The sequence below is a fragment of the Ruegeria arenilitoris genome (assembly GCF_013035425.1).
Taxonomy (GTDB): domain Bacteria; phylum Pseudomonadota; class Alphaproteobacteria; order Rhodobacterales; family Rhodobacteraceae; genus Ruegeria; species Ruegeria arenilitoris_A.
In genome coordinates this window covers 1-57450 of the sequence record NZ_WQHX01000012.1, presented here as the reverse complement: position 1 = coordinate 57450, position 57450 = coordinate 1, and the positions used below count along the sequence as shown (strand labels likewise).

Sequence of the window (57450 nt, the reverse complement as noted above, 5' to 3'; positions counted from 1 at the left end):
GTGCATGATTCCATAGTGAGTTGATATGCCCGGCAATTGCCAGATTGTCGCCAGATTGCGCCTGCACAACACCCGTGCCGGACGCCAGTACAAACGCAGTTACAACCAAAAATTTAAGGGAAAACCGCTGCATAATGTTTTTTTACCTATTACGAACCTGTCTCTGAAGTTGACAATTACGTCCATTAAGTCAATGCAACGCACCGCCCGTGGTGACCGAAAAGCAGAACAGCAGCGATTTAGATGCTGTTTTCGGGTTTCAGACAGCGCATCAGTGAAATCCTGGCGCGACAGACGGCACAGGAGATGTGGAACACAACTTTCTTAACACAAAAGGGGAAATTTCGGAGAAACGTATTTTCTGGGTCCCTAAATACCGTTTTAGTTTTTTGGCTTCATTCTGCCGTAACAACTTTTCTCAGACCAAAATTTGAAAAGAATGGTCCCGTTACCCACCTTTGGACAATGTTCGCTCATTCCACCTATTGTCCCTAAGATTTCGCCTATAGCTACTCATAATCGCGAATTTTTGGAATTTTCCGATTCTGCGTTTTTAATCAGTCTGGGTTCAGGTAACTTCCGACCCGATTGGTGAGTGTAAGAGTTGTCGAATCATGTTCAGATCTGAGAATGCGAAATCAAAACCCGGCGGGCTGGACCTGGACGGTAAGACCGAAGTCCAAATGGGATCCGAACGTTCTTTCGCCTGGGTGTTTGCTACCGTTTTCTTAATCATAGCCTTGTTCCCGGTGTTTTTTGGCGGTGACGTAAGAATTTGGTCTTTGTTAGTCGCAGCGGGCTTTCTCGTAGCTGGTATTGTTCGTCCTGAAATACTGCGACCGCTGAATCGCCTGTGGTTTAAGTTCGGGATGCTATTGAACAGTATCATTTCGCCGATTGTCATGGGCCTAATCTTTTTTACGACTGTCACACCAATTGGATTAATCAGACGATTGTTTAATTCGGATCCAATCGGTCAAAAAATCGACCACGACGCTGATACCTACTGGATCGATTTAGATCCGGAAAAAAGCAACCAGTCGACGATGCGGCAACAATTCTAAACGACACTTGAATAGTTCTGTACAGGAAAATCTACATGTCTTTTTTTAGTGAACTTTGGACCTTTATGAGAGTCAGAAAGAAATTCTGGCTTCTGCCCATTCTTGTAGTCATGGTTATCTTTGGGGGCCTGATCGTTCTGACCCAAGGCTCGGCCGTCGCGCCTTTCATATACACATTGTTTTAGTATGACCGCGATCCTTGGTATTTCTTCGTACTATCATGACAGCGCGGCCGCGTTGCTGATTGATGGTGAGCTTGTCGCCGCAGCGCAAGAAGAGCGTTTTACTCGAAAAAAACATGATGCGCGATTTCCAGAGAACGCAATTTCTTATGTCTTGCAAGAGGCTGGGCTGCAGCTATCGGATGTGGACCATGTCGCGTTCTACGATAAACCATTTTTGAAATTTGAACGCCTTCTTGAGACGTACGTAGCAAACGCGCCCAAAGGTTTTGGTTCTTTCCGAATTGCCATGCCTGTTTGGCTTCGGGAAAAGCTTTTTCAAAAAAGCTTGCTACTTAAAGAGCTCAAAAAGCTTGGCCAAGGGACGATCAAACCAGAAAATCTTCTGTTTGCTGAACATCACTATAGCCACGCAGCCAGTGCATATTATCCATCACCATTTGATGAGGCGGTCGTTCTAACCCTGGATGGGGTTGGAGAGTGGGCGACGACAACTGTTGCGATCGGCAAGGGCGAAAACCTGGAAATCCTGAAAGAAATCCACTTTCCACATTCACTCGGCCTGTTGTATTCTGCATTCACTTATTACACCGGGTTCAAAGTCAACAGCGGCGAATACAAAGTCATGGGGCTGGCACCGTACGGTGAACCTCGCTTTAAAAACCTAATTCTTGATAAATTAGTCGACCTGAAAGAAGACGGCTCGTATCGCCTTGACCAGTCTTATTTCAACTATTCCACTGGACTTACGATGACCAATGACAAGTTCAGTGATCTTTTTGGAGCGCCGGTCCGCAAACCTGAAACCGACCGGCTCGAGCAGTTTCACATGGACATTGCAGCGTCTGTGCAAGCTGTCACGGAAGAGATCGTGCTAAGGCTGACGCGCAGCTTGGCAAAGGAATACGATATACCAAATCTCTGCATGGCCGGCGGGGTCGCGTTGAATTGTGTGGCGAATGGTAAAGTTCTGCGTGACCAGTCATTCCAAAACATCTGGATTCAACCTGCGGCTGGTGACGCCGGAGGTTCGGTGGGTGCGGCTTACGCAGCGTGGCATGGTGAATTGGGTAACCCCCGAAAGGCCGCGCAACCCGGAAAAGACCGAATGAAGGGATCTTACCTTGGCCCGGTGTTCGAACAGGCAGATATCGAAAAACGCCTGAGCGAGGCAGGAGCCGTATTCAGCACCTTATCGGAAGATGAAGTAATTTCAAAAACGGTTGATGCCTTGGAAGACGGCAAAGCAGTCGGCTGGTTCAATGGTAGGATGGAATTTGGTCCACGCGCCTTGGGCGGGCGTTCCATTTTGGGTGACCCTCGTTCAGAAACGATGCAGCGTACCCTAAACCTTAAGGTAAAGTATCGCGAAAGCTTCAGGCCATTTGCGCCATCTGTCCTAAGAGAAGATGTATCCGAGTGGTTCGACTTTGACGAAGACAGTCCTTACATGCTTATGGTTGACACAGTGAAACCGGAACATCGCCGGGAAATGACTGCAGAAGAAAATGAGTTGTTTGGAATAGAAAAACTAAATGTAAAACGGTCAGATATTCCGGCCATTACCCATGTTGACTATTCGGCTCGCATTCAAACGGTTCATGAGGACACGAACCCTAGATACCACCAACTCATTTCTGCTTTCAAACAACGTACGGGTTGCCCAATAGTCGTGAATACGTCTTTCAATGTGCGAGGAGAACCGATTGTTTGTACGCCAGAGGATGCATTTCGTTGCTTCATGGGAACCGATATCGAGTATCTGGTAGTGGGGAACTCTGTTCTAATGAAAGAGGAGCAGGATCCAAAGTTGGCAGAAGATTACAAACAAAAATACGAACTGGACTAAATGACAACGAGCCTCGCGATAAGGTCCAGCCTTTTGGCACGTCTAAAGGCCGAGGTTAATAATGGCAAAAAATAAACCCACCAAGCACGGTAATTTGATCGTACGATCCGCCTGCCTGATCAGTGGTTTAGGGCTGTGTATATGGGCTTTGTCGGATCACCCCAGCATAGGTGGAGGAGCTGGGTTTGGTCTTTTCCAAAGCGTAGTATTGATTGCAGGTCTGATCACGATGGCCGCAGCGTTTTTACCTACTCGCGCAGCCTCGACTTATTTTTCTGTCTTTGTGGCAACCATTCTATCGCTTGTTGCCGTGGAAATTTTACTTCAGGTGATGTTCCGACCAAACTATTTTACTAGTTACCAATATGACGACAGGTTGCTTTTTCAACTAAAGCCAGGCTCATCTGGTGTGTTGACCCATCCGCAAGAATTTGGAGGCGCGACCGTTCTCTATCAGGTAAACACTGACGGTTTCGTAGGCCCAGAGCTGCGCGATCCACCAGCTGAGTTCCGTGTTTTGGTTTACGGTGACTCGTTTATTCATGCGAATTACACTCCGTTCGACGAGCGGTTTACATCTGTATTGCAGAAAGATCTGACCGAAAAGCTGGCAGTTGACTCAGAAGTTATAAACGCGGGTATCTCGGGCTATGGCCCAGATCAGATTTTGCGGCGAATGCAAACAGAACTGGATCAGTACAGTCCGGATTTTGTGGTTGTTTCAATTTTCTCGGGGAACGATTTTGGGGATTTACTGCGCAACCGTATGTACGATCTGGACGGTGACGGCAGTCTTGTTGAGCGCGAGTTTTTTCTGAGCGCCGAACAAGCAAGGGAGGGGCAGTTAAACGAAAGCGAACTGGCGATTGTCAGGGTGCTTCGACGTACCTTGAAAGCGCTACGAAACAGCGGAACGACACCCGAACAATTCGACCCCGAGGCGTGGATTGACTGGGCTATGGCCAGGCATCAGGAAGAATACAAAAGCTTTGTTGCCGGTGAGAAAATCGTTGGAGAATTCGCTGTCGACCCCTATTCAACGGATATTGCCGTTTCCCCGAACTCAGCATCGGCTGACTTGAAGATCAGACTGATGGACGCGATCATAGGCGAGATATCTACTGTAGCTGCGAATGCGAACGTACCTTTACTATTCGTTGTTATTCCACATCCGATGGATCTGCTGGATGGTGCCCATTCATCTGGGCAGATCAACAAGGAAAAGTATCCAACTTACAATCCGAAAAACCTGACGAACCTGCTGCAAGCTTCGGTAGTCGACCATGATCAAGAGGTCTTGAATCTATATCCCGTCTTGAAAGGTGGCGATGTGAACGACTTGTTTCTTAAAGGAGGAGACGATCACTGGAACGCGAAGGGACAGGCTAAGTCCGCAGAAGCAGTAGCAAATGAAATCATACGCATGATGAATTGAACCCCTTAACCACAACCTTCTTGCGTCCAAAGAATACACCTATTCGAGGCGCATAATGAAACCCAGAAATCCAGTAAACGAGTATTGGCCTAGAAAAAAAAGATGAGCATTGAAGAAATCCTTTCCAAGACATGGGATGCCATCGTAATAGGCACAGGAATCGGTGGCGGTACGATTGGTCGAAGACTTGCCGAAGCCGGCGCAAAAGTTTTGTTTGTTGAATATGGCCCGTACGGACCGAGTACCGAAGAGCAAGACGGTTACCCGGTTGGTGACGAGTATTCGCGTATGCTGCACGGGATATGGCCCAGCGACGCGTCAATTACATCAAACGGTGAGACAACCTCTGTGGACTTTGGGATTGGCGCCGGTGTAGGCGGTACATCGTCTTTTTATGCTTCCACGTTGGAAAGGCCGGCTCCGGAAGACATTGACGAAACCGATTCTCGGCCTCACCCGACTGGGGGATGGCCCGTGAAATACGCGGAATTTGATCGGTACTTTGCGGAAGCAGAACATCTGTATCATGTCGTGGGGGAAAGAAACCCTGTAGAACCGTCAGGCAAAAATGCAATTGCTCCGCCAAAGCAGGACACCGAATATCAAAAGAAACTAAGACAGTTTTTCCAAACTTATGGCCTGAACCCTTATCGAAGCCCAACGGGGGCAAAGTTCCTGGATAACTGCAAGATGTGTTTTGGGCGAAAGTGTCCGCGCGGTTGCAAGATGGATGGGCGCACTGCGGGGGTTGATCCAGCTCTTGCGACCGGAAACGCCGAACTTTTAGATTGGTGCGAGGCTGTTAGGTTCCACGGAACGACGGACGCAATCGATCAGCTTGAAGTCCGTTGCAAAGGCAAGACATTTCTTTTGAATGCCAAGGTTTTCATTCTTTCCGCCGGAGCATTGAACTCGCCGCGCATCCTCCAAAGATCAATTAGCGAATATTGGCCAAATGGATGCGCGAACGGGTCTGGTCTGCTCGGCCAAAATTTGATGTTTCATTTGAATGAATTTTTTGCGGTTTGGTCCGGGTTGCACCATGATGGATCAGAATACAGTAAAACATTCTCTATGAAGGACTTTTACACTTCGGGCCAATTCCGACTAGGCGTTTTTCAAGCCTTGGGCGTATCTGCAGACTATCGCACAATTTCGCATTTTCTTTCTCAATCGGTTGAAAAAGGAAGTTCTCTTAAGCAGACCTTCAAACACCACTCCACGCACTTCGTATCGACGATTGCCGCAAAGGTTTTGGGAAACGCGGAATTATATGTCGGCATACTCGAAGATTTTCCAAATACGGAAAATCACGTCGCAAATGGCGGGGAAAGAACCGATCAGATAAAAGTCGTTTATAACGTCTCAGATGAGCTTCTGTCTCGGCGCGCAGTTTTCACCAAAATGATCAATGAGGCGCTTCCGCGGCGGCGGCGCTTGCACCTGAACAGACTTCCTCAAATCAATCATGCGCATGCCTGCGGTACTGCCCGGTTTGGAGACGACGCAGGCGCAAGCGTGTTGGATAGAAATTGCAGGGCGCATGATCTGCATAACCTGTTTTGCGTGGACTCGTCCTTTATGCCAACCTCGAATGGTGTGAACCCAAGTCTAACTATTGCGGCAAATGCGTTACGGGTCGGAGATCATATAATTGAAAACGCTTTGTTTTCCACCTGATTGCTGATGACAGATCAAGGAGACCCAATGGCCGCAAAATTTGATGATACGCTTGCGATTGTGACAGGAGCCGGCTCGGGCCTTGGGCGCGCGCTGTGTCACCAGTTTGCCGAGCGTGGCATTCGTGCTGTCGGTGTAGCAAGACTCAATGACTCGATTCTTGGCACTAAAGAAACATGTAAGCACCCAGAAAATATTATCTCCATTGCTGCAGACGTGTCGGACCAAGTTGCGGCAGAACGCGTGTTTCATCAACTAGATCAACTTGAATTCAGCCATCTAATCCTAATCAACAACGCAAGTGTCTATGATCGCTATGATTTTGCGACTGCGTCGCTGGACTTTTTTGAGAGGGAAATAAAGACGAATTTTGGCGGTGCCGTTTCATATACTCATCTTGCCTTGCAGCGCATGATCAGGAATGGAAAGGGCAGAATTATAAACGTCGGCAGCTTTGCTGATCAGGCCCCTTTGCCGGGAAGTACCGGTTACAGCGTTTCGAAAGGTGCACTCAGATTGTTTTCTGCCGCATTGGTCGCAGACGTCGGTAAGCGATTTCCAAACATAATAATAAATGACTGGGTCCCGGGAATGCTAGATACAAAAATGGGCAGACCCGAGGGCCTTGACCCCAAGCAGGCTGCAGTCTGGGGAGTTGAACTCGCCTTGCTGCGAAACCCCGAATTGAACGGTCTCGTGTTCGATATGAACCAAGATATCGCGCCGCAGCGCAGCCTGAAACGGCGCGTGGCCGAGGCGCTTGGTTTGAGACCAAAACACGTGCCCGTATTTCTGGACTGATGTCGACCCCGGCGCTCAGGTGACCCCGGTCAAGGAAGTTGCCTCCCGGCAAATCTACTGTAGCGAAAGCCCGTAACTACCGTAAGTTCGCGGCTTTTGAGTTGGTCAATCTTGCCTTTAAATGTGCCTGAAAACCAACGGGTTTGGGCTTGTTGACAAATTTTGCATGCATGTGTATGCAATTGGATGCATTAAGGATTATTATCGGTGACCAATCAAGATGACTCGCTCTCTTCAGGCCCGCAGGGCAGTTCCGCCTATCAGCGGTTACTGGATGAGATTCGAAACGGCGCTCTTCTGCCGGGTGACCGATTGCGAGAAGTTGAACTATCCAATCGGATAGGCGTGAGCAGGACCCCCGTTCGCGAAGCGATCCGAAATCTTGAGGCAGATGGGCTCGTTTCCCACATTCCAAGGCTGGGCGCGACGGTCCGCAAGCTCGAATATGCCGAAGTAATGGAATTGTATGAAATGCGCGCAGTGCTTGAAGGTACCGCTGCGCGGCTCGCTGCCCGGGCAGCGTCAGAAGTTGAGATGAGCGAGCTTGCGCATTTGAACGAACAATTGGCCCAGGCAGGAACAGGTCCGGAAGCCACTCGTATCAACCGAGTTTTCCACGACACGCTTCTGGATGCAGCCAAAAACCGGTTCTTGTCCAAGTCAATGCTGTCCTTACAAAAAGCGCTGTTGATCCTTGGGCCCTCGCAACTGCTGGACAGCGAACGCGCCGAAGAAGCTGTAACCGAACATCGGCGGGTAATGTCAGCACTGTTGGAACGGGACGGCGCGGCAGCCGAGGCGGAAATGCGCGCCCACATCCAGACAGCACAACGTATCAGGATTCGCGCTTTGCAAAAACGCAATCGCAACGCGGAACAAGATTGATGAAAACAACGGATACGGCCAATCAAACGGCGACACACGACATCGCGGTCATAGGGGGCGGCAACGCAGCGCTTTGCGCTGCCATTACAGCGGCTGAAGCAGGCGCTAAGGTTCTGATACTCGAAACCGCGCCCAAACCCTATCGCGGAGGAAACTCCCGGCACACCAGAAACTTTCGTTGCAAGCATACCGGACCTTTGGGACCACTGATCGAAGAATACAGCGAAGAAGAATACTTGTCCGATCTTATGAAGGTTACTGGCGGTAAAACCGACGAAAATCTGGCACGAATGGCAATCCGCTCCTCTGAGGAATGCCTGCCTTGGATGGAACAACATGGGGTGCGTTTCCAGCCGTCGCTGTCCGGCACTCTGTCATTGGCACGAACCAATGCCTTTTTCATGGGCGGTGGGAAATCACTGGTTAACGCATATTACCGAACGGCTGAGAGATTGGGCGTCGAGGTGCTGTATGAAGCCGCCGTCACGCATTTGGAACTGAACGATGATCGAGTTGAATGGGTGGGCTACACTTACAAAGGACAATCCCACCGGATCGCACCAAAGGCAGTAATCGTTGCCTCAGGCGGGTTTCAGGCCGACACTGACTGGTTAACCCGGGCGTGGGGTGAGCCTGCAAAGAATTTTTTGATCCGGGGGACGCCTTATAACCGAGGTGTAGTGTTGGCCGACCTGCTGGATCAAGGCGTCGAAACCGTAGGAGATCCCACACAATGCCATGCCGTTGCAATCGACGGCCGCGCGCCAAAGTTCGACGGTGGCATCGTCACGCGTTTGGACTGTGTGCCGTTTTCAATCGTCGTGAACAAGAATGCCGAAAGATTCTACGACGAAGGCGAGGATGTCTGGCCCAAACGTTATGCCATATGGGGTCGGCTGGTGGCGGCCCAACCAGACCAGGTGGGATACGTGATCATCGACGCAAAATCGCTGAACTTGTTCATGCCGTCAGTCTTTCCACCATTGAAGGCGGATTCGCTTGAAGACCTAGCAAACTTGATGGGTCTGCCGGCCGACAAGCTGATCGCAACAGTCACCGAATTCAATGCCTCCTGCGGCGATACAAGCGGGTTTCATCCAACCGAATTGGACGGTGTCAGTACCTCAGGCCTGACGCCGCCCAAAACCAACTGGGCGAGACCGATCTCCAAGCCGCCTTACTACGGTTATACCTTACGTACAGGCGTAACTTTCACCTATTTGGGGTTGAAAGTGAACGACAACGCACAGTGTTCGACATCCTCGGGAAAAATCCAAAACCTATGGGCGGCCGGAGAAACCATGGCGGGATCGATCTTAGGCCAAGGGTATCTTGCAGGGTTCGGGATGACAATTGGAACCGTTTTTGGACGGATTGCAGGACGTGAGGCCGCTGCTTATGCAAACTGAATTAATTCAAGAAGCCCGCCGTCAGGCTGAAATCTGCAATGCGTGCCGCTATTGCGAGGGTTATTGCTCGGTATTTCCGTCCCTTCATTCGGAACGGGCATTTTCGAATGGCGACATAACTCAGCTTGCAAATCTTTGTCACAACTGCCGGGGCTGTTATTATGCGTGTCAGTATACCGCCCCGCATGAATTCGATCTGAACTTGCCAAAAGCACTTGCTGAGGTGCGACGCGACAGTTGGGAAAGTTTTGCTTGGCCGCAACCACTGGCGCGTCGTTTTCACACTGATGGAGGGGCCATCGCAATTGCGCTGGTAGTCGGATTTGCCCTTTTGTTCTGGGCAGCTCGTGCAATTGGATCTAGCGGTGGGGACGGCTTTTATGCCGTTCTTTCCCATAACGCGATGGTGGCGATTTTTGCTCCTGCATTCCTTCTTCCATTGATCAGCGTTGGCCTAAGCCTTAAGCGGTATTGGACCGAGGTCAGTGGAAAACCCATCCAATTTTCTGACGTGACGGCTGCTTTGAAACGCGTTGGTCAGATGCAAGATCTCGCCGCTGGTCATGGTGACGGCTGCAATTTCGAGGACGAAGACCGATTTAGCCAGGCGCGTCGTCACATTCACCAATCCATCATGTACGGTTTCCTGTTGTGTTTTGCGTCGACTTCGGTGGCGACAATTATGCATTACGGTTTGGGAATGCACGCACCCTATGGGTTCTGGTCATTGCCTAAATTATTCGGGATTTCCGGTGGGTTATTGCTGACCGTGGGTTGTGGGGCGATGGCGTTTCTGAAGCAAAAGTCCGACCGCGAACTGGGCGACCCTTCGGCGTGGGGAGGCGAATTCGGTTTTATCCTGCTACTTGGGTTTGTAGGTTTGAGCGGACTTGTCCTTTATGCTCTTGGCTCGACCTCTTTTATGCCGGCATTGCTGGCCATCCATCTGGGATCTGTCCTGACCTTCTTTCTGTTGACGCCCTATACCAAGATGGCGCACGGTTTCTATCGTCTCGCAGCCTTGATCAGAGACGCGCAGAGAAAGAGGCTGTCATGAATTAGGCTTCATCAGGTCGCTTAGCCCTACGATCTGTCATGAACCTTAGTAGCTTCCGATGCCAGATGCAGTGCCGCTGCGCGGGCAATGACTAGCTCCTCGTTGGTTGGGATAACCATGACCGAAACCCGCGACAAATCGGTCGAGATGATGCGGTTGTTGTCGGCATTCGCATCGTGATCCAGCTCGATGCCCAGCCACCCCATGTCACCGCATACCCGGTCTCGGATAAGACGAGAGTTTTCGCCAATTCCACCCGTAAATACCACAGTATCCAATCCGCCAAGAACCGCCGCCAATGCGCCTAACTCGCGGCGAATACGAAAGGTGAAATAACTAATTGCTTGTCGGGTTTCAGGGGTGTCGGCCTTTTCAAGTGTGCGCATATCGTGGGACAGGCCGGACAAACCCAACAGACCCGAATGTTTATAAAGTAGGTCCGCTATTTCGCTGGCGCTCATACCCTCTTGTTCCATCAGGTAAAGTAAGACTCCTGGATCTAGCTGTCCGCAACGTGTACCCATTGGCAGCCCATCAAGGGCCGAAAATCCCATCGTCGACCCAACGGATCTGCCACTGACCATTGCACACATTGACGCGCCGTTTCCCAGATGCGCTACGATGACCCGGCCAGCATGAAATAATGGTGCAGTTCTTCGTAGATGGTCAGAGATGTATTCATAACTCAGCCCGTGAAAACCGTACCGGCGCACGCCTTTGTCGTAGTATTCTCTTGGTAAGGCAAAGACATCATTTACCCAAGGGTGATGACGATGAAATGCGGTGTCAAAACATGCTATTTGCAGCGCCTTCGGAAACCGCGCCATCGCAATCCGTGCAACCAACAAGTTTTGCGGTTGGTGCAAAGGTGCAAGCGGTGATAACCGTTCAAGCTTCTTTAATACCTCCTCGCTCAACGGCTGTGGTGAAACTATATCTTGGCCGCCGTGTACAATTCGGTGACCTACTGCCGAGATTCGCACATCTGGGTAATGATGACCTAGTAGCGCAAGCACCCGATCAAGGGCCACTGCGTCATCCTGAATCGGCTCTGGCCGATTGTCCGTGATTACTTCACCGTCGCCAGAACTCGCATGAATGCGCGCGCAATCGCTTCCAATCTCTTCTACCAACCCGGTGCTGACTGCTGAAGGATCACTTGCCCCTAAAGCAAACAAGCCGAATTTCAGCGACGAGGACCCCGCATTCAAGGTCAAAACATGGGTCATGAATTGACTCCGGTAATATGTGTGCGACGCAGGATTGCGCCGGAGCAAGTCTTAATGTGGTTCGAAAACTTGTTTGCTCGATCATTGCACTCTACCAAACCGCTTGGCTGGCACCTGAAAAAAGTGGCAAATTTAGGTTTCTTATCAGACATGGTACGCGAACTCTCCATATGCCTGCATATCAAACATATTTATAACCAGAGCAGCAGTTTAAGATGTCATACATGCGACATACCGCGCGATGGAAAGCACGGTTGCCGGATTTTTCAATATCGTTCAACGCTAAAGCGATCTGTAGCCATTTGCGTTTAGACACGACAAGGTCGCTGCCAAACTCGGTTTTATCCAGCCAGCAGGGTCGCTCCTGATTTTTGCTCGCTGGGAGACAATCCAAATTTGCGAGAAAACTCTCTGCTGAATTGAGTGGGGCTTTCGTATCCAACGTCGTATGCAGCGGATGCGACCGATACATGTCCAGACAAAAGCAGACGGCGTGCTTCAAGCAATCTAAGTTCTTTTTGGTATTGAAGCGGGGATGTCGACGTGACGCTTTTGAAGTGTTCATGAAACGCGGACAGGCTCATACCTGACTCGGCTGCCAAGTCACCCACCGGGATGGTGGCTTTGTAATTGTCACGAATGAACGCGATGGTTTTCGAAATCCTGCTCGCCGGGCTTTCATGCCGCAAAAGTTTTCGCAGCATCGCTCCATGACGTGCGCGCAACAGACGGAAGTGAATCTCTTTCAGAACCAATGGTGCCAACGCCCGTGCCTCGACTGGATCCTGAGCCAAGCGGAACAGTCGTGCAACGGCATCCACTACCGCTTCTTCCGAAACGTCTGCATCCAGCGTACGAGCGTCGCTTTCGTTCTCAATGACTTCTCCAATCTCGTCGTAAAGACTGCGCGCCAGCGCCAAATCCAATTTCAGTGCAAGCGCTGTGTAAGGCTCGTCAGGGCTGGCTTGAATTATTGCTGCGTCGACAGGCACCGCGTGGCTGACAATCAAAGTATCGCCTGCGGCATATCGCACGACGCGTCCACCGATGTAGGCCTCTTTAGCGCCTTGCAGGACCAAGCACATAATCGGTTCATAAAAACCGGCAGCACATTCCGTAGTCTCAAGGCTGCCAAAGGCGTAAAAGCCGTCCACGCCAGTTTCACAGCCTACGCCCAGCGCGCCCTTGGCTTTCACAAGGTCAAAAACATCGTAGACCAGATTTTTCGATACCATGGCAGGCCTCCTGTTCCTTAGAAATATAGGCGCAATAGGCATTTCGTGAACAGCAAACACCAAATGGTCGGAGAATTAGGCAGATCATTTGGAGGATAAGGCAGCGACCTTGTGGGCAATGACACTAGTTTTGTTTCATAGCTCAATCAGGATTTATCTCATGTCGCAGACAATAATGATCACAGGCGCTTCTTCAGGCATCGGAAAAGAGACAGCAAGGTTGTTCGCCTCAAAAGGGTGGAACGTGATTGCCACAATGCGCAGCCCTGAAAAAGAGCAAGACCTGGTTGGCATGAATAACGTTATGGTAACCCGCTTGGATGTAACAGATCCAGTTTCGATTCAATCCGCTGTATCTGCGGGCCTTGAAGCTTTCGAAAAAATTGACGTTTTACTCAATAATGCAGGTTACGGCGCATATGGTCCGTTGGAAGCGTTTCCCATGGACCGCATTCGCCGACAATTCGACACAAATGTGATCGGCCTTTTAGAAACGACCAAGGCAGTTTTGCCGCATATGCGTCGACAGGGCACTGGGACGATCGTTAATATTTCCTCGATTGGCGGACAGATGACTTTTCCGCTGGGAACGCTTTACCATGGAACAAAATTCGCCGTCGAAGGAATTTCAGAGGCGCTGCATTTCGAACTTGAAGCTGCGGGAATAAAGGTCAAGATCGTCGAACCCGGAATGATCAAAACTGATTTCGGCGGCCGTTCGTTCGATATGGTGAACGACGAGACCATGACGGAATATCAACCTGTTGTACAAGCGCTGTTCGGTGCTTGGTCTCAAGCACAATCCGCATCTGAACCCATTGTCGTGGCAGAGGTTATCTGGGACGCCGTGACTGACGGCAGTTCTCAACTGCGATACCGCGCTGGACAGGACGCAGAGGAATTGCTGGACACTCGAAAAACTCAGGACGACGCGACTTTCATCGGAACCTTGAAGCAGAACCTGGGGCTCTAGATTCAGATCGGGAGGCACGGAAATGTATTTTGAATCGATAGAACAAGGCGGCATTGCAGTTGTAACAGGTGGAGCAAGCGGAGTCGGGCTTGCCGCTGCTGAACGCTTTGCCCAAGCAGGGCTCAGTGTCATGCTAGCCGACTTGCCAGGTGAAACGTTGGATGAGGCAAAAGAGCAAATTCGTCGCCATTTGCAGAACAACGCTCAGGTTTTTACTGTTCCTACCGATGTAAGCGATGCCGAGGCGGTGCAGGCCTTGGCCGATGCAACATTCACGGCCGGTGAAGTGGCCGTGCTTATGAACAATGCTGGGATAGCACGTCCTAGCGGCAGTTGGGAAAAACCTGACGCCTGGCGCGACATCATTGAAGTGAACCTTTTTGGGGTGATCAACGGTGTTCAAGCCTTTTTACCGCGCATGATCGCCGCAGATCGCCCCGCCGTTGTCATCAACACCGGCTCAAAACAGGGGATCACCACCCCACCAGGCAACCCCGCCTACAATGTTTCAAAAGCAGGTGTCAAAGTTCTGACCGAGATGCTTGCGCACGATCTACGTCAGGAAAAAGCACCAATCTCGGCCCATCTCTTCGTTCCGGGCTTTACATATACCGGAATGATTGCGCGCCATATCCCCGACAAACCCGCTGCCGCGTGGACATCGGAACAAACTGTCGACCACCTGATTACGAGCATGTCGAAAGGGGATTTTTATATCCTCTGCCCTGACAATGACGTGCCGCCTGAACGCGACAAGCGCCGGGTAACCTGGGCATTGGGTGACATTATCGAAAACCGCCCTGCCCTGTCCCGATGGCATCCGGATTATGCAGATGCCTTCGCTAAATTCGAGAAGTTTGAATAAGCAACAGCCAATAGGGAGGCCCCAAAAGCCATGGCATTAACGCTTAAATTAAATGGTCAATCACATTCCGTCGAGGCGGAGCCCGGCACACCACTGCTGTGGGTAATCCGGGACGAGTTAAAACTGACGGGAACCAAATTCGGATGTGGCGTCGCATCATGTGGCGCTTGCACTGTTCACCTGAATGGTGAGCCCGTGCGATCGTGCCAGACCTACATTGAAGACGTTGAAGACGCGGAAATCACGACGATCGAGGTAATGGATCAGGACAAAATCGGGGCCGCAGTTCAGCAGGCATGGATAGAACTGGATGTTGTTCAATGTGGATATTGCCAGTCAGGTCAGATCATGAACGCAGTTGGACTTTTGCGCGAAAACGCCAAGCCCACGGCAGAAGAAGTCGATGAGTACATGTATGGCAATGCCTGCCGGTGCGCGACTTACCAACGAATCCGCGCCGGGGTTTTGCGCGCATCCGAAATTCTGGAGGCCTGATAGCCATGAACACCAAACTTTCACGCCGAGGGTTCCTCAAGACAGCCGCTGCCGCAGGTGCCGTTCTTTATGTCGGCACAAATGCCAATGGCGCAATGGCCGCATCCAGCTCGTCTGATGCGATGTTGAATCCTTTCGTAAAGATCGACAGCAACGGCAACGTCGTTGCGATTGTCAAACACTTCGAAAAAGGTCAGGGACCAGCTACAGGTCTTACCTCATTGATCGCCGAAGAGCTGGGGGTCAGAATGGATCAGATCGATTACGAGTTCGCACCTTCAGATCCCAACGTCTACAACAATACACTTTTTGGACCATTTCAGGGAACTGGCGGCTCTACGGCCGTTTCAAACTCTTGGGTACAATACCGAACAGCTGGTGCCGGTGCACGCGAAGTATTGATCAGAGCCGCCGCGGAAGCTTGGGGCGTCGAAACCACGGCACTGGATATTCAGGGCGGAGTGATCAGCGGGTCGTCCAACTCAGCGCCGTTAGGAGAATTTGTGGCCGCCGCAAGCGCTCTGGCACCATCGGAAAGCCCACGTCTGCGCGATCCGTCCGAATGGAAAATTATTGGCAACGAGGCGACACGCCGAAAAGACAGCCCGATCAAGGTAAACGGCACAGCGAAATTCGCCATGGACGTGCAATTGGAAAATCAGATGGTTGTCATGGTCAAACGTACGCCACAGCAAGGTGGAAAAGTCATTGGCTTCGATGACACCGGCTCAAAGGACGTTAAGGGTTTCACAATGGCCCAAACCCTGCCTACGAAGCACGGTGTTGCCGTGTACGCAGAAAATACATGGGCCGCGATGCAAGCCCGCGAAGCGCTGAATGTTGACTGGGACATGTCTGCGGCGGAGACGCGGTCCTCGCAAGAAATCCGGGATGAGATCTTGGCTGCGTTGGACAATGCACCTGTTTACAACGTGAACAAAGCCGATCAATCCGCTGTTACAGCAGCGGTTGAAGGGGCTGCGACCATCGTTGAAAAGACATTCTATTTTCCGTTGTTGGCCCACGCCCCGATGGAACCATTAAATTGCACGATCGAACAAACTGCTGATGGCGACATCGTTTTGCATGACGGCGCACAGATGCCAACCGGTCCACACATGGCCTACCAGCAGATTTTCGGCCTTCCAGGTGAAAAGATTCATATCAAGACTATGCTGGCTGGCGGCTCTTTCGGGCGTCGTGCAACTCCGGACGCCGATTACCAAGTCGAGGCGGCTTTGGCCTTTTCAATGACGGACCGGTCGCGCCCAGTTAAACTGGTCTGGGACCGCGAAGACGACATCCGAGGCGGGTATTACCGACCCGCCGTCGGTCACAAAGTCCGCGTCGGAATGGACGCTGACGGAAAAATTGTCGGCTGGGAGCACCAAGTTGCAGGTCAATCCATCATGAAAGGTACCGCGTTCGAGGCGTTCGCCGTTCGGGACGGAGTCGACCATTCGACTGTCGAGGGAGTAACGGAAAATCCTTATATCATTCCCAGTATGGCAATCGGCCTGACGGATACGGAAAAAGCCACCTCGGTTCTTTGGTGGCGCTCGGTCGGGCATACACACACCGGATATGTAATGGAGGTTATGATGGATATGGCAGCCAAAGCCGCTGGCATTGATCCTGTGGTATTCCGATTGGCCTATCTTGCAAGCGGAAAGGATCAGCAACGCAAAGCCGCGGTGCTAAGACTTGCGGCCGAGAAAGGAAATTGGGGTAAGCCCGCCGATGGCAATGTCCAAGGCATAGCTGTTCATAAGTCATTCGGTTCCTACGTGGCCGAAGTCGTCGAAATATCCGGCAATCTGGACGATGGAATTCAGATTGAAAAAGTAACTGCCGCGGTTGATTGCGGTATTGCAGTCAACCCGGACGTGATCAAAGCCCAGGTCGAGGGTGGCATTGGCTATGGCATCGGACATGCAATGCGCGATCAGATAACCTTGGACCAAGGCTCGGTTGAGCAGTCTAATTTTCCTGACTACGAACCGCTTCGCATTTCAGACATCAAGTCGATCGAAACGCATATCATCTCGTCAACAGAGGCCCCGACGGGTATCGGTGAACCGGGTACACCGCCTTCTGCCCCGGCGCTGGCCAATGCCATCGCTCAGCTGGATTTGCGCGTGTCCGAACTGCCAATGAATGAAAATGGAGTCGCATTCGCCTAATCTTTTCCCGCTCGTGGCGCGAAGTCGCCGCGGGCGGGCTTCAGCTCGCCGAGGGTGACCTTCTTCCAATCTACAGTTAAGCGTTGGAAAACCGGGATTACTTTTACATACCGCGATCTGGTTCTAGCGTTTGCTCTCGGGCGTGCGAACGATTAAATTTACTGTAACAATTCGTACCGCATTTGGTTTTGGGTGATCCCCTGTGAAAATCGTGTCTGGTGGACAAACCGGTGTTGACATGTCCGCGTTGGAATTCGCCGTTGAGCACTCAATTCCGTGCGAAGGCTGGGTTCCAAATGGCCGGACAAATGAGGCTGGAAAAATTCCCGGCTACATCCCTGGGCTGAAGGAGACGGATACAGACGATGTGATCGAAAGGACCCGGCTAAATGTGGCAACCAGTGACGCAACCCTTGTATTCATAGATGGATCAGCCAGTCCAGGAACTGATAAAACTATCGTTTTCGCACGAGAGTTGGGAAAGTCGCACTTGGTAGTTGATGTCAGAGATGGCGAGGAGAAATGTGCGCGGGCTATACGAAGTTGGTTGTTGTCCACGCCCGTGTCGGTTTTGAATATCGCAGGTCCTCGAAAATCAGAAGCCCCCCAGATTGGCAAGTTGGTAAAGTATATCTTAGGTCAATGCCTAACACCCGATAAGGTTTTTCCGTTAAGAGGTAAAGACTTGTAGTGTTTGGAGAAACAGCGGTTATTGAACTGACGGATCATGCAATAATTCAGTTATTACGCTAAAATCCGTTGACACGTTCGACAAGCCAGAAAACTGATACGCAACCAATCGCATAGCCGATCACTGGGGTGGCATTGGCATAGATTCTTGGGAATCCGGAGGGCGCGATTAGTCGCCATACCGCGAGCGCTGACGAAACTGCAGCAATAAAGGCGAGCTGGCCAGCCTCGACACCTACATTGAACGCAAACAGCGCGGCAGGAATGTCTTGCGAAGGTAGTCCGATTTCACTTAACGCGCCGGCAAATCCAAGCCCGTGCAGAAGCCCGAAACAAAAGCAAACTATCCAGGGATACTGCTCGGACAACCTGATTTGACCTTCCTTATGCCTCAGTATTTCCAGAGCCAAAAACACAATCGACAAGGCTATAACAGCTTCCACCGGGGCGGCTGGAACTTTTAAAACCCCGAGGGTCGCAAGGGCCAGAGTTATCGAGTGGGCAATTGTGAACGCTGTGATCGCGCCCACAAGCCGCCAAGGATCTCGGACAAGTATGAATAAGGCAAATACAAACAATAAATGGTCCCAACCTTCCAAGATATGCTCGAAACCCAGTTGAAAATAACTGGTGAAGACCGACCAGATCGAAGGACGTTCAGGAACTGTCAGAACCGTCATTTCGGGAGTAAAACGCAGTGTGACTGGTTCGGATTCCAATGGTTGGATACGCAAAAGCACATCGTTTCGCTGCTTCTCCAAGCCTTCTATGGCCACCGTTTGTCCAGCAATCTCAGTTTCGCATTCAGCGACCCACCTGGACACCCATGCAACACTGTCTGACGCAGGTTGCGGGCCGCGTGCAGGAGCGCACTGATTGGGCAAAACAACGCCGATTTCCATTGGCCTGCCATTAACGTCTGGAACACGCCACAGGACCTGCCAGGTGCCCTCTGCCAATTGTTGGAGATCCAAATACCCTGGATCAAGCGCATGGGAGTGTACCGTTTGCGGAGTCCAGAAAAACAACAACGCAAGAAGAAAACCCAGTACAAACCTCACTGATCATCACCTTCGCCGGTGGGCGTCTGGATTTCGTACTGAGCAGCCAGAATTTCATACTGCGCTTGTGCCAAATCGTCACCGGTTTCACGGCGCCACTCCGACAATACTGCTTCACGAATGTCATCCAGCGGAGGTAAGCCTCCGGCCTGAATGCCTGTGACTCGAACAAGATGCTTTCCGTAACCTGATTGTATTGGACCAGACCAAACCGACACTTCCAAGTCTGTCAGGTTTCCTGAGAACCCGCGACCAAATGCCGAGTCTACAACACTTAACGCGGATAGAGGCATCGTTTGGAGCAACAGCGACGGAACTCCAAGTTGTGACCAGTCTTCCCCAGAATTCAGTGCAGACAGTACCTCTGCCATCTCGCTGGGTTCCGCGGTTTCTCCTAGAAAAACCTGATCAAAGGCGACAAGAGATGGCGTCATGAAACGCTCGGCATTATCTTCCAGATAAGCTTGCAACTCGGCCTCGTCCGGATCCACCGACGAGGCTATGGCCGTGGTCAGAAACTCCATCTTTTGAGCAAGCCTTGCCCGGATCACTTGATCGCCCTTGTCCAGGCCAAGCTTGCGCGCTTCTCGGACCAATACTTCTTCTCGAACCAAAGCATCGATCAGTGCTTCTAGTTCAGCTTCGCTTGGTGCTCGCTTCCAACTGGCTTCAAAACGAGTGCTCAATAAGTCCACATCGACTTCATTGATTGCGATCTTCTCACCTTTGTCATCGCCCTCACTTTGAGGCGATACCCAGTTAAACCAACCAAAGATGGCAATGCCAATAAGAATGAAATGGAATAAGGGCTCTTTAATTACACGCATGAATATCCCCAGCTAGTCGATAATTCGACGCCCGAACGTTGATGCGAGCTGTTCGACATGTCAAACGACTAACGCAATTTTACATTTTCTCCGACTTGGCAAAAGAAATCGCGGGACGAAATCGTTCATCCCGTGATTACAACATTCACAATTATCCATTCACTCGCTGGGGGTGTACCAGATCGGAGAGGAGTATGCCCTTTCCTGATGCGTCAGCAGCGCGTCTTCGGGCAGGTCAATCCCAAACCGGAGTTTGTCATAAAGGACCCAACGAGGCGTCGGAATTTCCAAGGCCCGTACATAGTAGAAGGCACGCTCAGCAGGATCGAATTCTGGGTCAGTCCATACCGTAATAAGCTCTGACGCGCCTATTGTATTGCTCCAACTGGCAGTTTCTATATCCACAGTGTTGCCGACATCGGGCAGGTTACCTTCGGAATCCAAAGGACGGTCGTCCGACCATGCGACATTATACACCTTTTCTTGTAACTCGCCTTCGGCATCCAACCATCCTTTGACGACCTGCACCCGATCCAGATTTGCACCGATAGGATCGCGCAAGGCACCAATCAGGAACTTTGGCGCACCGTCACCTTCGCGCGGGCGCAGGTCGCTGCCCATTGGCACGCCCTTGGTATAGCCAACGTCTGCTAGGAAGCGGGTCTCTAGGTCGCCTTCATCAAATTCCCAACCACCAAAAAAGCGCAGGCCAATTCTTGGGCCAGTCGTGGCATAGGTTTCCCGACGCTTGAAAGCATCGAATATGGCCGAGCGTGTGTTCTCGGTGGCCCATACTGCCGTGTAACCTGAGGCGACAAGCAGGTCTCCTGGTATCTCCCCAAGATCATTGGCAATAAACGGATGCTGAATCCTTGTGGGTGAAGGTTCAACACTTACAGATTTTCCATAGAAGTTATCTTCTTCTGCGGTAGCCAAGGAAGTATGGCTGTCGGTCGCGCCACCCATCCCGAATTTATAAGGGTTCACCCCAAATTTTTCTTCAAGCATAAGGCCACGCTTCAATGCTTCACGGGCATATTCGCCGGCCAGCATGTCTTCGGTTTTCAACTCAGTGATATCGAGGTTTCCGACATCCCAATTTTCATAATCGGCAAACGGGTCATCAGGGCTAAGGTACGGGTGTGCCTCTCCGTCTCCCTTAATTTGCGTTACCTCGTAGTGAGGCTCCCATCTTGCGCGGTTCTGTACGTATTCCTCGTCGACCTTGCCGCCGTGATAGGTATCCTCCGTAGGGAACATCCAACCGTTGGACAGGTTGCCGTTATGGGCAAAGGCAACCGCCCGGCCACCGGTTTTGGCCTCATACTCCTCCAACCACGCATAAAGCGCCTTTGGGTCGGTATCTCCGTACGGAGGTTGTGTGACCGGCGGGACGACTTGCAAGGCGCGGATCGGTCCATCGCGAAGCATGACGTTTCTGTGTAGGTTGAAACCTTTCGGCACCGACGTCCATTCAAAGCCTATGAACGCCGTAAAATTACCGGGGTCATTGTGCCGCTCAGCGGCCAATACAATATGTTCCCAAGTAAACGCAAAAGCGTCCGCTCCTGGGCTGTATGACTCCAACAAAATCTCGGGCAAGGTCATCTGAGAAAAGTTTGTGATTATATCGAAAGCTGTTTTCCCAGCTTCTTCACCGCCTGCTTTGTATCCCTCGTACCATTCTAAACCTTTCGGGTCTGAAATGACGCCAGGTTTGCCAGCCTGAAGATCGGGCGCAAATCCCATCAAGTCCGTATGATCTGTCAGAACCATCCAATCAAGCGGCCGTGCCAACCTTACGGGTTGCCCAGTCGATGAAATAACCTGCTCCCCTTTGGCGAAACGCCATGCTTCGTCTGGTAGTAGCGTGTTGCCAAAAGCTCCGGCATCCAGCGAAAGACCGGTGTGCAAATGCGTGTCACCCCAAAGCGGACGCTCTGGAAAAGTTCGATTGGCATAAGGAGAAAATGGCCGCTCGGCAAAGGTACCTTCTGCCGCTTCTTTACTGGGAACAGCGTCGGCGAGAACACTCGCCGGGCCAAAAACCATAGCAACCAAACACGCGTAATTTCGAAGCATAAGAACCTCCCAATTCTGCAACATAACGAATCCGGCAGGCAGCGCCGCCAACTATACATTCCATTCAACTAATATCATGGCATTGAAATATTTGTGTTAAATTTTTCCCCAATTTCGGTCTTTGTTAGAATGAACTGCTGATCACTGGCAATTCACCAAGATAGCCTGAATCGCGTATTTATCTTAAGTATTCCACTTTCTATACTTGTGATACTCTTCTGAAATTAGGTGGCACTGTTGGTGCAGTAGCAAATACTTTTTTTGGGGGGAAATCTTATGCACAAAACATCGCTTGAAGGTTGGCGAAATTCTTTAAGAGCAGCAGTATATCTGACGACAGGGTTGGTCGCATTCTCCGTCGGGCCTGTTACGGCACAGGAATTTCAGACCGAGCAGGAGAACACCGAGGTGGTCTTGGCTCCTGACGCATTTTCTCCCTATGCCGGTCGCAATTTCCCGCAGATTCCGCTGTGGGGCGACAGCCATCTGCATACAGCTGTGTCGGTTGACGCGGGCACGATGACAAGGCTCACTCAGGAACAGGCCTTTCGGTTCGCGCGAGGGGAAGAAGTAACAACAACCCATGGATTGCGGGCGAAACTGTCGCGCCCCCTAGATTGGCTGGTTGTATCTGACCACGCTGAAATGTACGGGCTTATGCCACAGTTGCTGGCAGGTGACGCAGAAGTACTGTCAAATGAACAGGGCAAGATCTGGTACGAGGCCTTAACGTCGGGTGATGCCCAATTGGCCTTTGATACGGCTATGGAAATTGTCGCTTCGCTCTCCGGTGACGAACCTCCAATTGACAACCCAAAGGCCATAAAGCACGCGTGGGAGGAATATACTGAACTGGCGGACAGCTACAACGAACCTGGCGTGTTTTCCGCAATAATCGGTTACGAATATACAACCGAGGGCGCCAACAACTTGCACCGGAACGTGTTGTTCCGCGATGGACGGTTCCGGGCGAACCAAACACGACCTTTCTCACAATACGACAGCAAGAACCCAGAAGACCTTTGGGCATTCCTTGCTGAATACGAGGAACGGACCGGCGGCGAAGTTCTCGCGATTGCGCATAACGGGAATTTGTCAAACGGTCGCATGTTCTCATTCAACGCGTATGACGGATCGGAATTGACCGAAGAAATCGCAAATCTTCGAACGCGTTTCGAACCGCTCTATGAGGCTACGCAGATAAAAGGCGATGGAGAGGCACACCCGTTCCTCAGCCCAGACGACGAGTTCGCCGATTTTGACACATGGGATGCCGCGAACCTGAACGGCACGGAACTAAAAGTTCCAGAAATGCTCGCAGGAGAGTACGCACGGGAAGCTCTTAAGCGAGGCATGGTTATCGAGCAGAAGCTCGGGGTCAACCCTTTCAAGTTTGGCATGGTGGGCGCGACGGACGCACACACCGGCATGGCGACCGCTCAGGAAGACAACTTCTTTGGAAAGCACTCCGGTGTCGAGCCGGAGCCGAACAGATGGGAGCATCTGGTCATTGAAGCTCCTGACCCGGAGCTGTCCATATATGGCTGGAAACAAGCTGCAGGAGGTTTAGGCGCGGTCTGGGCGACTGAAAACACGCGGGCGGCGATCTTTGACGCGATGCAACGCAAAGAGACGTACGCGACCACTGGTTCACGTATGTTGGTTCGATTTTTCGGTGGCTATGATTTCACACCTGAGGATGCCACCCTCCGCCTTCCCGCCGACGCAGGATACAAAAAGGGCGTACCAATGGGAGGAGATCTTGGGGCGGCCACCGATGGGCGCGCTCCGAATTTTCTTCTGGCAGCACTCAAAGATCCGCTATCCGGCAACCTTGATCGTATCCAGATTGTAAAAGGTTGGGTTGATGCGGATGGGGCAACTCAGGAAAAGATTTATAACGTCGTGTGGTCCGGCGATCGCGCGCTCGACGCCGATGGCAAGCTGCCTGATGTTGGCAACACTGTCGACATCGAGAATGCAACTTGGACCAATACAATCGGAGCTGCAGAGCTGATCGGTGTTTGGCAAGACCCTGACTTTGATCTAAGTCTTCAGGCATTTTACTATGCTCGGGTGATCGAAATTCCGACACCTCGCTGGACGGCCTACGAAGCTAAACGATTTGGTGTAGAGATGCCTGATTATGTCCCTATGACGACCACAGAGCGGGCATATACATCTCCGATTTGGTACACGCCGGGCTAGGACTGTCTTAGGTCTTCAAAAAAGGGCGACTTGTGTTGCCCTTCTTTTCGAGTTTTGGCTGCGCTGAAACCAGAAGTTTATCAGGTCTGCTGTATTTGCTTGTGATGACCGCGCGACAAATTTATTTTAGCAGCTTGCAAAAATGCATCAAAGCAAACCGTGAAAAGACCGCGCTGACATTTCCAAGCCTCAAACCGAAGCATACCGCCGCAACCGAAATACCAACGGCATCATTGCAACCACCAAAATGGCTGAAAAAAGGAACGGTGCACCCGGCAGATAGACGCCTTCGGAATCCACTGAGGCCTGAAAGATTCCAGTCATCGCAAGGGGTGACAAAACCGCAGCAACAGATGACAGCGATGCAATGACGCCCTGCACAACACCTTGCCTGTCTTCATCTGCTTGATTTGACGCCATTGCAGTCATGAGGGCAGGAACAAGATCAGACAAAGCTGCAAGCAGCAGAAATATTACAAGGGCCGCAATTGACGCGGTGAAACCAAAACCGATCATTCCGATCAGAGCTGAAATCATACCTAGCATCAGGGTGCGGTAATCCCCTATCCACCGTATGAAAATCGGCATTAGAACCCCCTGTACGAAGGCCAATAGAACGCCGTATGCCGCCAGAGACAGCCCGATGTAAAGTGTAGGCCAGTCGAATACCTCTCGGGTCCAGAATGCCCAAAGAGTTGGGTAAACCATGTTGGCAAATTCAAAAATAAAGATACAAATCAGCGGGACTGCAAGACCGGGAAACCGGAAAGCATCGAAAATGGACTTAAATGGGTTCAAATCGCGCTTGCCGAAAGGCCGACGTTTGTCTGGCGCAAGGCTCTCGGGCAGAACAAAAACACCAAATAGCGCATTGCCCGCTGAAAGAAGTGCGGCAATCCAGAAAGGGGCGGCGATACTGATTTCAGCAGCGACGCCACCGATTGCGGGACCAAGCACAAACCCGATCCCGAAGGCAGCCCCAATTAGTCCGAAATTTGCCGCCTTCTCCTGCGGAGATGATATATCGGCAATGTAAGCGGTTGCGGTAATGTAGGTTGCCCCTGCAAGTCCGGCCAAAGTCCGGCCAAGCAAAAGCAGCCAGAATGTTTCTGCAAGAGCCATAATCACGTAATCCAACGCAAGCATAACAAGCGCCGCGATTAATATCGGTCTGCGGCCAACTGCATCCGATATACTTCCTACTATTGGCCCGCACAGGAACAGCGCGCCGGCATAAGCTGTCATTAACAGCCCGCCCCAAAAAGCCCCTTGCCCGGTATCGCCAGCACCAACGCGGTCCATCAAATCCGGCATGATTGGAAACACGATACCAATGCCGATTGCGTCGATAACCAGAGTTATAAGAATAAAAAGAATAGCTCGGTTCTTAAACATAACGCCCTATCGGACAGCCGCATCAGCAAATCAAGCCGAAACAACCATCGCCGGACAAAGTCATAAGATTGCGACGACCCATAACGCGCCTCGCCTTTTTGTAATCTGACGTTGGACCAAGGAATTTTCCCAAAATCAACAAAAGTCAGTTCACGCATTTCCCCCGCAAGAACCAACCAGATCCTGCCGTACAACTTTGCCTGTTGTTCGTTGCCGTTATAACCCAAACCGTACATCAATCAGCCATATTGAGCTCAATGTAGACGTCCGGAAAGAGGTCACCATCGATTGAAATATACCGAAATTGTCGCGTCAAAAAGATTGCCTACATGATCTGCATCAACGCAGAAAAACACAGATTGTGATAATAATTGTCCGCTTGGGTTCAAAAATTGAAACCTAAAAGCTCTGCCACTTCTTCTGGCGAATGCTCGAAACGAAGGAGGCGTCAAATGAAAGCCAGATATGTAATTTTATTCGCTGCAACACTAGCAACGAGTATGGTTTCGCAAACAGAAGGCGGAATGGATGGAGGAACACTTCTGAATATCTGCACGAGTGAAGATGCCCTGCAAAAAGGTTATTGCATTGGGTATATGGTCGGGTATCGCGAAGGGAAATCATTAAATCCTTCAAAAGCCATAATGCCACGGGGCTTGGGTAGTCTGAATGCTGAGGAAGATTCAGGATTATCAGACACCCAAATTGAAGAAAGCTGCGTGTTTCCTAGGCTTCCGCATCACCAAATGCGCGATGTCGTAATCAACTATATAATTCAACATCCTGACACCAGGAATGACAGCGCCAGCTCGATCATAACAGAGAGTCTTCGGGTAGCCTTCCCATGTGAAACAGGAATGTAGCGGTTGCCATCAAAGTCAGTCAGCGAATTGTTTTTTGCTCCGGCTAAAATTTGTCCGTGTGACAAACCGCCAACGCTTTGCCTGTAATCGGCGAATTTTTCCGCGACAGCATTGCTTAAGATATGTCGCCAAAAAACTTCAATGACGCTAGGGCAACTGGTTCGCCCCATTCCTGCACGAAATGGCCAGCCTCTGCTAAAATCATCGGTTCGGGACATCCCCTGATTGTCTTTTGCAGCTGACTCATCACCGGAACGCCCAAAACCGGGTCTTTGGCACCGACGGCCATAAAGCTCTCACCTTCCCAAACTTCGGCCCAGAAGAGCCGAGCTCGCATTGTCGTTTCGATGCCTCCCATTCCCGGCTGGATCATTACCAGCTGCGGAAACCTTCGAACGCCTGCCTTATATCGCTGGTCAGGGAAAGGCGCCTCATAAGCCAGCGCTTCCGCCTCGCTTAAATGTGGGCAGGCTCGTTTCATCAACGCCGCACAATTCAAGTTCGGACGGTTAGCCACATACTCTTTCCAGGCTTGGAAACCATCGCCAAGAGGTTCACCAACCGGGATTGCCGTGTTCATCACGATCAACCGGGAAACTCGACCGTTCAGGTCCATCGGAAGGGTCAACCCCAAGATGCCGCCCCAGTCCTGCACCACAAGCGTGATGTTCTGAAGGTCCAACCTTTCCACGAACTCGAGCATCATTTCTCGGTGAAAGTCGAAGCTGTAAACACTATCATCAACTGGTTTGTCTGACCTGCCAAAGCCCAACCAATCAGGAACGACTACTCGAGCCCCAGAACTCGCAAAAACCGGTATCATCTGCCGATATAGATAAGCCCATGTCGGCTCCCCTGGCAGGCACAGAAAGGTTCTGATCGCGTCTTTTGGCCGTTCATCAACATAATGAACCCGCAGACCCTCATAACCTCGGAGGTCGTCGATATAGCTTGGTGAATAGCTAAAGCCAGGAAGGTTGTCGAAACACTCCTCAGGAGTTCTTAGTACTTCCACAGCCAATCTCTCTAACTGTTGTTGGTTGGTTCTATCATGAGCCTAGATTGTTTTTCTGGCAATCCGTAGAGTCCTCTTAGCAGCGTTGCCTGCAGAACTTTCGTTGATGCTCAAAGTCGGCTTGTCCGCACTTATGAAAATAAAAAAACCGTTAATTGTTTGGTTTGAAACGCTTCGCGAGCGCAAGCATAAAACGCTCCAGGCTCACTTCGGAGTTTCACCCAAATAACCCCCAAAGAAAGCTACCATTGCCAACAAAACACCGATCAGGATTGCTATCACCATCAAAGCACCATTGCCCCTGGCAAAATATCCCAGCATCAAGAGACCGACGACAAAAATGCCCACCAAAAAGAACAGCACTGTATTGTCCAATTTATACCCCCAAAAACAACTTCAGCTGCAGAAGCCTTCAGTCTGATCGCATCCCTCAAACACCAAACCAATCCAAAATTGGATTGAATCCCAAATCAAACGACCGTGGTCGTTGGCTTAATACCGTTTAGCGTTGCGAACAAAACCGGTACCAATATCATAGTGAGCATTGTACCAACTGTTAATCCGCCCATGATTGTAACCGCCAAACCCACCCAAAAAACGTCTGGAAGTAGCGGTATGACACCCAGAACAGTGGTCGCCGCTGCCAGTACGACGGGTCGGAGCCTTGAAGCACCTGCGTTCAATACTGCGTCATAACCCGGCTGACCTTCCGCCAAATTGTCGTTGATCTGATCGATAAGGACGATTGCGTTTTTTATCATCATTCCGGCCAAGCTCATGCCACCGAGCAACGCGACAAACCCAAATGGCGTGTTGGTTAGGAGCAAGCTTGGGACAATACCAATAATTACGAAGGGAACAGTCAGGAAAATAACAAGTGGCCTGCGGTATGAGTTGAATAGTCCGACAACGATTAGCGCCATGATCGAGAATGCCGGAACCATCCCCGGAATTAAAGACGCCTGTGCGGAAACCGTATCTTCGTACTCTCCGCCCCACTCCATGCTGTAGCCTGGCGGCAAATCTGCTTCCAAAGCTTCAAAGTCAGCAAGTACAGCCGCGCGATAGCTTGGCAAAGTGACGCTGTCGATTGGGTTAGCTTGAACGGTCAAAACGCGACGACGGTCGCGGCGGTTTATCGTGGGGTCCTCTGGTTCAATATTCACGCCGCTGACAACTTGTGCTAAAGGCACTGGCTCAACAGAAAATGGTGACTGCAGCTGCAGCAGTTCGAAATTGTCCACCGCAGCAACGTCTTCAGCCCCGGGCCGAACGATAATTGGCAGTAATTCGTCACCCTCGCGATAGAGGCCAACAGAACGCCCGTCAAACGCCCGCTTTGTTGTGTTTCCGAGGTCTTCATAAGTGATGCCCGTCCAACGAGCACGGTCCTGATCATAATCAGGAACAGTCTTCAGCACACGGTTGCGCCAATCCGTACGGGCGACTTTCGTCCATTTGTTTTGGTCAAGTATGGCAACGGCCCTGTCACCCAGTTCCCGTAGGGTCTCTGGGTCAGCGCTTGCAGGACCTATGATACGGTTCTCAAATGCCCATGTATTACTAGGACCGACACCAAACTGCCGTGTGAACGACGTCGCCTCTGGCATATTGGCCGATATCCAAAGCGAGACATTCTTGCTCATTTCGGGAATATCGCGGTAATCTTCCACATTCACAATGACTTGGGCGTATGACGGGTTTGCGCCTTCCGGGTCGACAGGCAGATAGAAACGTGGCGGACCAGCGCCAATAAAGCTTGCAATGCCAGTCACGCGGTCATCCATTCCAACCTGTTCTTCAATACGTGTTATGGCTTCGGATACGGCTTCAATCCGGGTTCCTTCTGGCGCATAATAGTCAATCATGTACTTGGTCATGGATGATGTTGGGAAAAACAACTGCGTCACAGAGCCGAACCCAACACCCGCGACGACCAGAGCGGCCACGGCCACTCCGATGGTCAGGTAACGAACTCTGATCGCGGCGGCCAGAAACCTGCGATACACGGCATAAAGCCCGGTATCGAAATTCTCGCTGCTTTCACCCTTTGGCTCTGGCAGCATTGCGACACATTGCAAAGGCGTTACCGTCATGGACAACAGCCAACTGACCAAAAGCGCTATACCTACAACCGAAAAGAGGGTTCGGCAGTATTCCCCTGCACTCTCAACAGATGCAAATATCGGGTAGAAGGCCATTACTGCCACGAAAGTGGCCCCAAGTAATGACATAGCCGGTCGAGTGGCTGCGTCGATCGCGGCTTTTGCACGATCCACCCCCTGTGACATCCGAACCATTGCGCCGTCCGCCACAACAATTGAGTTGTCCACCATCATCCCCAGCGCAATAATTAATGCTCCCAAAGACATACGCTGCAGATCTATTCCCAGCATCGCCAGTGGAATAAATGTCGTGAGTATCGTCAGGATGAGACCGCTACCGATGATAATCCCCATCCGAAGACCCATTGCCAAGGTTAGAACTACCAACACGATGGCGACAGCCTGACCTAAACTTACTAGAAAACTACTGACCGCAAGGTTCACGTCATCCGACTGCCAATGAACTCGCTCGACCTCAATACCTACTGGCAGACTTGCTATCAGCTCTGATACTTTCGCATCCACTGCCTGCCCGACGCTGACAACGTTGACACCGGACTGAAAGGATATCGCTAGTCCGATGGACGGAAGACCGTTGTAGCGCATCATTGTCGTTGGTGGATCAGCATATCCCTCCTTAACCTCTGCAATTTCACCCAGCCGCAGCAGCTCTGGCCCCCTGCGTTGGCCACTTTGGGCCTGATCTAGACCGCTAGGCCTTACAACCAGATCGGCAATGTCGGTTGGACTGGTAAAGGTGCCGCTCGGCGCAATGCGCATACGGTAGTCACCAATGTTGACACGTCCTGCGTCCACGATTGCGTTTTGTGTTTGCAAGGTGTTTAGGATGGTCTGAGCCGAAACACCCAGCGCAGCCAAGGCTTCTTCCCTTGTTTCCAAGTAGATTACCCTGTCGCGTTCGCCCCATAGATCGACACGTCCAACACCATCGATCAACGATAGCTCTCTTTTGAAGTCTTCGGCGAACCCATCAAGTTCCTGCGCGGAAAATCCATCGGATGTCATTGCCAACAACAAGCCGAATACATCGCCAAAATCATCATTGATGGCTGGACGGCCAGCGCCCGGGGGCAACTGAGTTTCCACATCTCTGACTTTGCGACGCAGAGTATCCCAGATTTGAGGCAGTTCCTCGGACCAATAGTTTGGACGGATTTCAACCTTGATAGTAGATAATCCGGCGCGGCTTTCGCTCGAGATGTAGTCTATTTCCTTGATTTCCTGAAGTTTCAGTTCAATCCTTTCGGTGACTTCCTGCTCCACTTCCTCGGGGCTTGCACCGGGATAGGGCGTCGTAACGACTGCCGTTTTGATCGTGAATTCGGGGTCTTCCAACTGTCCGAGACTGAAAAATGCTGAAATACCACCCAACGTCAGCATTACGACAGTAAACCAAACGAATTTGGCGTTGCGGATAGAGAAGTCGGCGAGACCCATTACTCAGTTTCCTCAGAAAGAAGTGAAACCTTCTGTCCCTCTCTCAGAGAATTCGCTCCTGCGGTCACAACAACGTCGCCAAATTCCAGACCGTCGCTTACGGCGACTCCCTGTGATCGTGGCGTTCCAAGCGCAACTTTCTGCGCTTTCACGGTCTCGGAAGAGGCGTCAAACACCCAGACATGGGGATCTGTTTCCCCCTCGGGCACAAAAATTGCGCTTGCGGGAACCATTATCGCGTCAAAAGGTTCGTGCCCTTCTTTTGGCTTGCCTCGGACACGCCCCGCCATTCCGGGAAGTACAAGCGAATTTTCTGGTTGTTGCATGATCAAAGTTACCGGAAAAGTTCTGGTCGTTGCAGAAGCTTCTGATCCGATCTCACTGATTTCTGCCGACAGGACCACGTCGCCCAACGCGTCGAATGTCACCGTTATATCTTCGATGTGCGGGATCAGGGCGATGTATCGCTCGGGGACATCGATGACCACTTCGATATGCTCGGCGTCCAGTATCCGCAGCACAGGTGTCTGCGCTGCCACCTCCTCAAAGTCCTCAATGTATTTTGCGACTACCCGGCCGTCGAAAGGCGCTTCCAGGCTCGTGTAGGTCAAGTCCAATGTGGCTCGATCCAAAGCACCTTGTACGGAATTGATTGCCGCTTGGGCAGATGTCTCGCCCGCGATAAACCGATCAAGTGTCGCCTGCGCGGCTACTTCTTTCTCGACCAATGATCGCTGCCGATCGGTTTGCAATTTCGCATTTTCAAAGGTTGCTTGCGCACTTTCCAATTCCGCGGACAACCGATCAACTTCCGCCTGGTAGGGCGCAGGGTCTAATACCGCGACGACATCTCCATTAGCGACCAAGTCACCGACCTGCACATCCACGCCAACGACATTGCCTGGAACACGAAAAGCCAATGAAACTTCGCGTGCAGCTCTGGCCGTGCCAACAAAGTAGCGATCATGCAAACTGGAGAGGTCTGAAATTTCAGTTGCTCTTACAGGTCGGACAACCATTTCGGTTGTTTCTTCTTCCTCTTCCCAGCACGCTGAAAGCGACAAGAAGGCAAATAACCCAAAAGACAGTTTCTTCATTTCCCCTCCCCCGCCGGTCTATGTTTCTCCGTGATTCTGAACGGAAACTTTTCAATTCATTGCACTAACACTCGAAATTCATACCGAATTGTACCCACTCGCCCAACAAAGTCAAAAATCTGAATTTATTAAGCAAGTGTCATGTCGACGCTTGGCGATGTGTTCTAGGGCGGTATGGGGTGAAGCTGAAAATACGCAGTCGCAACAGCTTTTTTATGCTCTCCTTGCCCCCCTCAGAACACCTAAAGAACGACCCCATTCCTAAACTCTGCCACGCCTGGTGTTGGCTGATCAGAAACTTTGACATTAAAGCCAGGTATTCAGCCATAGCTTCAAAAATCCTCCCGGTCCAACCGTCTGCGGTTTTGAGATTGCCGCGAGGTACAAGTAAGTCGGTTCAAGACGGTATAAACAAAGGATGCATGTTGTCGCGCGGTTTTAGGTTATCAACCACTTAGAAATGCCGTTACCAACGACAATGTTGCATATTTTAGGTATTTTCGTGCGAGAACTGCGGTGATTAGGGGAATGCCGCTGAACGGCTAACGCTTTGATAATATGAACTATTGTGATGTACTATTTGTCGTGTTCCGACCTTAGTGTCACACTCGAATATCCACAACGATTTCCGTTGAACAGTGCATTTCCAATTCTCTGCAATTCACTGAAGAACGTTTTCGAATGTACAGCCTGTCGGCTAAGTCTACTGTCCTTCATGTTTCGAAGTAGCAGCGGAACCCGGACATATATCATCTTCGCAAAGCGGATTGCCTCAGGGTCGGTTTTGATACAGCGAAATAGGGATCGTTTGGCCGCAGCTAAAAGCTCAAAAGCTCCGCACCCTCCTCACGCCTATTTCCTTTGACAAAGTCATGCCGCGCATCAAAGGCAAATAACCTTAGACGTTCCCTTTGATATTGTTTGCAAAACGCGGCCGTGTGAAAATGAAGTTATTCAGTTCGACGTTGTCCAAGCCCACCCTGAAGGGGGGGATAAACGTGTTGGACGTTTCGACCAGTATCAATGTGTTCTGATCAGACATCGGAGGCAGGGCATCTCGATAATTGACAATATTGTCGTCCGTCAGCTTTTCGACATACCCACCTCGTATTGCAGACCAGTTCACGGTGTGGCTGTCGGAGGCCTCGTCGTAAAGAACCACGGATATTCGGAATTTCAGGTCTGCATGATTGACCACCATCAAACCGAACATTTCTTGCATCGAGTCGATATAGACGTTGTCAATTTCCCGGGTTTCACGGGAAATCAGGTCTCCAATCGTGTGTGCCGCTTTGATATTCGCGGCACTCTGCCTGTAAGCTTCGAAAAACGTGTAACCCGCCATTATAGTCCAAAAGAGGATTGGCGTAATAAGGAGTGCCTCGACGGCGATCACGCCGTCCTCCCGAGCTCGGAAACGTTTCAGGAGATGCGTCGAAATTCGCTTGATCATAAAGGCTCCTGGACGAAAACGGTTGTAGCGGTCAGCGCGTATTGGCCTTCTTCGTTGACCAATGCTCTGCCCATTGCGGATGTTGGGAAAACGGGATTGATCTTGGCGCAGGCCCGAAGAACCATCAACTCATTTTCAAGGCCGTTTTCGAAAGTCCGCACAGGGCGCGCCACTTCGGCCAGATCAGTGCAATCAGGGTCCGTGGGTACTGTAACAGTGGCAAAAGGATCCTGCCGGATCATTTCCAGACGCAAGTTGGCTGCGCAATTATTGATGAAAATGGCGCGATCACAGATGAGAGCCTTGATTTCGTCATGTTGTGGACTGGCGCCGGTGTTCAGCCGAATGTCGCGCACGGTCAAGTCAACCGCGCGCTCTAGCTGCGCGTGTCTCAACGTTACGAAGGCAAGCTCCAAACCCGAAAGAACCAAAAACATGATCGCTGGGAAGACGATGACAAACTCGACGGTTGCATTTCCGTCTTCCTTTCGGCGGAGCCGGGCCAGAGCGGAAAACAACCTAAGCATCACTGAGTCAACCTCAGCATACGGACCGATGACGCGATCGAGGTAAAGGCTTTTTCGAGGTTTATGTCCTCCACATCATAATAATGACTGTCTGAGCTTGCACAATTTTGCAGTACATCCTGGCCATTCGGCGGCGCCTCAACGCTGACACTAAAGACAATCACACCTTCATCCTTGGCGGCTTTGCATACGTGTTTGGTGCGCTGATCCTTGGCGACCGCACTTTTCTTGCTGAACGCCTTACCTTCCCACTGACCGTAAGCACTTGGTGAGTGGGTGAAGATGTTGTGTTCGATATATTCCAAGGATACGAGGTCCAGAAGTTCAACGTAGGACAATTGCACTGCCTCGCCGGGTTCTTCTGCCTCGACGCATTCAACTTTACCGCCTTTGCCCGAACAGTGTGTTTTTCCATTGCCATAAGGATGATCCTGCCAGCTGTTGTCGTGCGGCCACCAATAGTTGGGGTTGCCGTTCGACTGGTAGATCGAGAAGCGAGCGGGATCGGTATCGGTTCCTGGGTTGTACCAGAAATCCGACATAGTAGTGCGCATCGAAGGGTTGAGCATGTGCTGATCTGTATTATCCCCATCGGAAACGAGGATCATAACCTTGAGGACATTACTACTGTAGTCCATCGGGCGACCTTGCATTTTGAATTTTGCCGGAACCGTATAACTCGGAACGGTATGCTCAGTAGTGCCCATGGCTTGGATTACTGGACGTGTACTGGGGTCCAGCAGGATAAGGCCCCAATTCGCGCCATTATCCAAGCCCGAGTCCTCATCCGCCACTGGATTGCTGAGTTTGTTGAGGTTTCGTATGTAAGGTAAAAGAACTTCTGGGTCGTTCTGGAATGGCAGGATCGCTGAATAGTCGCGTACCGGGCAGACGGGATGCTCTATCGGCTCCATAGTCGTTGTGTAAGGGTCGAAATGAGCCGTTTGTTCAAGCAATCTGGTCGTAGAAAGATCAGGTTTGCTGAATTCGTTGTCGATGAAGTTGACACAGTTCGAGTGGTCATGGAAACGGTCGAGAGTGTAGTGGTTCAGCAAATCGCGACCAGCGTTAACTTGGCTGGAATATGGGATAAGTGAGAACGAAATCTCGTCGCTCCATTGATTGTTTTTTATTGCAATACTTTTTACCATTTTTTCCGTAGCAATTCTCAATAGCTCGTCATTGATCGAAGTAGATAAGTCCAAGACAATTGAGATTTCAGCCAAACCGATGCTTTCCTCAGCGGTGCTTGCCGCAGGGGCGGCCAGTGTATCGACGCCCGACAGGTGCATGAATTGGGTTGGAAACTCGGAAAGGGCTGTCGCCGATACTTCGCGATAGCCCACATCGTTGACCACATTGATGCTGGTCACATTTTCCAGAAGGCCCATCCTTTCTAGATATGCACGAACGACGGATTTCGGTTCTGCCTTTTGATCAAGGTCCGCCGCGGCCAGAACAGCCCGGTCCAACGTGTACTGCAAGTTTGCACGTTCTTTCTCAAAGCGCATGTAATCTACGCCGATGCCAACACAGACGATGACGGCCACAAACATAAAGAGGACTAAAATGGTAATCGAACCATTCTCGTCTCTGGCAAATTGTTGCGCACCTGTCTTCGGCTGGACAGAGGGGGTGTCGCAGTTGCAAATTGATCTCTCGAAATCCGTAGGCATGCATTATCCTCTCTTGGCCGAGCAGACCGGCCACAAAGCTATCGGCAGGGGCTCACGCTATATAGAGAAAAAGGCGGAATTCGGGCAAATTTGCTTCAATTTTGCGATAATTTAGCGGCTTTCGCCTGCAAAAAATCGGAATTTTTCGCATTATGTTTGCGCAAAAACACTTCGTTTTCAAAGTCGTATACACAGGACGAATTTTCTTGGAGGCCAAACAGGGCACTCCACTTTTTTCTATTCGTGCGGGGCGTTACGAGTAGCCTGCATTTGCTGAACATCTTCAGGCCAAGTAGAGCGGATATAGGCCAGAACGTCCCATATGTCTTCGTTAGTCAGTGTGCCCTCAAAGCCCGGCATACCGCTGTTGAAGTCCTTGATGTCGCGTGCTGCCAACGCCTCTGCCCCACCAAGTTTGGTGTAGTCAAACAGGAGCTTGTTATCATGGTGCCATGTGTGCCCTGTCACGTCATGTGGTGGCGCAGGCAGTACTCCGTCTTCGTCCGGTGTTTGCCAGTTGGGTTGGCCTTCCAGATTAACTCCGTGGCACGAGGCACAGTGGTCTGCGTAGAGTTCCTGCCCATTCGCTAAGTTTCTTTCAATCAACTCGTGATCTGCAGCGACGCTCGTACCAATGCTGCATATTGCAAGTGCAAACAGGTGTTTATTCATTTCTAAATACCTTAGTTAGGAGGAGTTAGAACGGTCGTGAGTGTCGCTGTTGTTGCCAACACCATTAATACGATTATTGCCTCAACCTCGATGGATCGGGCGAGGTGTCGCGCTGCATTTGCATCTCCATTGTGCATGGCCGGAACAAATCGGAGCTTGTTCGCAGCAGCGAGGATCAACAGCAGCCCAACTAGAAACACTTTGGACAACAGCGCCTGCCCATAGCCAGTGAAGACGAGCCCTTGGATATTGCCTACAAGCGACCAAGCCATCCAGAGGCCTGCCAATATCATAGTTGGTACAACCAGTGCAGCAGCTTTCCCGAACCTTTGACCCAGCTCGGCGCCATTTGTCTGGTATTCAACCTTGAGAGCCATACCCCGCAGCGGGCTAAAGATACCCACCCAGAAGGCTAAACAGAGTAGATGCAAAAGTAGCAAGAGTTGGACACCAAAATTCTCCAATTCTGGCACGTGCCCTATCTGGGTAAAGGACCAAAGAGCCAATGTTCCACCCACCGCCGCAATCCAGCAACCAAAGCGTGATATAGACAATCCGATTAGGATCAATGCCGCGCCTGCAAGTCGGTATGCGAGTACCTCGCCTGCCGGTGTCTGCCAAAGTAAGCCAAGCATTTCTGGATCGACCATGCCATCCGCTCCGCCTGTTAGTACGGCTGCACTAAGCATGAAACCAACTACTGTTGCTGTAAGAGCCAACCACGCTAAAGCCTTTGCTTGGCGCTTCATCACAAGGTTCATCGGTGTGACCAAGCTGGAATAGAGGCACTTAACGATGACAAGCCCGGTTGACCCCGCAAAGCCGATGTAGAGCATTAGCTTTGTGAGGATTGCGGCAATCCCCCAAATGTCTGGCATGCTCATTCCACAGTAAAGGAAAATTCGCCCTGCATCGCATGACCGTCTTCACCTAAACCACGCCATTCGATGACATACGTGCCAGTTCCCTTACTCGGCAGTGGGATCGTGAACTCTTGCCCAAATTTTGTTTGGTCGCCCAGTTCGAGGTTTACGGCAGGATTTGCATCGTGCTCCATCTTAACCCGCGTTAACCTGATATCCTTGTCAAAGTTAAGGCCGATTTCAAAGGGTACAGCAGCCATTGTCTCGCCATTGGCAGGTGTCGTTCCTTCGACCTTGGAATGCGCCAGTGCGCCGCTGGGAAGCGCAACCACGAGTGCGAGCGTTATGATCTTCTTCATAGGCCTATCCTCAATTTATTAAGTTGGCACGCTGGATTTCACGAATGTACGCGATCACCATAGCCACGTCACCTCGCGTCAAACCTTCTACGGGCGGCATGTCACCAAACCGCCAATGATGATGACTTCTGACGCCCTGAAAAAACCGGCTCTTTGAAAGGCTGCATCAGTGTGATGGCTAGGTTCGTATATCTTGTGGACCAGAAGGGGGCCTGCGCCTTCTAATCCGACCTCATTTACGCCGTAGCAAGATGCGCAGGAGGCATCAAAGATACGTTGGCCATTTGCTGCATTACCCTCGATGGGCGGCATTTAAATCGCGACAATGGCGTCGCCTTCGCCTGTTTCAGGCGGTTCCGCGTCTTCGATTGCGCCGGGGCGAAGAGTAACAAAGACACCAATGGTAGCGACAGCGCATACGCCGACTAGAAAGCGGCTTTTTTCGTGATTAATCCTGACTTCGTGGAAGTTGGTGGTGCTGCTGAACATCGATAACGCCGTACATGATCGCTGCAGTGGTTTGGACGACTTTGCAGTTGAGCGTTGACTTACGTCAAAGCGTCGGTTGCCAAACTGCGATTAAGATGGCTCGCATATGGATGAGAGCCATTGCATAAAAAATTTCAAGAGAACGGTGACGCTTTTGGCCGTACTGATAGCTATGGCCGCATGCACGGGCAGGCATCACAATGGTGACTGGCATGGACACGGTGCAGAAGGTTGCTATGGGCCTCACCACGGCGTTGTTCGAGAGGGTCATTGCGTTACAATTGAGTAAGCTCTTCTACAGATAGGCACTCGCAAGTACCCGGTCCTACTAGATTACGTTTGATTGTCGCGAGACTTCTGTCGATAGCGCGCCCTTAACCGCAAGTTTTTCCCGGATGCAAAATTCGTATGTTTATGAAAAAGTGAGTGAAATTTTTCACGTTTTGCGTTCGTGCCTAGGTCTCCAATATTTTTGGAAACATGGTGCATCCATTTAGTCCAACATCTGCGTTTGTTCGCAGTCCCTCAAGGCGTGCCTCAGCAGTTTACTGTGCTTCATCCCAAGGATTCTAACGTACCGTTCTAAAGCGTAGCCGTATGATGCATGTTGTATGACGATAGATACCGGTTATCTAGGACGACGAGTGGTGAGCAACAAGTTGATTGTCATGCACCTGGTAGGAGATTTCGTTTCGTATTGGGTGGTAGCCAACGGAAGCGATGGATGCCGTGTCCGGACAGTGAGAGATACGCATGCAGCTTCATTTTGTGTCACACCTGTGTGTCACACCACTCTAATGCTTGCTATCTAGTTTTTCTGTTAGGTTTTGGTGGAGCCTAGGGGAGTCGAACCCCTGACCTCTTGCATGCCATGCAAGCGCTCTCCCAACTGAGCTAAGGCCCCATTTTGGTACCGAATTGCGGTGTCGGACGTTTATGAGACGGCGCTGACAAGCGCAAGCAAAAAATCCGAAACAAGCAAAAAGATACTACCCTGCAGAATGCACGGAATCAGAGGCGGCTAAGCCGCCTCGTTCCGAAATCAGGATTCGTCTTCAGACGACATATCTTTGATGTCATCCAACGAAACGTTGTCGTCTTCGTCCTCTTCCAACAGATCGTCGTCCAGTTCAACATCGACATCATCATCATCGTCTAGAACCAGGTCGTCGTCCGAGGTCGCTTCACGCGCCTTGACCGAGGCAGCATCCTCTGCATCAGCGGCGATCATCCGGCTTTTGCCGGTTTCAAGCTCCACAATCTCGCCGGTATATGGGCTAACGATCGGGTCCTTGTTCAGGTCATAAAACCGTTTGCCTGTTGTTGGGCAAACGCGCTTCACGCCCCATTCTTCCTTGGGCATATCAAATCCCCTTGATATCAGGTGAATCTTATAAATGATTCAGGTGACCTGCCATAAGCGGCAGGCGCTGTCAAAGCCTTTGAGCCAAGGAGTGCAAAGTATGGGGCGACACGCATTGCCCGGAACGCCCTCAGTACCGCTTGTACTGCGTAAATCGTCTCGCGCCAGACGGATAAGCTTGCGAATTTCTCAGTTGGACGGGCGGGTTACACTGACTTACCCTCAATTTGTCGCCGAGACCGAAGCACTAAACTTTGCACAACAAAAAGAAGCCTGGATTCGTCAGCATCTTGAGGAAAGGCCGACGCCGGCAGAAGTTCGGTTTGGCCAGACCATACCCGTCGAAGGGGCACCGCGCCGAATCGTACCGGTATCAGGTCGCCGGGTCCTATTGCGACCTGACGAAGTCGCCGTTCCCGAAGGTGCGGAAGCGCGTCGTCTGGCACGGTTTTTCAAGGAACTCGCCCGCGATCGGTTCACAAGCGCCTGCGACGATTATTCCGCAATGCTCGGCCGATCATACTCAACTCTGACCTTGCGCGACACCAGATCGCGCTGGGGTTCGTGCAGTTCAGCCGGAGGGCTAATGTTTTCCTGGCGGTTGATCCTCGCTCCGCCAGAAGTCTTGCACTACGTTGCAGCGCATGAGGTGGCCCATTTGGCCGAAATGAACCATTCGCCTGCATTTTGGGAGAACGTCGAGCAGCTTTTTGGTCCGTACAAGAACCCGCGACGGTGGCTGAGGGATAACGGTGCCGAATTGCATCGGTATCGCTTTGAGAGGCGCGCTGCTTGACGTTGTGCAAATTTGTGATCACAACAAGGAATGTTGACCGCGCGCCCTGCCGAATCCCAAACTGCCACGCACGACAGAGTTTACCGCGCTCTGCGATCGCGCATATTGCACGGGGAAATAGCACCTGGCCAAGCGCTGACATTGCGCGGTATCGGTAAAGAATTCGGCGTGTCCATGACCCCCGCGCGCGAGGCTGTCCGTCGTTTGGCCGCCGAAGGTGCCTTGACTTTGTCCTCTTCTGGTCGCGTTTCAACGCCAGAGCTGAGCAATGACCGTATAGAAGAACTGGCCGCCTTGCGCGCACTGATCGAGGTTGAACTGGCAAGCCGCGCGCTGCCTCGGGCGCACATTGCGTTGATCGATCGTTTACAAAGCATCAATATGTCCGTCGCGGAAATGGTAACCAAACGCGACGCCGTCGGGTACATCCGGACTAATCTTGAATTCCATCGCACACTTTATTTACGTGCGCAGGCCCCGGCGATGCTGGCGATTGCAGAAACCGTATGGCTGCAACTTGGTCCAACCATGCGCGCGTTGTATGGTCGCCTACGTCGTACAGATCCTCCTCACTACCACAAATTGATTATCGCGGCTTTGAAGGCCGGGGATGAACCGGGACTCAGACTGGCCGTCCGCTCGGATGTGACACAAGGTTTGCGTCTGCTGGTGACCTGAGCAGCTTATTGCCCATGACGATTTCTTTGCGGATGACATGACCCAATTGCTGGTTTGGACTGACGTCCTGCTGTAGTCTTGGAGCAAATCACCAATAAGAGCAGATTTGAATCATGATTGATCGACGGGTTTTTTCAATGGGGCTTGGGGCGACCATTCTGACGGCATGTTCCAGCAGCAACGCACCAAGCAGCGCACCGGCGACACGGATGCGTGCCGTACCGAATGCAGGATGGGATTCCTGGGTTGCCAACTTCAAGGGGCGCGCGGCGTCTCAGGGAATTTCACAGACAACGATAAACCGGGCTTTCCAGGGTGCAGGATATCTGCCGGGCGTCATTGAGCGGGACCGTAATCAGGTCGAATTCAAACGCTCTTTGGAAGATTATCTTGCGATTGCTGCGTCAGACGAACGTATCAGCACCGGCAAACAGATGTTGCAGCGGTATAACGGCACTCTTTCACAGATCGAAGCGCAGTACGGCGTAGATAAGGACGTCATCGTCGCCGTTTGGGGGCTAGAAAGTCGATATGGTTCACGCCGGGGAGACGTACCCGTTGTCTCGGCCCTTTCAACCTTGGCTTACGATGGGCGGCGCGGACAGTTTTTTGAAAGCCAGTTGATTGCCGCAATGAAAATCCTTCAAAACGGAGACACCACTCCGGATAATATGACCGGCAGCTGGGCCGGGGCGATGGGACATACTCAATTCATCCCAACATCTTATCTGGCTTACGCTGTCGACTTTACTGGGGATGGGCGACGCGACATTTGGTCTGATGACCCGACGGACTCGCTGGCCTCAACCGCAGCATACCTTTCTCGCGCCGGATGGGTGCGCGGGCAACCGTGGGGTGGTGAAGTCGGTTCGGCAGCCGCCAATTCTGGCACTCCTGTTGCGGTATTACAGCCGCAAAATCCTGGCCCACGGATTGCCGTTTTCCGAAATTTTCAAGTAATTAAGCGCTATAACAATTCGGACAGCTATGCGATTGGCGTCGGACATTTATCTGACCGTATTTCTGGTGGCGCACCGTTTCAGGCCTCGTTTGGGCCTGATGAAACTGGGCTTACGCTTGAAGATCGCAAAGAAATACAACGCCGCTTAACCTCTGCCGGTTATGATACCCAAGGCGCAGACGGAGTCATCGGCAAAAATTCCGAAGCAGCGATCAGCGCATATCAGCGTGCAAATGGGCTTTCGGTAACCGGAAAGCCATCGGTTGAACTGCTGCGTCGGTTGGGTGGCTAAACGATTAGGCCGCCAGCCCCTTCGAGCCAATGTCCAAGAATTTTTGGCGACGATCCTTGATCAGTGCCTTTGCATCTTTGCCTTTTAGCTCTTTAAGCATGGCAGCAATGGCGGCACGAACGGATTTGAAAGCCGCAGCGCGATCGCGGTGAGCACCGCCTTTAGGCTCAGAAATAATGCGGTCGCACACGCCAAGCTTGTAAAGATCCTGAGCCGTCAGGCGAAGCGCCTCGGCAGCTTCGCGCATCTTTTCGGAGTCTTTCCACAGGATTGAAGCACACCCCTCGGGCGAGATCACTGAATACACGGAATGTTCGAGCATCGCCACGCGGTTGGCTGTGGCAAAAGCTACTGCGCCACCCGAACCGCCCTCACCAATAATAACAGAAACCAGCGGAACACCGATCTTTAGGCACATTTCGGTCGAACGGGCGATCGCCTCGGACTGTCCGCGTTCTTCGGCGCCTTTTCCGGGATATGCTCCTGCAGTGTCAATCAAGGTGATCACCGGAAGACCAAACCGACCTGCCATTTCCATTAGGCGCACAGCTTTGCGGTATCCTTCGGGACGGGCCATTCCAAAATTACGCTCGATTCGCGATTTGGTATCCGAACCCTTTTCGTGTCCGATCACCATCACCGGCTGATCATTAAAACGCGCCAAACCGCCAATAACTGCAAGATCGTCGGCAAAGTTGCGATCACCAGCCAAGGGTGTGAACTCGGTAAACAGTTCTTCCACGTAATCTTTGCAATGAGGCCGTTCAGGATGACGCGCCACCTGACATTTCCGCCAAGGCGTCAGGTCGTTGTACAATTCATCCAAAAGTTTGGCAGCTTTGGCATCTAGCGCTGCGGCCTCTTCAGCCACATCCATTTCTTCGTTTGCCCGAGCAAGGGCACGCAGTTCTTCGGCCTTGCCTTCGATTTCGGCTAACGGTTTTTCGAAATCCAGATACTGAGTCATGTCGCCTCTCAACGAGAAAGTTCCTTGCTATATGACCCGAGGTTACCCCAGATGCAACTCAGCAAGATTTGTGGTGATGGAATTTGGGTGTTCCAAGGGACAACAAAAATAGAGGCGGAAATTATTGAGGGCTTTGGGTCTCAGTGCAGAGGGCGCTGAGAATATTCTGTACGAACCGGGGAACGCAATAACAAAAGGAGTGCTGGTGGAAACCAGTCCTCCGCAGGGTCGATTCAGCTAGGCCAAAGCACCGGATACAAAGACGCAACCAGAAGCGCAGCCATCGTCCAGTTGAAAACGACAAGCCGCCGTGGATTGGTCAGAACCCGCGCCATTTGTTGACCCAAAACAGTCCAAGTGCTGACCGAAGGTAGATTAACAAGCCCAAACACTAGAGCGACAACAACAATTGCGCCCAGCGTTTGATTTGGCGTGTAAGCCGTAGTTGCCGTAAGAGCCATTGCCCACGCCTTGGGATTAACCCACTGAAAAGCGGCGGCCTGAAAAAAGGTCATCGGCGTGCCTTGGCTTTCTCCTCGCTGCACCGGAGCGGCGTTTGCAATCTTCCACGCTAGATAAAGCAGATAAAATACCGAGGCGATCTTCAAGGCGCTGTAACTTAACGGAAACTGATCAAAAACTTGCACCAATCCCGCTCCGACCAGCAGGACCATAAACGTGAAACCCAAGCCAATTCCCAGCATGTGCGGAACCGTTCTCCGAAATCCGAAATTCGCGCCGGACGCCATCAACATCAGATTGTTCGGCCCCGGGGTAATTGAGGAGACAAAGGCAAATACGATCAGCGCCACAAGGATATCGTAAGTCATGTTTCGATTATTACATCGAACTGAGCGCATGAAATTGCGTTTTCGTGCAAATACGGATAGAAATCGCAACAAATGACGAAAATTGACAAGACAAACCAAAAAATATTGCAAGAGCTTACGCGTGACGGTCGGATTAGCAATCTGGAGCTTGCAGACCGCGTTGGTTTGTCTCCATCGGCCTGCCTGCGCCGTGTGCAGGAACTTGAACGGACAGGTGTAATATCTGGCTATCGCGCCGTGTTAAATCCTGCTGCGCTCGGCGTCGGGTTCGTTGCATATATTGGCGTGGGGCTTGGCGAGCATACTAAATCCGCCCAAGAGGGATTCGAACGGGCTTTGCAACGGTCGCCTGAAGTGGTCGAATGCCACAACATAACAGGCACCATTGAATACCTGTTGCGTGTCGAATGCGCGGACCTGCCGGCGTACAAGACATTTCATACCGAAGTTCTGGGAACCCTTCCTCATGTCACCTCGATCACGTCTTATGTGGTCATGGGATCACCGAAAGACATGCGAGCTTAATGCACAAATTGTGATTTTTGTATCTCTTGCGACCTGATTTATCAGAGAATAGTGTCTTCGAAGATAAATTGCCCAAAGTGTGGAAGTACTGAATGAGGCGATAACTCAGGGAGAATGATATGAAACTTGCCCGAACCGGAGCATTCGCTGCTTGCATAGCGATGTTTTCAGCAGCCGCGCTGGCAGCCCCGCTGAGACTGCAACCGGCAAGCCCGCAACCAAATGCCAAAGCTGGCCTAAACGTCAAATACGCGTGGGAAGGAAACCCACCGCGCAAAATTCAAAACCTCTCAAAAGTTAAAAGTTTATTAAAAAAGGCCAAACCCGGTCAGCCTTTGCGTGGGTTGGATTATCGCGACACAAACGAAGGCGATCCGGTTCTTACCTATAATCAGGCTTTCAATGTCGCAGCTGAAATTACAGGGTATATGAAGTTCGACTCCCCCGGCATTTACGAACTGGAAACTTGGTCAAATGACGGCATAGACGCTTGGATCGGCGGACAGCAGATCGGATATGTCAACGGGCGTCAGCCATGTGAAGCCAACCAGCGAACCGAAGTCGAAGTCCCCCAAGCCGGTTGGTACCAGCTTAGGATAAGTTATTTCCAGAAATACGGCACCTCTTGTCTTATGATGAAGTCCGGGAAAAAAGGCGGACGAATTACGTGGACACCGAATAACGTATTTGGACGCTAGGCCCAATTACCCGCCGAAAAAAGAGGCGCTCGAACGAGCGCCTCTTTTATTTAACTGCCCGCCGCAATAAGTTCGGCTTGCGCCACGATCACCTCGGCCTGCTTGATCGAAGCAATGTCGACAAGTCGACCTTTGTAAACGGTTGCGCCTTCGCCATTTGCTTTAGCCTGTTCCATTGCAGCCAGAATTTCGCGTGCTTCGGACACCGCTTCCTTTGACGGGGTGAACACCTGATTGGCAAGTGCGATCTGTTTAGGGTGAATAGCCCATTTTCCAACCATGCCCAAAGTTGCTGACCGTTTTGCTTGAGCGATGTATCCTTCATCGTCAGAAAAGTCACCGAATGGTCCATCGACGGGCAAAACACCGTGGGTGCGACACGCCGCGACAATAGCTGCCTGAGCCCAGTGCCACGGATCTGACCAATGCTTTTCGCCATCGCGTAGCATGTAATAGTTTTCCTGCGTGCCGCCGATACCAGTTGTCTGCATTCCCATAGAGGCCGCAAAGTCGGCGGCGCCTAAACTCATCGCCTGAAGACGCGGAGATGAGGCTGCGATCTCTTCGACATGGGCGATTCCAGCCGCGGACTCTATGATAACCTCGAACGTTATCGGTTTGGTTCGCCCCGAGGCACGCTCGACCGCGGTGACGAGTGCATCGACGGCATAGACATCCGCGGCACAACCTACCTTTGGGATCATAATTTGATCCAACCGATTACCCGCCTGTTCCAGCACACCTACAACATCGCGATACCAATAGGGTGTGTCCAACCCATTGATACGTAAGGACATATATTTCCCGCCCCAATCAACGGTTTTCAACGCCTCGATAACGTTTGCACGAGCAACATCCTTGTCGGACGGTGCCACGGAATCTTCGAGATCCAGGTTTATTACGTCTGCTGCAGAAGCAGCCATTTTCGGGAACAGCTTTGTGTTAGAACCAGGGCCGAACAATTGACAACGATTGGGACGGGCCGGTGCAGCTGGTTGTATGCGAAAACTCATTTGGGCCTCGTGCAAGCAATGAAATTACGATTTTCGTCTGCAGTTGGGTATTAAATTGCGCAGCCATGCGCAAGCATCATTGTGCACCTGCGGCAATGCGAGCGCAGAATTTGTGAATCTGATGGATCGGAAGGCAATCAGACATCATCCAGCTTGAGGAGTTCGAACATTCTTGCGGGTATTCTTCATTTCTTGCGATATTCTCCCAACAAATACCCATTTTGGCGCTGAATTTAAGAAGCTCTCGCTGAAATTCTTCTTTAGTTTTAGCCGGAATCAAAGGAGTGACGCGCGATGATCGAGACACCATATCTGTTGTTTTTGGGTGACGCGCCCGACCAACTGGCGGCCAAAGTTGCAATAGGCATCAAAGATTGGCGACCAGAAAACGCAGTCGGACAATTCCGCATGGAAGGTTGCAAGGCCGATTTGGGCCTAAAGGACATGAGTCTTACTGAAGCTCGCGAAGCAGGAGCCAAGACATTGGTGATCGGGGTCGCCAATCGCGGCGGCGTCATAAGCCAGGAATGGAAAAAGGTTCTGGTGACTGCGCTGGAAGAAGGTTTCGATCTTGCATCTGGCTTGCACAACTTGTTGCGGGATGAAGCTGATTTGGCAGCGGTAGCCGAGGCAACCGGCCGCAAACTGCATGATGTGCGGGTTCCAGATGTCGACTATCCAATCGCCAATGGAATCAAGCGCAAAGGCAAACGCTGCCTCGCTGTCGGGACTGATTGCTCGGTTGGAAAGATGTACACGGCGATGGCTATGGAAGCCGAGATGAGAAATCGTGGTATGAAAGCAACGTTCCGCGCCACTGGCCAGACCGGTATCCTGATTACAGGCGACGGTGTGCCGCTAGATGCAGTCGTAGCCGACTTTATGGCGGGATCGGTTGAATGGCTGACACCGGACAACGACGAAGACCACTGGGACCTGATAGAAGGACAGGGTTCATTGTTTCATGTCTCTTACTCGGGCGTCACGATGGCGCTAGTCCATGGTGGTCAGCCCGATGCATTGATCCTCTCTCATGAACCCACACGTGAACATATGCGCGGGCTTCCCGGCTACCAATTGCCAACGCTGGAGGCGCTGCGCGACACCGCGCTTCACTTGGCACGCGTTGCAAATCCCGACTGCCAGGTCGTCGGGGTTTCAGTAAATACTCAGAACATGAGCGAAGATGACGCCAAAACCTATCTAGCAGCGATCGAGGCAGATATGGGTCTGCCAGCCACCGACCCATTCCGCTTTGGTTCGGGTAAGTTAGTGGACGCACTGGCTGCGCTGTGATCAAAACTCGCTGCTAGAGCCGGGGATGCTCGCCATCTGCATAATCAAACAATTTTGAAGGAGTTTCTGTGTGCAGCTAGAAGTTACTCAGGACGTTTTTCGGCTGGCGCAGGTTTTCACCATCTCGCGTGGTTCTCGCACAGAGGCCAAAGTGCTGACTGTTCAGATTTCCGACGGCACGCATAAAGGTTGGGGCGAATGCGTACCATATTCGCGTTACGATGAGACGCTCGAATCTGTAACAGCCCAAATCTCCGGCTTACCGCAGGAGTATGACCGTCATTCTCTGATGGAGCTTTTACCAGCAGGGGCTGCCCGGAATGCCGTCGACTGCGCTTTGTGGGATCTTGAATCCAAACGGGCAGGAAAACGCGCCTGGGAACTGGCTGGATTGCCCACGCCCGGGCCAGAGATCACGGCCTACACTTTGTCCTTGGACACGCCACAGGCAATGCGAGAACAGGCAGCCAAAAACGCCCATCGACCACTGCTCAAGATCAAGCTGGGAACGCCTGATGATATGCCGCGATTGGAGGCTGTTCGCGCTGGCGCGCCAAATGCAAAGATCATCGTGGATGCAAATGAAGGCTGGTCTGCTGAAGTTTACGCTGATCTTGCGCCACATCTTCTAAGACTGGGCGTGGCCTTAGTTGAACAACCGCTGCCTGCCGACGCAGACGATGCCTTGATCGGCATGAACCGCCCAGTGCCGGTCTGTGCCGACGAGTCCTGTCACGACAGGGTCAGCTTGCCCGGTCTAAAAGGGAAATATGATGTAGTTAATATCAAGCTGGACAAAACCGGTGGCCTGACAGAGGCGCTTGAACTACGCAAGGCGGCCCTAGCCGAAGGGTACGATATCATGGTCGGATGTATGGTAGGCAGTTCTTTGGCGATGGCTCCTGCCACGTTAGTGGCGCAGGGCGCGATGGTAACGGACCTTGACGGCCCGTTACTTCTGGCCGAAGACCGCGCCAGACCACTAACTTTTGACAACGCCGGAGTTCACCCGCCTGAAGCGGATCTCTGGGGTTGAGGAGACAAACATGAACCGAACCGTATTTGTGAATGGTGAATACCTGCCCGAAACCGAAGCCAAGATTTCAATCTTTGACCGCGGATTTTTGATGGCCGATGCGGTCTACGAAGTCACCAGTGTTTTAGACAGCAAACTTATCGATTTCGATGGTCATGCCGTGCGCTTGAAGAGGTCTTTGGACGAACTCCATATGGCCGAGCCATGCACAAAAGAAGAGTTGCTGGAAATTCACCGCAATCTAGTCGAAATGAACGGCATCGAGGAAGGCTTGGTTTACCTTCAGGTGACCCGCGGCAGCGACGGTGATCGGGACTTTGTTTTCCCGCCCGCAGATACAAAACCAACTCTTGTGCTGTTTACTCAGAACAAACCGGGATTGGCAGACAGCCCTGCCGCGAGGAAGGGCGCCAAAGTTATCTCAATCGATGACATTCGGTGGGGACGTCGCGATATCAAGACGACGCAGCTGCTTTATCCCTCTCTTGGCAAGATGATGGCCAAAGCCGCTGGCTGTGACGACGCCTGGATGATTGAAGATGGCCATGTGACCGAAGGCACCAGTAACAACGCATACTTTGTCAAAGGTGGAAAAATCATAACGCGGCCGTTGTCCAACGAGATTCTGCACGGCATAACCCGCAAGGCGGTCCTTCGAATGGCGGCTGAAGCGCAGATGGAAGTCGAAGAACGCCTATTTACAATTGATGAAGCCAAAGAAGCGGATGAAGCTTTCACCACTTCGGCCAGCGCGTTCGTGATGCCGGTTATCGAGATCGACGGAGTGCAACTAGGCGATGGCTCGCCGGGGCCAATAGCCAAAAGACTTCGTGAAATCTATTTGGATGAAAGCCGAAAGGCAGCCATCTAAAAAAGGCAAATCAAAGGCCCGCTTAATAGGCGGGCCGTGTTAATTGCCGATGTCGAAATTTAGTCCTTTTTACCAACATTCTCTTCAAATGCGACTTTGAACTCTGCCTGCTTTTCAGGGCTTGCCTCGGTTTGATAGTTAGCTTTCCATTCATCCATGGTCATGCCATAGAAAACCTCTCGGGCTTCATCCTTCCCCATCTCGATGCCTTTTTCGTTGGCCGCTTCCTGATACCAGCGAGACAGACAATTGCGGCAGAACCCGGCTAAATTCATCATATCAATGTTTTGAACATCGGTACGGTCTTGCATCAGGTGCTTTTGCAGGCGGCGAAATGCAGCGGCCTGAAGTTCGATTTCGGTTTGATTGTTCATGGTCCGGCTCCCGACGACAGAGTTGTATACTATACCTGACCTAGCGGCCCAAAGGCGATGTTTCAACAAACGGCATGTCAGGCAAGTTGCAAGGCCAGCCATGGCACGATGCAAAAAATAAGGGTCAGAACTTTATAGTTAGCAAGGTACCGAAAATACGCTCGCTTCACATCCGGACGCTCCATCTGGAAAATCCTGCCGTGAATGTCGGCGATCTGGTCTTGCAGTAACAACATCATCAATGTGGTGAACAGTAGAACCGCGACGTTCAGCACAGCCATCCAACCGAACACGGCTGAAAGAAACTCCTGAGACATAGTCGCCTCCTTTCCCAATATATAAGAGTTAAAAAAAAGCCCCACAATTATGAAAGTTAGGAAAACCGTCGCAGTTACAAGCCGCTGTCAACCAACGCGTCTTGTAGGATCACGGCCATCCGTTCAGCCCAATCCCGTTGCCCGGCGTGATCGGCGATCAGGTCGTTACGCAACTCGATCAGAGCATTCGGGCGCCCGTGTGCAGTGCAATGTCTGTCGATTGCGTCGCCAGGCAAAACTCCGGTGTAGGGCTCGTTCACGCCGACACATAGATCGCCCTCGGCCGCCAACCTGTCGATAAGTGGACGTGAAAATCGCTCGTCCGGTGTGTGCAACACGCCGACATGCCAAGGGCGCGGCTCTCGACCACGCAATTGCCTAGTGAAGGAATGCATCGACACGATCACCGCGTGCGGCAAGCCAGCCAGACGCTCAAGTTCTTCATGGTAAGGGCGATAGCACATGTTCAGGCGGCGTTCGCGCTCTATCTCGTCAGCATTGCGATTTCCGGGAATGATTGAACCGTCGTATAACTTCATTAGCAGCGTCGGATCGTCTTCCCCCCTGTTCGGGTCGATAACGAGGCGCGAGAAATTGGCCGCGATCACAGGCGCGTTCAAAATCTCGCCCAAGTGTTTGGAAACTTCATACGCGCCCACGTCGTAGGCGATGTGACGCTCCATATCTTCGCGTGGCAGTCCCAGATCACCACCATTTATTTCAGGCGGTACAGTATTGGTGGCGTGATCGCAGGTAATCAACCAGCGTGATGGACGATCTGCGCCGTGCACAAAAAATGGGGTGTATGTCATGAGCCTGTCATCTAGTTTGCCGCAGGTGTAGGGCAGTTGCCTCGGAAAGGGAATTGCGCAATAAGCAATCCGAGCACTGTTTGCGGTAACATCGAGTGATTGAGGAGAGCAAGACTAATGCGACGCCTGAGAAATGTTAAAATTGTGGCGACGCTTGGTCCGGCGTCAAACGACTACGATACGATACGCGCCCTGCACGAAGCAGGCGCTGACGTATTTCGCCTGAACATGAGCCACGGCAGCCACGATGAAATACGCGAGCGCCACCGCATCATTCGGCAAGTTGAGAATGATCTGGACAGCCCAATCGCGATTCTGGCCGACCTGCAGGGCCCAAAGCTGCGCGTTGGCGTGTTTGCCAATGACGTAGAAGAACTGGAAGAAGGTGCCAGTTTTAGGCTGGACCTCGACCCCGAGGCCGGAGATATCAACCGGGTTTGCCTGCCCCACCCCGAAATTTTTGCAGCTCTAGAAACAGGTTCGCGCTTGCTGGTTAATGATGGCAAGATTCGCCTCATCGTACAGGAGTGCGGCCCAGACTTCGCAAACTGTGAGGTCGAGGTGGGCGGCGCAATTTCCAATCGCAAGGGCGTGAACGTACCAGATGTGGTTTTGCCACTGGCCGCTTTGTCGGAGAAGGACAGGGAAGATCTGGAATTTGTCTGCCAGCTGGGAGTGGACTGGCTGGCGCTTAGCTTCGTACAACGCGCTAAAGATGTGTTCGAAGCTCGCGCGTTGGCCGACGGACGCGCCGCGATTTTATCCAAGATAGAAAAGCCCGCCGCGATTGAGGCATTCGAAGAAATTCTTGATGCGTCAGACGGTATCATGGTCGCCCGCGGAGACTTGGGCGTTGAATTGCCAGTGTCAGCAGTGCCGCCGATCCAAAAACGGCTGGTGCGCCGCACGCGTGCCGCGGCCAAGCCCGTCATTGTGGCAACCCAGATGCTGGAGAGCATGATCGAAAGCCCGATGCCCACGCGCGCCGAAGTTTCGGATGTTGCTACCGCAATCTATGAAGGCACGGACGCTATCATGCTCAGCGCGGAATCGGCTGCTGGTTCGTATCCAGTTGAAGCCGTTCAAACAATGAACAAAGTCGCCATAGAGGTCGAAGCTGACCCTACCTATGACCAGATCATTGCCGCGTCACGCACCGCCAAGGGCACCACGGTTGCAGACGGCATCGTGGCAGCCGCGCGTGAGATTGCTGAAAAAACTGATATTAAAGCGATTTGTTGCTTCACCCAAAGCGGTACAACGGCGTTGCTGACCGCTCGTGAGCGGCCCGGTGTCCCCATCATCGCGATGACTTCTTTGACCGGCACAGCGCGGCGTTTGTGTCTGTCCTGGGGTTGCAATTGCGTAATGACGCCAGTGCTGGAGCGTTTCAAAAGCGCCGTAGTCAATGCCGCCCGCGCTGCACGCGCCGGCGGATTTGCCGGTGAAACTGATCAGATTGTTGTGACCGCAGGTGTGCCTTTCAATGTACCGGGCAGTACGAATATCTTGCGTGTTGCACCTTGCGATGAGCGGCTGATTTACAGTACCGACCCAGAATAAATCGCGTCTTTCGGATCGAAAAAGCACGGAGCTAGTTAGGCTACGAACTCGCCAGACGCTTTGTTTGGCGGGTTTTACATTATTCAAAAGCAATTGTTTTTTCAGTAAAAATTCCCCAACCCCTAAGAAAGTGCCAAAAAATTAATCACCTGGCGAATAAATCTGATACCTTTTTGGCAGCAGCCCTCAGATCAGTTCCAGGTTCGGGTTGCCAGGTCGGTACATCTTCACCGACACACAAAAGCAAAATCGGAGGAACGAAATGACAACGAAAATTGTCATAGGACTGGACGGCACCGAAAACGGAGAGCGCGCGATTGCCTTTGCCAAGGATTTGGCAGGAAGGATCGGCGCCTGCGAACTGTTGGTCGTCTACGTAATCGAGTGGTCCCCTTTCACCTTCCAAACCCCGGAAGAAAATGCGCTTCGCCACAAGCGGCGCGAAGAAGAGATCGAACTTGCGACATCACGGATCGTAGAACCCGCAGTGCAAGCTTTGAAATCCGAAGGGTTCGCCGCTTACGGGATCGTGCGCCACGGGGATGTAGCGGAAACCTTGAACGCCATAACCGTGGAAAACGATGGATCGCAAATCATAGTTGGCCGCGCATCTGCAGACGGTATCAAAAAGCGGCTATTTGGCAGTTCGACCCAATATCTGGTGATGCATGCCGACGTGCCAGTCACGGTCGTAAATTGAGGAGGGGCAACAATGATAATTTCAAAAAAACTTGGCGTTTCCGGTCTTGCAACGGGCCTATTAGCCAACGCAGCTGCAGCTCAAGAAGCCGTTGGCCTTGACGAAAAAATTAATCAGGCATTTTCGGATTTCACCGGCCCTTTTGTCAGTTTTATCTTTGCACCGTTCCCAGGGACGAGCGTTCCATGGATCGTGATGTGGCTGGTTATCGCTGCAACTGTGTTTTCACTGTATTTCGCATTTGTTCAATTTAGGTTTTTCGGCCACGCGGTAAGCTTGGTTAAGGGCGATTACTCTGACCCAAACGATGCAGGTGAGGTAAGCCATTTTCAGGCGCTGGCGACCGCGCTGTCTGGTACGGTCGGACTGGGGAACATAGCTGGTGTAGCCGTTGCCGTAGGTATCGGTGGGCCGGGCGCGACGTTCTGGATGATCGTTGCGGGTCTTCTGGGCATGGCCTCTAAATTCACTGAATGTACGCTCGGCGTGAAATACCGCAATGAATACGACGACGGCACCGTCTCTGGTGGCCCGATGTATTACATGTCCAAAGGGTTCAACGAACTCGGCCTGCCGGGAGGCAAAATCTTGGCGGTGTTGTTCTCGATCTTCTGTATTCTGGGTGCCTTGGGCGGGGGCAATATGTTCCAGGCCAATCAAGCCCACCAGCAGATAGCGGGTATCACCGGGGACTTTCCCGGCTGGATCACTGGCTTGGTTTTTGCCGGCATTGTATTTGCTGTAATCGTAGGCGGTCTGAAATCCATCGCGCGCGTGACTGAAAAGGTCGTACCGTTCATGGGTGTTATGTATGTTTTGGCCGCCTTGGTGATTATCATCATGCATGCCGATCAAATCGGCTGGGCCTTTGGTCAAATCTTTGCGGGTGCGTTTACCGGGCTAGGCGTCGCTGGTGGCATGGTCGGTGCGTTGATACAAGGTTTCCGTCGTGCTGCGTTTTCGAACGAAGCTGGGGTTGGTTCCGCGGCCATTGCCCACTCAGCCGTGCGTACAAAAGAGCCGATCACCGAAGGGTTTGTGTCCCTGCTGGAACCGTTTATCGATACAGTCGTGATTTGTACTATGACCGCTTTGGTAATCATCATCACACAGCAGCTGGTCATCGACCCCGAAACGGGCATGTATATGTTGAACGAGGAAGGTACAGCTGTCGCTACAGTCGACGGAAACTCTGGCGTCAGCTTAACCTCGGCCGCTTTTGCAAGTGCATTCGGTTGGTTCCCATACGTTTTGGCGGTCGCCGTGGTTCTGTTTGCTTTTTCGACCATGATCAGCTGGTCATACTACGGCCTAAAGGCGTGGACCTATCTGTTTGGCGAAGGCGCGACCAAGGAGTTGGTGTTCAAGATCATCTTCTGCATTTTTGTCGTCATCGGTGCAGCAGCCAATCTTGGCCCTGTCATCGATTTCTCGGATGCGGCGATCTTTGCTATGGCCGTTGTGAATGTCTTCGCGCTCTACTTCCTGATGAAGGTTGTTCGCCAAGAACTGAGTTCCTACGCGGAGCGGCTTAGGAGTGGCGAAATCCGGAAATTCGGTCACTGAATGAAAGCACCGGGGCGACCTTTGTCGCCTCGGAACCTGACACCTCTGCCAAAAGCAAAGTTTCCGGTCAAAACCCCCTTGCCTCTTTATCAAAACTTGCGTAAACGGCGCTTCTGATTGCGTGACCGGCCGATGTGGCATGCCGAGTCGCGTTATATACCGAACCCGAAGATAGGAGACGGAAATGCCCAAGATGAAGACCAAATCGAGCGCCAAAAAGCGCTTCAAGGTGACAGCGACCGGTAAAGTGATGTCGGCTCAAGCTGGCAAACGTCATGGCATGATCAAGCGGACTAAGAAATTTATCCGCGACGCCCGTGGCACCACCACTCTCTCCGCCCCCGACGCCAAGATCGTCAAGGGCTACATGCCCTACGACCGCTAAGAGGAGATTCAGAAATGTCCCGCGTTAAAGGTGGAACCGTAACTCACGCTCGTCACAAAAAGATCATTAAGTCTGCCAAAGGTTACTATGGTCGTCGCAAAAGCAACTTTAAAGTTGCGACTCAGGCCGTCGACAAAGCCAACCAATACGCGACCCGTGACCGCAAGAACCGCAAGCGCAACTTCCGCGCGTTGTGGATTCAACGTATCAACGCGGCCGTGCGTTCGCATGACGAGGCACTAACCTATTCACGCTTCATCAATGGCCTGAACCTTGCCGGCATTGAAGTGGATCGTAAAGTTCTGGCAGATCTGGCCGTGCACGAACCGGAAGCGTTCGGCGCGATCGTTGCCAAAGCTCAGGCGGCTCTTACCGCCTAAATCTCTTTAGAGAGAGACAGTGAAAAAAGGCCGTTCGCTTGAGAGCGGCCTTTCTTGCTTTCATAGCGGTGATTTCAACTCAAATATTGCGCGAAGCGAATAACTATTGTTTTTGGAAATACTTTCGCGCAGGGCCAGAACCCGACTGATGCCGCGATTGAAAGTCCTGGGCACATTCCCAGAAGAGTCGATGGCGGATTAACCTCTAATACCCGATTGACCAAGAAGCCAAGACCACTCGATCCTTGATAAATTTTCCCTCAGAATGATTGTGAGCAGCTCAATCGCCAAGTTCGAGATTGCCAAGCCTGGAATAAAGATACTCGCCTATTGCTTGTGAACCTGTCGCACTGGTGTGAATCGGGTCATAGAAATCGGATGCAAGATCAAAATCGATCTCGGCCATAAGGTCCAAGCAAATGGCATCTACGTTTTCACATGCAGCCATTTGAGCGTCTGCAAGGGCGCGTTCAAACCGATAAAAGTCAACCCCGTTCAAATTTTGATACTCCTTGGGCAATTGCTGACGAACCAACTCAAAAAAATCGGGTTGATATTCCGCAATACCTGCTATCTGGCCATTGCGGCGGGTCCAACGGGCGCTTCTCTGGGTAACGAATATTGGTTCCGCACCGAAATCACGGGTCAACTTGGCTAGCTCAGAAATACGATCAGTATAACTTTCGAGTGAAGGTCCAAAAACAACGTCCAAAGGAGCGGATATTTTTGGCTCTGTGACAAGAGGTTCACGATCGGCAATGTTTGTTCGATTCAATTCGTTTAGTGAATGTTCTTCAGCGAAAGCTGACTTAACGACCCGATAAAGTTGATAGAAAACCGACTTAGTTTTGATCGTCGCTTTAAGATTGTTGTAAGCATTGTCTTCCAGCGCCACCACGTCGTATGTGTCCGTAGGCTGAGATATTAGTAGGTCGTTAATTCCTACATAGTACAAAACGTAACGCGCATCTAAATTTGGGATCTCATTGAACCAAGATGAGAAATTCGCAATGTGACCGAATGTAGATTGACCATCAATACCCGCGTTGACGATTGAAACAGACTGCCCGGACGCAGCAAACAAATCCCGCATGACAGCTTGATAAGTTTGTGAGTTATCGACCCAGCGTTGATCGGTTGTTGAACCGCCAACTGTTAAAATGTCAATGTCGGACACATCACCTTCAAGACCACGAAAACCATAATTGTCGCGAGAATATGTTACAGTCGGTTTTCCTACATGAATTGGGTTTTCTTGTACTTTTTCGTAGTTTCGAAGCTTCGTAAATTTCATCAAAGCGTGTTGATCCGAAAACCACGTGCCAAAAATAAGCTCGGCAACCAAGAACGCGATCCCTAGCAGCAAACAATTAATAACCACTACTCGCCACATGCATGAACTCCCTAGAGTAGCATTCCCTGAGCTGGATAAATCAAATTCAATTTGTTTTCCAAGCCTTTCATTGACACCTAAGCTTGGTAGACCCGCACCAACTTTATTGTCCGGAACCCGAGAGAATAGAGGCCTAAATCAAGTAAGGAATGAATTGTGTTTTGAGTGCACAAACAGAACCAAAAGCATACCACCCATAAATTCAAAAGTAAAAAAACATAAACAGACAACGAAAAAACAATAAAAGCAGGGAACAAAGACCCTGCCGACGACATCTTGCTAGCCGCAATGACAACTTCAGCAGGACTTTGTTCTTTCCAAGTTCGACCAGGAACAAATTTTCTACGCGATCTAGTTGCTCTCCGCACAGAATTGAAAATTGACCATTAAGTGGTTGTTTTTTTCAGACCTTCAGGTTATGAGGCTGACGATGTGAAGACGTTAAGCAATTG

At 51.4% G+C, this 57450-nt stretch carries 56 protein-coding genes and 1 tRNA gene (1 of these 57 only partly in view); 29 read left to right on the top strand and 28 right to left on the bottom strand.

The genetic code is table 11. From position 1 onward, the window contains the following. A protein-coding gene (locus GOV45_RS21890) for a hypothetical protein (RefSeq protein ID WP_170482224.1) crosses the window boundary here: on the bottom strand, window positions 1–133 show its 5' portion. Its footprint begins 827 nt before the window's first position; only the first 133 of its 960 coding nucleotides appear in the window; it begins with the start codon at window positions 131–133; its stop codon lies beyond the left edge, outside the window. 481 nt (window positions 134–614) lie between these two features. Here GOV45_RS21890 and GOV45_RS21885 point away from each other — a divergent pair, with 481 nt between their 5' ends. From GOV45_RS21885 to tcuB, 9 genes are all read left to right on the top strand, one after another. Beyond that, on the top strand, window positions 615–1064 hold the full coding sequence (locus GOV45_RS21885; protein ID WP_170482221.1) for an SxtJ family membrane protein: 450 nt from the start codon (window positions 615–617) through the stop codon (window positions 1062–1064). A 35-nt stretch (window positions 1065–1099) separates the two neighbouring features. Next, complete coding sequence (locus GOV45_RS23400; protein WP_170604441.1) at window positions 1100–1249, top strand: DUF5989 family protein; 150 nt, start codon at window positions 1100–1102, stop codon at window positions 1247–1249. Between the two features lies 1 nt (window position 1250). Further along, complete coding sequence (locus GOV45_RS21880; RefSeq protein ID WP_170482219.1) at window positions 1251–3095, top strand: carbamoyltransferase family protein; 1845 nt, start codon at window positions 1251–1253, stop codon at window positions 3093–3095. Window positions 3096–3156: 61 nt separating this feature from the next. Continuing rightward, window positions 3157–4530 (top strand): SGNH/GDSL hydrolase family protein, encoded by a 1374-nt coding sequence (locus GOV45_RS21875; protein ID WP_170482217.1) that lies wholly within the window; start codon window positions 3157–3159, stop codon window positions 4528–4530. A gap of 102 nt (window positions 4531–4632) precedes the next feature. Beyond that, window positions 4633–6210: a GMC oxidoreductase gene (locus GOV45_RS21870; RefSeq protein WP_170482214.1), complete on the top strand. Its 1578-nt coding sequence runs from the start codon at window positions 4633–4635 to the stop codon at window positions 6208–6210. 6 nt (window positions 6211–6216) lie between these two features. Next, window positions 6217–7011: an SDR family oxidoreductase gene (locus GOV45_RS21865; RefSeq protein WP_170482211.1), complete on the top strand. Its 795-nt coding sequence runs from the start codon at window positions 6217–6219 to the stop codon at window positions 7009–7011. A 207-nt stretch (window positions 7012–7218) separates the two neighbouring features. Beyond that, window positions 7219–7896: a GntR family transcriptional regulator gene (locus GOV45_RS23680; RefSeq protein WP_170482207.1), complete on the top strand. Its 678-nt coding sequence runs from the start codon at window positions 7219–7221 to the stop codon at window positions 7894–7896. Then, a complete protein-coding gene (gene tcuA / locus GOV45_RS21855) occupies window positions 7896–9305 on the top strand; it encodes an FAD-dependent tricarballylate dehydrogenase TcuA (RefSeq protein WP_170482204.1) in 1410 nt (469 codons plus the stop codon). Before GOV45_RS23680 ends, tcuA begins: the two co-directional genes overlap by 1 nt. Next, complete coding sequence (gene tcuB / locus GOV45_RS21850; protein WP_170482201.1) at window positions 9295–10362, top strand: tricarballylate utilization 4Fe-4S protein TcuB; 1068 nt, start codon at window positions 9295–9297, stop codon at window positions 10360–10362. The genes tcuA and tcuB overlap by 11 nt, the downstream gene beginning before the upstream one ends. 26 nt (window positions 10363–10388) lie before the next feature. Here tcuB and GOV45_RS21845 read toward each other — a convergent pair whose 3' ends face one another. Both GOV45_RS21845 and GOV45_RS21840 read right to left on the bottom strand, forming a co-directional pair. Continuing rightward, complete coding sequence (locus GOV45_RS21845; protein ID WP_170482198.1) at window positions 10389–11591, bottom strand: acetate/propionate family kinase; 1203 nt, start codon at window positions 11589–11591, stop codon at window positions 10389–10391. A 341-nt stretch (window positions 11592–11932) separates the two neighbouring features. Next, window positions 11933–12826, bottom strand: coding sequence for an AraC family transcriptional regulator (locus GOV45_RS21840; RefSeq protein WP_170482195.1), 894 nt, complete (start codon window positions 12824–12826; stop codon window positions 11933–11935). 160 nt (window positions 12827–12986) lie between these two features. On the opposite strand from GOV45_RS21840, the gene GOV45_RS21835 reads away from it, so the two are divergent. From GOV45_RS21835 to GOV45_RS21815, 5 genes are all read left to right on the top strand, one after another. Next, the gene (locus tag GOV45_RS21835; protein WP_170482192.1) at window positions 12987–13799 is read left to right on the top strand and encodes an SDR family oxidoreductase; all 813 of its coding nucleotides are present in this window, start codon (window positions 12987–12989) and stop codon (window positions 13797–13799) included. Window positions 13800–13821: 22 nt separating this feature from the next. Beyond that, window positions 13822–14664 (top strand): SDR family NAD(P)-dependent oxidoreductase, encoded by an 843-nt coding sequence (locus tag GOV45_RS21830; protein ID WP_170482189.1) that lies wholly within the window; start codon window positions 13822–13824, stop codon window positions 14662–14664. A 30-nt stretch (window positions 14665–14694) separates the two neighbouring features. Then, entirely contained in the window at window positions 14695–15159 is a 465-nt protein-coding gene (locus tag GOV45_RS21825) for a (2Fe-2S)-binding protein (RefSeq protein ID WP_170482186.1), read from the top strand. 5 nt (window positions 15160–15164) lie between these two features. Next, window positions 15165–17342: a xanthine dehydrogenase family protein molybdopterin-binding subunit gene (locus GOV45_RS21820; protein ID WP_170482183.1), complete on the top strand. Its 2178-nt coding sequence runs from the start codon at window positions 15165–15167 to the stop codon at window positions 17340–17342. A 202-nt stretch (window positions 17343–17544) separates the two neighbouring features. Further along, window positions 17545–18033, top strand: coding sequence for a putative molybdenum carrier protein (locus tag GOV45_RS21815; protein WP_170482180.1), 489 nt, complete (start codon window positions 17545–17547; stop codon window positions 18031–18033). 58 nt (window positions 18034–18091) lie between these two features. Here GOV45_RS21815 and GOV45_RS21810 read toward each other — a convergent pair whose 3' ends face one another. From GOV45_RS21810 to GOV45_RS21800, 3 genes are all read right to left on the bottom strand, one after another. Beyond that, window positions 18092–19093 carry a HupE/UreJ family protein gene (locus GOV45_RS21810; protein WP_367648715.1) on the bottom strand — a complete coding sequence of 334 codons (1002 nt, stop codon included), beginning with the start codon at window positions 19091–19093 and terminating at the stop codon, window positions 18092–18094. Further along, window positions 19090–19920 (bottom strand): peptidylprolyl isomerase, encoded by an 831-nt coding sequence (locus tag GOV45_RS21805; protein ID WP_170482178.1) that lies wholly within the window; start codon window positions 19918–19920, stop codon window positions 19090–19092. The genes GOV45_RS21810 and GOV45_RS21805 overlap by 4 nt, the downstream gene beginning before the upstream one ends. Window positions 19921–20079: 159 nt before the next feature. After that, on the bottom strand, window positions 20080–22002 hold the full coding sequence (locus tag GOV45_RS21800; RefSeq protein WP_170482175.1) for a DUF3604 domain-containing protein: 1923 nt from the start codon (window positions 22000–22002) through the stop codon (window positions 20080–20082). Window positions 22003–22278: 276 nt separating this feature from the next. Between GOV45_RS21800 and GOV45_RS21795 the strand changes: the two genes are divergently transcribed. Next, window positions 22279–24210, top strand: a complete 1932-nt coding sequence (locus GOV45_RS21795) for a DUF3604 domain-containing protein (protein ID WP_170482172.1) — start codon at window positions 22279–22281, stop codon at window positions 24208–24210. Window positions 24211–24399: 189 nt separating this feature from the next. Here GOV45_RS21795 and GOV45_RS21790 read toward each other — a convergent pair whose 3' ends face one another. Continuing rightward, window positions 24400–25605, bottom strand: a complete 1206-nt coding sequence (locus GOV45_RS21790) for an MFS transporter (RefSeq protein ID WP_170482170.1) — start codon at window positions 25603–25605, stop codon at window positions 24400–24402. Window positions 25606–26057: 452 nt separating this feature from the next. Between GOV45_RS21790 and GOV45_RS21785 the strand changes: the two genes are divergently transcribed. Then, on the top strand, window positions 26058–26468 hold the full coding sequence (locus tag GOV45_RS21785) for a Rap1a/Tai family immunity protein (protein WP_170482167.1): 411 nt from the start codon (window positions 26058–26060) through the stop codon (window positions 26466–26468). A gap of 115 nt (window positions 26469–26583) precedes the next feature. On the opposite strand, the gene GOV45_RS21780 is transcribed toward GOV45_RS21785, so the two are convergent. The 14 genes from GOV45_RS21780 to GOV45_RS21720 form a co-directional block, all read right to left on the bottom strand. Further along, window positions 26584–27483, bottom strand: coding sequence for a haloalkane dehalogenase (locus GOV45_RS21780; RefSeq protein ID WP_170482164.1), 900 nt, complete (start codon window positions 27481–27483; stop codon window positions 26584–26586). A gap of 204 nt (window positions 27484–27687) precedes the next feature. Further along, window positions 27688–27858 (bottom strand): hypothetical protein, encoded by a 171-nt coding sequence (locus tag GOV45_RS21775; RefSeq protein ID WP_170482161.1) that lies wholly within the window; start codon window positions 27856–27858, stop codon window positions 27688–27690. A gap of 95 nt (window positions 27859–27953) precedes the next feature. Continuing rightward, the gene (locus GOV45_RS21770) at window positions 27954–31046 is read right to left on the bottom strand and encodes an efflux RND transporter permease subunit (protein ID WP_170482158.1); all 3093 of its coding nucleotides are present in this window, start codon (window positions 31044–31046) and stop codon (window positions 27954–27956) included. Then, window positions 31046–32143 carry an efflux RND transporter periplasmic adaptor subunit gene (locus GOV45_RS21765; protein ID WP_170482156.1) on the bottom strand — a complete coding sequence of 366 codons (1098 nt, stop codon included), beginning with the start codon at window positions 32141–32143 and terminating at the stop codon, window positions 31046–31048. The genes GOV45_RS21770 and GOV45_RS21765 overlap by 1 nt, the downstream gene beginning before the upstream one ends. A gap of 898 nt (window positions 32144–33041) precedes the next feature. Continuing rightward, window positions 33042–33596, bottom strand: coding sequence for a TadE/TadG family type IV pilus assembly protein (locus GOV45_RS21760; protein ID WP_170482153.1), 555 nt, complete (start codon window positions 33594–33596; stop codon window positions 33042–33044). Next, a complete protein-coding gene (locus GOV45_RS21755) occupies window positions 33593–34123 on the bottom strand; it encodes a TadE/TadG family type IV pilus assembly protein (RefSeq protein WP_170482150.1) in 531 nt (176 codons plus the stop codon). The genes GOV45_RS21760 and GOV45_RS21755 overlap by 4 nt, the downstream gene beginning before the upstream one ends. Further along, window positions 34123–35799 (bottom strand): TadE/TadG family type IV pilus assembly protein, encoded by a 1677-nt coding sequence (locus GOV45_RS21750; RefSeq protein WP_170482148.1) that lies wholly within the window; start codon window positions 35797–35799, stop codon window positions 34123–34125. Before GOV45_RS21750 ends, GOV45_RS21755 begins: the two co-directional genes overlap by 1 nt. A 237-nt stretch (window positions 35800–36036) precedes the next feature. Further along, on the bottom strand, window positions 36037–36471 hold the full coding sequence (locus tag GOV45_RS21745) for a c-type cytochrome (protein ID WP_170482145.1): 435 nt from the start codon (window positions 36469–36471) through the stop codon (window positions 36037–36039). A gap of 11 nt (window positions 36472–36482) precedes the next feature. After that, complete coding sequence (locus GOV45_RS21740) at window positions 36483–37349, bottom strand: copper resistance D family protein (RefSeq protein WP_170482142.1); 867 nt, start codon at window positions 37347–37349, stop codon at window positions 36483–36485. Between the two features lie 2 nt (window positions 37350–37351). After that, window positions 37352–37693 (bottom strand): copper resistance CopC family protein, encoded by a 342-nt coding sequence (locus GOV45_RS21735; RefSeq protein ID WP_170482139.1) that lies wholly within the window; start codon window positions 37691–37693, stop codon window positions 37352–37354. 87 nt (window positions 37694–37780) lie between these two features. Beyond that, window positions 37781–38005 carry a hypothetical protein gene (locus GOV45_RS21730; protein WP_437436534.1) on the bottom strand — a complete coding sequence of 75 codons (225 nt, stop codon included), beginning with the start codon at window positions 38003–38005 and terminating at the stop codon, window positions 37781–37783. Further along, complete coding sequence (locus tag GOV45_RS23170; RefSeq protein ID WP_174823740.1) at window positions 38006–38182, bottom strand: hypothetical protein; 177 nt, start codon at window positions 38180–38182, stop codon at window positions 38006–38008. 828 nt (window positions 38183–39010) lie between these two features. After that, a tRNA-Ala gene (locus tag GOV45_RS21725) sits at window positions 39011–39086 on the bottom strand. 138 nt (window positions 39087–39224) lie between these two features. Then, the gene (locus GOV45_RS21720) at window positions 39225–39545 is read right to left on the bottom strand and encodes a TIGR02300 family protein (RefSeq protein ID WP_170482136.1); all 321 of its coding nucleotides are present in this window, start codon (window positions 39543–39545) and stop codon (window positions 39225–39227) included. 100 nt (window positions 39546–39645) lie between these two features. Between GOV45_RS21720 and GOV45_RS21715 the strand changes: the two genes are divergently transcribed. From GOV45_RS21715 to GOV45_RS21705, 3 genes are all read left to right on the top strand, one after another. Further along, window positions 39646–40341 carry a M48 family metallopeptidase gene (locus GOV45_RS21715; protein ID WP_254448087.1) on the top strand — a complete coding sequence of 232 codons (696 nt, stop codon included), beginning with the start codon at window positions 39646–39648 and terminating at the stop codon, window positions 40339–40341. Between the two features lie 30 nt (window positions 40342–40371). Then, a complete protein-coding gene (locus tag GOV45_RS21710) occupies window positions 40372–41019 on the top strand; it encodes a GntR family transcriptional regulator (protein ID WP_170482131.1) in 648 nt (215 codons plus the stop codon). 113 nt (window positions 41020–41132) lie between these two features. Next, window positions 41133–42272, top strand: coding sequence for a lytic murein transglycosylase (locus GOV45_RS21705; RefSeq protein WP_170482128.1), 1140 nt, complete (start codon window positions 41133–41135; stop codon window positions 42270–42272). Between the two features lie 4 nt (window positions 42273–42276). Here GOV45_RS21705 and GOV45_RS21700 read toward each other — a convergent pair whose 3' ends face one another. Further along, window positions 42277–43239 (bottom strand): acetyl-CoA carboxylase carboxyltransferase subunit alpha, encoded by a 963-nt coding sequence (locus tag GOV45_RS21700; protein ID WP_170482125.1) that lies wholly within the window; start codon window positions 43237–43239, stop codon window positions 42277–42279. A gap of 233 nt (window positions 43240–43472) precedes the next feature. Beyond that, window positions 43473–44069 (bottom strand): LysE family translocator, encoded by a 597-nt coding sequence (locus GOV45_RS21695; protein ID WP_170482282.1) that lies wholly within the window; start codon window positions 44067–44069, stop codon window positions 43473–43475. Window positions 44070–44141: 72 nt separating this feature from the next. On the opposite strand from GOV45_RS21695, the gene GOV45_RS21690 reads away from it, so the two are divergent. Both GOV45_RS21690 and GOV45_RS21685 read left to right on the top strand, forming a co-directional pair. Beyond that, window positions 44142–44594: an Lrp/AsnC family transcriptional regulator gene (locus GOV45_RS21690; RefSeq protein WP_170482123.1), complete on the top strand. Its 453-nt coding sequence runs from the start codon at window positions 44142–44144 to the stop codon at window positions 44592–44594. A gap of 119 nt (window positions 44595–44713) precedes the next feature. Continuing rightward, the gene (locus GOV45_RS21685; RefSeq protein WP_170482120.1) at window positions 44714–45292 is read left to right on the top strand and encodes a PA14 domain-containing protein; all 579 of its coding nucleotides are present in this window, start codon (window positions 44714–44716) and stop codon (window positions 45290–45292) included. Window positions 45293–45342: 50 nt separating this feature from the next. Here GOV45_RS21685 and GOV45_RS21680 read toward each other — a convergent pair whose 3' ends face one another. Continuing rightward, window positions 45343–46305 carry an L-malyl-CoA/beta-methylmalyl-CoA lyase gene (locus tag GOV45_RS21680; protein WP_170482118.1) on the bottom strand — a complete coding sequence of 321 codons (963 nt, stop codon included), beginning with the start codon at window positions 46303–46305 and terminating at the stop codon, window positions 45343–45345. Between the two features lie 294 nt (window positions 46306–46599). On the opposite strand from GOV45_RS21680, the gene dgcN reads away from it, so the two are divergent. The 3 genes from dgcN to GOV45_RS21665 all read left to right on the top strand — a co-directional run bounded on the left by dgcN (window position 46600) and on the right by GOV45_RS21665 (window position 49508). Beyond that, a complete protein-coding gene (dgcN, locus tag GOV45_RS21675; RefSeq protein WP_170482115.1) occupies window positions 46600–47601 on the top strand; it encodes an N-acetyltransferase DgcN in 1002 nt (333 codons plus the stop codon). A 70-nt stretch (window positions 47602–47671) separates the two neighbouring features. Further along, the gene (gene dgcA, locus GOV45_RS21670) at window positions 47672–48637 is read left to right on the top strand and encodes an N-acetyl-D-Glu racemase DgcA (protein ID WP_170482113.1); all 966 of its coding nucleotides are present in this window, start codon (window positions 47672–47674) and stop codon (window positions 48635–48637) included. Window positions 48638–48647: 10 nt separating this feature from the next. Next, window positions 48648–49508, top strand: a complete 861-nt coding sequence (locus tag GOV45_RS21665) for a D-amino-acid transaminase (protein WP_170482110.1) — start codon at window positions 48648–48650, stop codon at window positions 49506–49508. Between the two features lie 59 nt (window positions 49509–49567). Here the strand turns inward: GOV45_RS21665 and GOV45_RS21660 are convergent, their stop codons facing one another. The 3 genes from GOV45_RS21660 to GOV45_RS21650 all read right to left on the bottom strand — a co-directional run bounded on the left by GOV45_RS21660 (window position 49568) and on the right by GOV45_RS21650 (window position 51011). Beyond that, window positions 49568–49882 (bottom strand): DUF1244 domain-containing protein, encoded by a 315-nt coding sequence (locus tag GOV45_RS21660; RefSeq protein ID WP_170482107.1) that lies wholly within the window; start codon window positions 49880–49882, stop codon window positions 49568–49570. 77 nt (window positions 49883–49959) lie between these two features. After that, a complete protein-coding gene (locus GOV45_RS21655; protein ID WP_170482104.1) occupies window positions 49960–50199 on the bottom strand; it encodes a DUF6868 family protein in 240 nt (79 codons plus the stop codon). A gap of 74 nt (window positions 50200–50273) precedes the next feature. Continuing rightward, window positions 50274–51011 (bottom strand): N-formylglutamate amidohydrolase, encoded by a 738-nt coding sequence (locus GOV45_RS21650; protein WP_170482101.1) that lies wholly within the window; start codon window positions 51009–51011, stop codon window positions 50274–50276. A gap of 117 nt (window positions 51012–51128) precedes the next feature. On the opposite strand from GOV45_RS21650, the gene pyk reads away from it, so the two are divergent. From pyk to rplT, 5 genes are all read left to right on the top strand, one after another. Then, the gene (pyk, locus tag GOV45_RS21645) at window positions 51129–52574 is read left to right on the top strand and encodes a pyruvate kinase (protein ID WP_170482098.1); all 1446 of its coding nucleotides are present in this window, start codon (window positions 51129–51131) and stop codon (window positions 52572–52574) included. A 262-nt stretch (window positions 52575–52836) separates the two neighbouring features. After that, window positions 52837–53274, top strand: a complete 438-nt coding sequence (locus GOV45_RS21640; RefSeq protein WP_170482097.1) for a universal stress protein — start codon at window positions 52837–52839, stop codon at window positions 53272–53274. Window positions 53275–53286: 12 nt separating this feature from the next. Next, entirely contained in the window at window positions 53287–54840 is a 1554-nt protein-coding gene (locus GOV45_RS21635; RefSeq protein ID WP_170482093.1) for an alanine/glycine:cation symporter family protein, read from the top strand. A 184-nt stretch (window positions 54841–55024) separates the two neighbouring features. After that, window positions 55025–55225, top strand: coding sequence for a 50S ribosomal protein L35 (rpmI, locus tag GOV45_RS21630; protein ID WP_039523697.1), 201 nt, complete (start codon window positions 55025–55027; stop codon window positions 55223–55225). 14 nt (window positions 55226–55239) lie between these two features. Then, the gene (rplT, locus tag GOV45_RS21625) at window positions 55240–55605 is read left to right on the top strand and encodes a 50S ribosomal protein L20 (RefSeq protein WP_170482090.1); all 366 of its coding nucleotides are present in this window, start codon (window positions 55240–55242) and stop codon (window positions 55603–55605) included. A gap of 280 nt (window positions 55606–55885) precedes the next feature. On the opposite strand, the gene GOV45_RS21620 is transcribed toward rplT, so the two are convergent. Then, window positions 55886–56998, bottom strand: a complete 1113-nt coding sequence (locus GOV45_RS21620) for an SGNH/GDSL hydrolase family protein (protein ID WP_170482087.1) — start codon at window positions 56996–56998, stop codon at window positions 55886–55888. Window positions 56999–57450: the final 452 nt, after the last annotated feature.

Bases quoted from the DNA above. Each gene is read 5' to 3' on its own strand.
- GOV45_RS21885 (WP_170482221.1), top strand. From the start codon at position 615: ATGTTCAGATCTGAGAATGCGAAATCAAAACCCGGCGGGCTGGACCTG.
- GOV45_RS23400 (WP_170604441.1), top strand. From the start codon at position 1,100: ATGTCTTTTTTTAGTGAACTTTGGACCTTTATGAGAGTCAGAAAGAAA.
- GOV45_RS21880 (WP_170482219.1), top strand. From the start codon at position 1,251: ATGACCGCGATCCTTGGTATTTCTTCGTACTATCATGACAGCGCGGCC.
- GOV45_RS21875 (WP_170482217.1), top strand. From the start codon at position 3,157: ATGGCAAAAAATAAACCCACCAAGCACGGTAATTTGATCGTACGATCC.
- GOV45_RS21870 (WP_170482214.1), top strand. From the start codon at position 4,633: ATGAGCATTGAAGAAATCCTTTCCAAGACATGGGATGCCATCGTAATA.
- GOV45_RS21865 (WP_170482211.1), top strand. From the start codon at position 6,217: ATGACAGATCAAGGAGACCCAATGGCCGCAAAATTTGATGATACGCTT.
- tcuA (WP_170482204.1), top strand. From the start codon at position 7,896: ATGAAAACAACGGATACGGCCAATCAAACGGCGACACACGACATCGCG.
- tcuB (WP_170482201.1), top strand. From the start codon at position 9,295: ATGCAAACTGAATTAATTCAAGAAGCCCGCCGTCAGGCTGAAATCTGC.
- GOV45_RS21845 (WP_170482198.1), bottom strand. From the start codon at position 11,591: ATGACCCATGTTTTGACCTTGAATGCGGGGTCCTCGTCGCTGAAATTC.
- GOV45_RS21840 (WP_170482195.1), bottom strand. From the start codon at position 12,826: ATGGTATCGAAAAATCTGGTCTACGATGTTTTTGACCTTGTGAAAGCC.
- GOV45_RS21835 (WP_170482192.1), top strand. From the start codon at position 12,987: ATGTCGCAGACAATAATGATCACAGGCGCTTCTTCAGGCATCGGAAAA.
- GOV45_RS21830 (WP_170482189.1), top strand. From the start codon at position 13,822: ATGTATTTTGAATCGATAGAACAAGGCGGCATTGCAGTTGTAACAGGT.
- GOV45_RS21825 (WP_170482186.1), top strand. From the start codon at position 14,695: ATGGCATTAACGCTTAAATTAAATGGTCAATCACATTCCGTCGAGGCG.
- GOV45_RS21820 (WP_170482183.1), top strand. From the start codon at position 15,165: ATGAACACCAAACTTTCACGCCGAGGGTTCCTCAAGACAGCCGCTGCC.
- GOV45_RS21805 (WP_170482178.1), bottom strand. From the start codon at position 19,920: ATGCGTGTAATTAAAGAGCCCTTATTCCATTTCATTCTTATTGGCATT.
- GOV45_RS21800 (WP_170482175.1), bottom strand. From the start codon at position 22,002: ATGCTTCGAAATTACGCGTGTTTGGTTGCTATGGTTTTTGGCCCGGCG.
- GOV45_RS21795 (WP_170482172.1), top strand. From the start codon at position 22,279: ATGCACAAAACATCGCTTGAAGGTTGGCGAAATTCTTTAAGAGCAGCA.
- GOV45_RS21790 (WP_170482170.1), bottom strand. From the start codon at position 25,605: ATGTTTAAGAACCGAGCTATTCTTTTTATTCTTATAACTCTGGTTATC.
- GOV45_RS21785 (WP_170482167.1), top strand. From the start codon at position 26,058: ATGAAAGCCAGATATGTAATTTTATTCGCTGCAACACTAGCAACGAGT.
- GOV45_RS21770 (WP_170482158.1), bottom strand. From the start codon at position 31,046: ATGGGTCTCGCCGACTTCTCTATCCGCAACGCCAAATTCGTTTGGTTT.
- GOV45_RS21765 (WP_170482156.1), bottom strand. From the start codon at position 32,143: ATGAAGAAACTGTCTTTTGGGTTATTTGCCTTCTTGTCGCTTTCAGCG.
- GOV45_RS21760 (WP_170482153.1), bottom strand. From the start codon at position 33,596: ATGATCAAGCGAATTTCGACGCATCTCCTGAAACGTTTCCGAGCTCGG.
- GOV45_RS21755 (WP_170482150.1), bottom strand. From the start codon at position 34,123: ATGCTTAGGTTGTTTTCCGCTCTGGCCCGGCTCCGCCGAAAGGAAGAC.
- GOV45_RS21750 (WP_170482148.1), bottom strand. From the start codon at position 35,799: ATGCCTACGGATTTCGAGAGATCAATTTGCAACTGCGACACCCCCTCT.
- GOV45_RS21745 (WP_170482145.1), bottom strand. From the start codon at position 36,471: ATGAATAAACACCTGTTTGCACTTGCAATATGCAGCATTGGTACGAGC.
- GOV45_RS21740 (WP_170482142.1), bottom strand. From the start codon at position 37,349: ATGCCAGACATTTGGGGGATTGCCGCAATCCTCACAAAGCTAATGCTC.
- GOV45_RS21735 (WP_170482139.1), bottom strand. From the start codon at position 37,693: ATGAAGAAGATCATAACGCTCGCACTCGTGGTTGCGCTTCCCAGCGGC.
- GOV45_RS21730 (WP_437436534.1), bottom strand. From the start codon at position 38,005: ATGCCGCCCATCGAGGGTAATGCAGCAAATGGCCAACGTATCTTTGAT.
- GOV45_RS23170 (WP_174823740.1), bottom strand. From the start codon at position 38,182: ATGTTCAGCAGCACCACCAACTTCCACGAAGTCAGGATTAATCACGAA.
- GOV45_RS21720 (WP_170482136.1), bottom strand. From the start codon at position 39,545: ATGCCCAAGGAAGAATGGGGCGTGAAGCGCGTTTGCCCAACAACAGGC.
- GOV45_RS21715 (WP_254448087.1), top strand. From the start codon at position 39,646: ATGGGGCGACACGCATTGCCCGGAACGCCCTCAGTACCGCTTGTACTG.
- GOV45_RS21710 (WP_170482131.1), top strand. From the start codon at position 40,372: ATGTTGACCGCGCGCCCTGCCGAATCCCAAACTGCCACGCACGACAGA.
- GOV45_RS21705 (WP_170482128.1), top strand. From the start codon at position 41,133: ATGATTGATCGACGGGTTTTTTCAATGGGGCTTGGGGCGACCATTCTG.
- GOV45_RS21700 (WP_170482125.1), bottom strand. From the start codon at position 43,239: ATGACTCAGTATCTGGATTTCGAAAAACCGTTAGCCGAAATCGAAGGC.
- GOV45_RS21695 (WP_170482282.1), bottom strand. From the start codon at position 44,069: ATGACTTACGATATCCTTGTGGCGCTGATCGTATTTGCCTTTGTCTCC.
- GOV45_RS21690 (WP_170482123.1), top strand. From the start codon at position 44,142: ATGACGAAAATTGACAAGACAAACCAAAAAATATTGCAAGAGCTTACG.
- GOV45_RS21685 (WP_170482120.1), top strand. From the start codon at position 44,714: ATGAAACTTGCCCGAACCGGAGCATTCGCTGCTTGCATAGCGATGTTT.
- GOV45_RS21680 (WP_170482118.1), bottom strand. From the start codon at position 46,305: ATGAGTTTTCGCATACAACCAGCTGCACCGGCCCGTCCCAATCGTTGT.
- dgcN (WP_170482115.1), top strand. From the start codon at position 46,600: ATGATCGAGACACCATATCTGTTGTTTTTGGGTGACGCGCCCGACCAA.
- GOV45_RS21665 (WP_170482110.1), top strand. From the start codon at position 48,648: ATGAACCGAACCGTATTTGTGAATGGTGAATACCTGCCCGAAACCGAA.
- GOV45_RS21660 (WP_170482107.1), bottom strand. From the start codon at position 49,882: ATGAACAATCAAACCGAAATCGAACTTCAGGCCGCTGCATTTCGCCGC.
- GOV45_RS21655 (WP_170482104.1), bottom strand. From the start codon at position 50,199: ATGTCTCAGGAGTTTCTTTCAGCCGTGTTCGGTTGGATGGCTGTGCTG.
- GOV45_RS21650 (WP_170482101.1), bottom strand. From the start codon at position 51,011: ATGACATACACCCCATTTTTTGTGCACGGCGCAGATCGTCCATCACGC.
- pyk (WP_170482098.1), top strand. From the start codon at position 51,129: ATGCGACGCCTGAGAAATGTTAAAATTGTGGCGACGCTTGGTCCGGCG.
- GOV45_RS21640 (WP_170482097.1), top strand. From the start codon at position 52,837: ATGACAACGAAAATTGTCATAGGACTGGACGGCACCGAAAACGGAGAG.
- GOV45_RS21635 (WP_170482093.1), top strand. From the start codon at position 53,287: ATGATAATTTCAAAAAAACTTGGCGTTTCCGGTCTTGCAACGGGCCTA.
- rpmI (WP_039523697.1), top strand. From the start codon at position 55,025: ATGCCCAAGATGAAGACCAAATCGAGCGCCAAAAAGCGCTTCAAGGTG.
- rplT (WP_170482090.1), top strand. From the start codon at position 55,240: ATGTCCCGCGTTAAAGGTGGAACCGTAACTCACGCTCGTCACAAAAAG.
- GOV45_RS21620 (WP_170482087.1), bottom strand. From the start codon at position 56,998: ATGTGGCGAGTAGTGGTTATTAATTGTTTGCTGCTAGGGATCGCGTTC.